Origin of the sequence: Luteibacter flocculans (assembly GCF_023612255.1) — a bacterium.
Lineage (GTDB): Bacteria > Pseudomonadota > Gammaproteobacteria > Xanthomonadales > Rhodanobacteraceae > Luteibacter > Luteibacter flocculans.
On record NZ_CP063231.1, the window covers coordinates 3,606,290 to 3,647,500 of the forward strand.

Consider the following 41,211-nt stretch of genomic DNA (forward strand, 5'->3'; position numbering starts at 1 on the left):
TTGCCGTCGAAGTCGGCAAGCACGCGCCCGCTGTCTGGCGTCAGCACGATATTCGGGCTCTTGCCAGGAGCCGATGGCACCGTCATCCGGAAGCGAAAGCGGTGCAACCGTCCCTTGTAGTCGAAGAAGACGCCATGCTCCGGATCGTTTCGACCGCGATCCGGCAAGGTCCAGAGCACGCCGGTATAGGTGTCTCCTTCGCGCTTCCACGTACCGGGCTCGATCATCAGCGACGAGAACGAGCCCAAGGTGTCGCCGAGAAAGTCGATCGTGCCCGCTGGCAGTGCACCCGTCGCGACGAGGCCCTTGTCCACGTACTCGGCGCCGCCGATCTCGACCTTCCGTGGCAACGGGGTCGTGACGATGTCAGGCGCAAGCACCGTGCCCTGCCCTGCGACGGCGCTGCCGATCAGGAGGGCAGCGGCGAGACCGCTAAGCCGACGCATGCTCAGAAGCGCACGTCGAGCGTGGCGAAGAACTGGCGCGGCGCCGATGCGTGGAACACATAAGCGGTGCCGGCCGGATCGCTTGGCACGAACGCGCTGGAATCCAGGTTGCTGGCGTAGCGCTTGTCGCCAAGGTTGGTCACGTTGAGCGAAAGCCGCACGTCCTTCGCTATCGACACGGGGCCGAAGTCGTAGCCGCCCGACAGATCCCATACGGTGAAACCACCAAAACCGCGATCGTTCGTATACGTGTAGTAACGCTTTCCCGTGTACTTGCCGCGGAGCGACGCGAACCACGGGCCTTGCGACCAGTCGATTTGCGAGGCGAAGAGCTTGGTCGGCGTGTCCGTCTGGATCTTGCCCTTCGTCGCCTGGATCACGCCCGCCTGCACGTAGTCGCTGGCATAGGTGGAGCGGTTGTACGACGCGGAGTTGTACCAGCGCAGATGGTCCGTCGGCGTCCAGACGAAGGTCAGTTCCACGCCGTGGCTATCGACGCCGCCCACGTTGTAGAAGCGGTTGCCGCACGTCGGGCCCACGGGCTGGCGCGAGTCGCACGGGTTGTACTGCAGCAGACGATTGTCGAAGCGCACCGAATACGCTGCGACCGAGGCGGCGATCGGGCCAGTCTCGATGCGGTAACCGGCTTCGAGGCTGCGCGACTTCTCGGGCTTCAGGTCGGCCTGCGTGTCCCAGATCGCCTGGCTGACGGCCTGCGGACCCAGCTTGAATCCGCCCTGGAACATGGCGATGTTCTTCGCGAAGCTGGCGAACGTTTCCTGTCCATCGGCGATGCGGTAGCGCACACCGAACTGCGGAAGAATGGCCTTGCTCGCGCTGAGCTTGCCGCTGGCGAACTGATTGTTCGAGGTCGGCTTGATCGGTTGCACGGCGTCACCCGGAAGCGCGGTGGCCTGCGACGTCACATGCGGGCTCTTCACACCCACGTCGACGGTCAGCGCGTCATCAAGGAAACGGATCGTGTCCTGCAGGAACGCCTGTCGCGTGTTCCACACGGTGCGCTGATCGAAGACTCCGAGGTCCGGCGTGGTATCGATCGGCCCACTGAGATCACGTGGACCGGTGACGTAGCTGCTGTAGCGGGCTGCACTGGATACGTTGTGCTCGTACCACACGCCGCCCTCGATGTGCTGATTGTCGACGTCCCACGACGCCGACAGGATCGCGCCAGAGCGATTGATCGTGTAGAGCGTGTTGCGGAAGATGATCGGCAACTGCTGCGGCGTACCCGGATAGGAATACGTACCGCTGTTCCAGTTATGGCCTTCGCCCGCGTCCTCGTGGTGATAGACCTGCGTGTGGATCGTTACCGTGTCACTGGGGAAGAAGTCGCCAGCGAGGTAATACAGGTCGTCGCTGCGGAGAATCTGCCCGGCAGTGAACGCACCATCCGCGTCCTTGTCGGGACCGCTCTTGTCGCACAGCTTCGCGTTGAGCGTGCCCGCGTTGCAGTAGGCCTTGCCGACTGCACGCTGCCAATCCGGCGCATAGCCGCCCCAATCCCAGCCGAGGCCACGCGCCATCTCGCTCTTCGAGAGATAGAAGTAGTCGGCCTGCGACGTGCGCGAGGTATCGGCGAAGCCGGTAATGCGGCCACCGTCGAAGTCCCATACGGCCTTGCCGTTGAACTGCTTCGTCGTGGAGCCGTTGTACGCGTCCTGGTTGTTGAACAGGTCGGACGTGGTACGCGCGCCGGACAGGTACATCGAGAAGCCGTGGTAGTCGCCGGTATCGAAGCGCGCAAATGTGCGGCGATTGTTGTCGCTACCGAAGCTCTGCACGACGCGGCCGCCCATGGTCTTGGCGGGATCGTTCGAGGTGTAGGCGATGGTGCCACCCAGGTTGCTGGTGGACGGCGTGCCAAGGTTGCCGATGCCTTCGGAAAGCTCGGCGCCTGCAAAGTTTTCCGAGATCAGCGCGCGATTGATCGAGAGACCGTTGTAGTTGTTGCAGGCGCTGTCGCCGAGCGGCATGCCGTCGAGCGTGTAACCCAGACGTGTGCCGCTGAAACCGCGCAGGCTCAACGTCATCGACTGCTCGTTCGTACCCAGCGCGTCCACCGATTGCGCGTTCACGCCCGGCAAGGTGTTCAGCGCCTTCTGCAGGCTGGTGCCCGGCGGCAACACCTTCTGATCGGCGGGACGCAGACGCTGCACCTGCCGCGTCTCGCCACTGCCGATGACCGATACGGCGTCGAGATCCTGCGCCTTGGCGCGGTTGGCAGCGGCGTTATCGCCCTCGGGAGTGGTCGCCGTGTCGTCGGTCGCCCATGCCACGGGCGCAAAGGCCATGCCGAGAGCGGCGGCCAGAAGAGTCTGCTTGAACAAGGGGCGGTCCTTCCCTGCATTGACACGCCGCAGCACTCCTCCCCTGAGGCAGCCCGGCACGCGTCGTGAAGCGATGCATGTTCGGACGTCTGAATGAAGATCTTATGACAGTGAAGATGACAGGGTGTGGGAGCCGCCATGGCGGCGAGAAGCCAACGAAGCGGTGTAGCAGCGAGGCAAATTGCCATCGCCAGCAGGCTGGCTCCCACCGGCAAGCTCATCACCACCAAGCTGGCTTCCACCGGCAAGCTTCCCTCGCCGCCATGGCGGCTCCCACACCACAGGGTGGCGCGGTCAGCGGAAGTCGATGGTGGAAATGGCGCCGGCCATTTCGGGGCGCGGACGCAGCGAGACGTCCCAGCCATACAGCTCGCACAGGCGGCGCACGATGGCGAGGCCGAGACCCGCACCACCGCCCGTGGCGCTTTCACCGCGAATGCCACGCTGGAAGAGTTTCTCCGCGTCTTCCGGTTTGATGCCGGGCCCCGTGTCGATCACGTCGATGCGACCCTCGAGCACGCGTACCGTCACCATGCCTTCCATCGTGTACTTGATCGCGTTGCCGATCAGGTTGGTGAGGGCGACCGACACGACCGAGGCCGGTGCGTTTACAGTGACCGAGCCGTCGGCGATCAATTCGATCTCGATCGGCTTGCCGCCCATCTGCGGACGCTGGCTCTCGATGACATCGGCAGCGACCTTCGCCACATCCGTGGTCTCGCCGCGCGTGGGTCCGCGGCGCTCAGCGCGGGACAGCAGCAGCAACGCTTCGATCAGTTCGGTGGCCTGACGCGATGCGCGCTCGATGCGCTTGAGGCGCTCGCGCAGCTTGTCGGTGAGATCCGGCGATCCCTGCAGTAGCTCGGTCGTACTGGCAATCACTGCGAGCGGCGTACGCAGCTCGTGGCTGACGTCGGAATTGAATTCGCGATCGCGCTCGACGACCGAGGTCAGACGCATCGCGTATTCGTCCAGCGCTACCGCCAGCTCGCCCACTTCGTCGTCCGCGAAATGCGGGGCCAACGCCTCGGCCTTGCCCACGCGGCGGAAGTCGCGCAGACGGCGCGCGAGGTCGGTCACCGGGCGCAACACGCGCGACGACAGCCACACACCGAGTACCAGCGACATCAACCCGAACAGGAACACCGCAGCGATCACGCTGGTCAGCAACTGGCGCTTGCCCAGTTCGTCGCGCGACACGTCGAACTGGAGGAAGTTGATGATGCCGCCCTTACGGCGAACGGCCACCTTGTAATGGTGGTTCTTGCCGTCCTTGCCGACCTCGTAGATGTCGTGCACGCCCGTGTCGAGCGACTGCCACGCGAGCGGCGCCTTGTAGATCGTGCGATCGCTGAAGGTGGCGCCCTTCACGATCTCGATCGGAGGCGCTTCATTCGGATTGGCGAGCACCTTCTCGTTGATCGAGTCGACCTCGTCCTGCATGGCCGAATTGATCAGCTGCTCTTCCACGCGCGCACGGATGTTCAGCGCCGCGAACGCGAACAGCGCGCTCAGGCCAAACCCGAACAGCGTGAACGTGACGATCAGTCGGAAACGGAGCTTACGTCTGGACCGCATCCGGATCGACCATGCGGTATCCAATACCGTGACGCGTGTGGATCAGCGGCTTCTCGAACGGCTTGTCGATGGCTGCGCGAAGACCGTGGATATGCACGCGCAACGAATCGGAGTCAGGCAGTTCCTCGCCCCACACGCGCTGCTCCAGGTCCTGGCGGGTGACCACCGAGGGGCTGGCTTCCATCAGCGCTTGCAGGAGCTTGAGGCCAATGGGGTTCAACTGGATCGACTTGCCTTCGCGAGTGACCGTGAGCGTGTCGAGGTTGTAGGTCAGGCCACCGACCTTCAACACACGGCTCTGCGGACCCTTGCCGCGGCGCGCCAGCACTTCCAGGCGCGCGGCCAGTTCCTGCAGCGCGAAGGGCTTGGTCATGTAGTCGTCCGCGCCGGACTCGAAGCCGGTGAGCTTGTGCTCCAGCGAGTCGCGGGCGGTGAGCATGAGCACGGGGGTCTGCTTGTGCGCCTCGTGACGGAGCTTTTTCGCCACGTCCAGCCCGTCCATACCCGGAAGGGTCAGGTCGAGCACGATGACGTCGAAATCGTGCACGACGGCCAGGTGCAGCCCGGTGACGCCGTCGCCGGCGAAATCCACCACGTGGCCCCGGTCTTCGAGGTAATCCCCGATGTTGGTCGCGATGTCTGTGTTGTCTTCGATGACCAGAACGCGCATGCGGCACTCCGTTGTGCGGTCGCTTTGAGTCTTACAAGTATTGCGACTGCAAGCTTAACGGGGAAATCGTGAAGCGGACAGCAGCAAAAGAGAGGCCCGGGCGGGAGAACCCGCCCGGGCCGAAAGAACTACTGCCCCGATACCGTTACCCCGCCTCGCGGAATCACAGTGGGACCTTTATAGGGGAGCACCCTTTAAATCGCTGTTAACCCCTTGCGGGCCCTGGCGCGGCGCACTTTCGGCACGACTGGGCGCTCGGCCAGCCTCGCCTCGCAGTGGGCAATGATGGCGTCCGCCACGTCCACGCCCGTGCTGCCCTCGATGCCTTCCAGCCCGGGGGACGCGTTGACCTCCAGCAGCAGCGGGCCGCGCGACGAGCGCAGCAGATCCACGCCCGCCACTTCCAGGCCCAGGGCGGAGGCGGCCTCGACGGCCACCCTGCGCTCGTCATCGGACAGGGCGACCGAGGCGGCACTGCCCCCGCGGTGCAGATTGGCGCGGAACTCGCCCGGTGCGGACGACCGCTGCATGGAGGCCACCACCTGGTTGCCCACCACGAAGCAGCGCAAATCCTGGCCGTTGGCCTCGCGGATGAATTCCTGAACGAGGAAGTTGGCGTAGAGACCACGGAAGGCCTCGATGACGCTCTGCGACGCCGAGCGCTTCTCGGCCAGCACCACGCCGGCACCCTGGGTACCTTCGTTCAGCTTGATGATGTGCGGCGGGTCGCCAAGCATGGCCATGAGGTCGGCGGTGTCATCGGGGTTGTCGCCGATGGCAGTCAACGGCATGTCCACGCCGCGCGCTGCCAGCAATTGCAGGCAGCGCAGCTTGTCGCGCGCGCGCAGCACCGCATCGGACGGGTTCGGCGTAAACACCCCCATCAGTTCGAGCTGGCGCAGCACCGCCGTGCCGTAGAACGTGCTGGACGCGCCGATGCGGGGGATCACGCAATCCATGGGCCCCAGTGGCTTGCCCTTGAAATGAATGGCGAAGGACTGCGGCGCGACGCTCATATAGCAGCGCAGGGGATCAATCACCCTCACGGTGTGCTTGCGCTTGCGCGCGGCCTCCACCAACCGCTGCGTGGAATAAAGTCGCGCATTGCGCGACAGGATGGCGATCTTCATGACGATTCCCGGACGGCGCGGCGCGGCGTCTGCGAGTAGGAGAGCGAAGGATCGACCGCAAAGCGCCCAAGGAGCGCGGTGCGGCCGAGCAGAAGGGGAAACAGCATGTGCCGCCGATCGGTGAGGTTCACCTCGGCCATGAAGCGATGGCCGGCCAGTTCGATCTCGGTAAGGATGAACCAGCGCGTGGTGGTATGCCCGCCCGAGTCGGTCACCGAACGCCGCCCCGTGGCGCGCGCCTCGCATGGCTCCGACAACGCCCCCTTGCGCGTGACGCGGACCTGGAAGCGCAGCCACGTGCCGTCCGCGCGCTCGTCCACCTCAAGCCACTCCACGTGCAGCGACGACGAACGCGCGCCCGTATCGAGCTTGGCTTTAAGAACAGGGACGCCGAGTGACGGCAGTGCGAGCCGTTCACGCCAGCCTAGGGTGATGACGTCAGTCATGGTCTGGAGCGACGGTTGGGGGGCGACGATGGCGCGCGGGGAACGCGCCGTGTTCGCGGCGGCTGCCACGATGGGAAAAGGATGCCGAAGCGGCGGGGCCGACGCAACAGGATCATGCAAACCCTTCAGCTTGCACTCGTCACGCGCATGAAAAACGCGTGAAACGTTTACCGTGGCCGACTTATGCGCCGAACCACCGGCGTGAGCGCAGCATGTAGATCGCGCTGGCCACGCCGACCAGGCTCACCAGAGCGACATAATGCGCCGGCCCTAGCCCACCGGCCGTCTTGGCGAGGTAGCCCACCACGACGGGCGTTGCCGCGCCGCAGATGGCATAGGCCACGTTATAGGACAGCGAGATACCGGAAAACCGGATCGCTGCCGGAAACGAGGCCACCAGCACCGAAGGCACGATGCCCGCCACGCCCGCAAAAAGACCTGCGAGCGGATACAGCGCGAACAGGAGTGCGCCGCCCGACTTCAAGTCCACGTACAGCGCATACGTGCTGACGCCAAGTCCGATGGACGCGACCAGCATCGCTCGCGCCTTGCCCTGCCAATCGACGAGCAGCCCACCGAGCAGGCAACCGACGCACAGCGCGAACGCCGCAAGGCTGCCGCTTGCGAAGGCGCGATCCGGTGCGACATGGAACGCCGTCTGCATGAGCGTAGGCGTCATCAAAATCACGACGACGATAGCAGCGGTGAGTACCCAGGTCACAATCATCGACAAGGCAACGCCCGGCAGGTGATCGCGCAACACGACCCACGCAGGCAGTTCGGTCGTCAACTGCTCGCGCTCGCGCAGGCGCGTGAACACCGGGGTTTCGCTCAACCAGCGGCGCAGGTAGACCGCGAAGAAACCAAAAACACCGCCGAGGACGAAGGCAATACGCCAGCCGTAGGCAAGCATGGCCGCTTCGGACAGGTACGCATTCATGGCGGCCGCCACCAGCGAGCCGATGAGGATACCGACGGTGAGCCCGCAACTCAGACTGGCGCAAGCCAGGCCGATGCGATGCCTCGGCACGTGCTCGGCGACGAATACCCAGGCGCCGGGCACTTCGCCACCAATCGCGATGCCTTGCACGATGCGCAGCAAGGTCAGCAGCACCGGAGCGAATACGCCGATCGTGCCGTAAGTGGGGAGCGCGCCGATGAGCAAGGTGGGCACCGCCATGAGGAACACGCTCAGCGTGAACATGCGCTTGCGACCGACGCGATCGCCGAAGTGCGCCATGACCAGACCGCCGATGGGGCGCGCGAGATAGCCCACCGCGAAGATGCCGAACGCTTGCAACTGCGCCAGCCAGTCCGACGTACCGGGCGGAAAGAACAGATGGCCGAGAGTCTTCGCAAAGTACGCGAAGATCACGAAGTCATAGAACTCCAGCGCACCGCCCAGTGCCGCCAGAAGCAACGTCTTGGCGTCGCCACGGGTCAGTGGCCGGCGTTCGGTGAGATCGGACTCGGGGATGACGCTCATAGGATGGGCTTAGCCGTAAGAGGACGGGCGATGTCGCCAAGACCGCTATTAATGAGCACCGGCACGACACGGTCAAGCGACATGGACGCGAGCCGACTGCCCCGGTGAACACACGCACGGAATGCGTATGCACGTGTCGAACGTGCAAGGCTGTGTGTTCGTCGATGCGCGAGACTGTGCGGTCGTTCTGCAATCACGCCGCCGCATCCGCACGATATTGTCTGCGCCACGCGCCGGGCGTCACACCGGCCCATTGGGCGAAGACGCGGCGGAATGCGGAAACGGACTGATAACCCACGGCTTCGGCCACCGCCTCGGTCGATTGCGCCGGGTTCTTCAACGCATTGGCCGCCATGCTCATGCGGATGTCCTGCAAGAAATCGCTGGCCGAACGCCCGAGACCGTCCTGAAAGTGACGCATGAAGGTCGCGCGCGACATGCTGCACAGAGCGGCGAGCTCCGGGATCGTCCATGCCCGCGCCGGATCGGCGAGCATCGCCGTGATGGCCGGCGCCAGACGCGAATGCGCCGCCAAAGCGAGCAGCCCGGGTGGCGGCGCCTCGGCATCGCTTGCCACGCGAAGCACCAGAGCGAACAGCGCGGCGGACAACGCGTTCAACATGGCATAACCACCGAGGCGTTCGTTCACCGACTCCGAACGCATCAACTCGATCAGGTTCGCCAGATGCAACGCGGCCGACCCAGATCCAGCATCGCGCCCGGCATGGACGACCAGCGTCGACGGGAGGTAGCTACGCAGCCAGCGATCATGCGGCGCGGCGATGGTGAAGCGACCGCAAAGCATGTCGACCCGTTCGCCCTGCCCTTCGTTTTCACTGAGCAGCACGTTGAGCGTCTCGCGCTCGCGCGTCGGCGCGGGAGGCATACCGCTGCCGTCCACGAAGACATGCTCCGAACCATGCGGGAAAAGCACGATGTCGCCTGCCTGCAGGGCGATCACGCTGCCATCCGGCGCATTCAGGCGGGCGGTACCCCGAGCGAGTACGTGATACGGCATCTCGCCCGGCAATGACGCCTCCTGGGCGATCCGCCACGGCGCGCCATACGCGCAGCGGATCTCCAGACGGCCAGCCACCGTCACGATCCCCAGAAAGCGGCTGAGCCAATCGATATCGGTAGGCATAAAGGGGCGTCCGTGAGCTTTTTGAGCACTTTATTGATTTCTTTCGACCTCGTCGAGATCAATCCGGGCGAGCAGACTAGTCCCATATTCAAACCCACCCGGAGACACCCCATGAGCCGCATCGCCACTCCCACCGTCGATACCGCCACCGGCGCCACTGCCGAGGTCTATGCCAAAGTCCGCAAGGGAACCGGCGGCAAGCTGCCCAACGTATACGCCACCCTCGGCCAGCTCGCGCCCGCCGTGCTCGACACCTACCTGAACGCCGACGCCGTGCTTGCCAGTGCCGGCCTGGCCCGGAAGGACCTGGAAACGATCAAGCTGGTGGCGAGCGCGCAGAGCGGCTGTGACTACTGTGTGGCCGCACACAACATGCTGGGCAAGCTGGCCGGGCTTACCGCGGAAGACGTCCGCGCCCTGCGCCATCTCGAGCCTACGGGCGACGCGAAGCGCGATGCGTTGACCCGCTTCGTGCTGACGCTGATGCAGACGCGCGGCACGCTCCCGGCGGAAGCGGTGACCGCCATCCGCGAGGCTGGCTATAGCGATGCGCAGCTTGTCGCGATTGCCTTCGCGATCTCGCAGATCACCTTCACCAACACGTTCAATCGCATCAACGATACGGACGTGGATTTCCCGGCGGCTGAGTGATCGTTGGGTGCGGTGCGCTCGGCGACGAGCGCACCGCACGGTCTGGAACGGTGCGACTACCGCTTGAAGGCGACGATCCACGCGGAGTACGGCGGCAGCATCGTGCCGTCGAGCGAGTGCGCCGCCTTCAGCGCGTCGTCGCTGGCAGCCAGCGTACGGACAGCGCTGGCCTTGATCCCAGAGGCCAGCGGACGCGGCTCGCCGCTGAAATTCATCGCGACAAGCACCGGCTCCGCGCCTTCACGGACGTAGGTCAACACGTTCGGGTTCTGGGTATCGACGAAGGTCATGGCGCCGTCGTGCAGTGACGGGTTACTGCGACGCAGATCGATCAAGGTGCGATACCACTGCAGTAGCGATCCGCTATCGGCCATCTCGCTCGCGACATTGACGGTGCGATAGTTCGACGCCACCGGCAACCACGTCGTTGGATTCGTCGAAAAACCGGCCTGAGGTCCAGCTGTCCATTGCATCGGCGTGCGCTCGCCGTCACGCCCCTTGTCCTTCGGCCACCCGGTGATGCCCACCGGGTCGCGCACGTCTTCCTTGCGCGTAGGCGTGCTGGTGGTCATGCCGATGGGGGCGCCGTAATAGGTAAGCGCCACGCCGCGGTTGGTCAGCAGCATGGCGGCGATCACCTTCGCGCGCGCCAGGTCATGCTTGCCGTCGCCAAAGCGATCGATCGAACGCGGGTTGTCGTGATTATCGAAAACCAGCAGCGGCGGCTCCCCAAGCAGATCCGTCTGCGCGTCGCGCAGGTGCTTCCGGAACCAGTTGTCGTCGAACGCGGCCTGCCAGCCAAAGCCAGGAATCAAATCCATCGGCAGGTGCAGCTCGTCTTTCTGCGCGCCACCGTACCAAGGCACGAGGTCGGCGGTCTTCGGTGTGTAGGTCTCGCCGATCAGCACGCGATCGCCTGGATAACCGTCTACCATCTTGCGCAGGCGACGCATCACGTCGTGCACCTCCGGCAGGTTGTCGCTGTATTGGGTGTGCAGGTTCGGATCGCCATAGGCATTGGTACCGCCGCGCTCGGGGTCGTTACGCAACTGCGGGTCCTCGAACAGCGTGGAGATCGCATCGAGCCGGAAGCCGGCCACACCGCGGTCGAGCCAGAAGCGCATGGCGTCGAACATGGCCTTTTCCACGGCCGGATTGCGCCAGTTGAGGTCGGGCTGCTGACGGTAGAAGCGGTGGTAATAGAACTGCTTGCGAGCCGGCACCCATTCCCACGCGGAACCACCGAACACCGATTCCCAATTGTTCGGCGGCACCTTGCCGTCATGCACGAAGCGCTTCTGGAACGGCGTGACGCTCGCCCCATTTGCATCGACGCCGTCGTTCCACACGTACCAATCAGCCTTCGGGTTGTCGCGCGACGACGCAGACTCTACGAACCATGCGTTTTTATCCGACGTGTGGTTGAGCACCATGTCGAGCAGGACACGAATGTGCTTCTGCTTCGCGTCGGCCATCAGCCGATCGAAGTCCGCCAGCGTGCCGTAGGTCGGATCGACGGCGCGATAATCCGCGACGTCATAGCCGAAGTCGACCTGCGGGGATGGGTACATCGGCGTGATCCAGATGGCATCGGCACCCAGTTTTTGCACGTCGTCGAGGTGCTGGCGGATGCCTTCAAGGTCGCCCACGCCATCGCCATTGCTATCGCCATAGCTGCGTGGATAAACCTCAAGAATGAGGGCGTGCTTCCACCAGGGGGCGGCGGGTTCAGGAGCGGCCAGGCTGCTGCCGGCGGCAAGGGACAAGGCCATGCCGGCCAGGAGACGACGCATGCGCAAGGACATCGGGCGGGGAATCCAACGGGGACGAATCCCGATGAAAGCGCGGCACGCGATCAACGTCAACCGAAACGATGCGTTTATGCGAACCCGATCGTCATAGGCATCCTCATTCCCGACGGAGCGCCGGAAGCAATGACTTGTCCAGTTTCGCCGCCACGCCGACACTTCGCCCGGCCAGGTTAGCCACCGTGAAATGGACGGCCGAACCCATCACCTGCGCAGCCTGCGAGAGGGTCATGCCGTAGTCCTGCTGCAGCCACTGGATCATTCCCGTGCTGGCAAACTTCAACGCCTCGTCGAGCGAACCCGCCTGCCCCAGCACCATGATCTGCGACGGCGATTCGACGCGAGGCATGGACACGCTGCGCCCGTGAATGACGTCGACGGTCACCGTTACGTCCATCGACGTTTCCAGTGCGTACTGCGATGTCTCCCCGTCGCCCTGTAACGCATGCGCGTCGCCCATGTAGAGCAGCGCGCCCGGCTGCTGCACGGGAAGATAGACGGTATTACCTTCGACCACCTCGTTGAAATCCATATTGCCGCCGAAGCGCGCCGTGTCGCCCGTGGATATCGGCGGCATGCCGAAGCCGGGCGCCACGGCGAGGCCACCGAGCATCGGTTTCACTGGGACGGCAAAGTCAGCGAGCGCGCCCGTGGCGCCTTGAGGACGGGCGAGGCCCTTCTCGCGATCGAGCGTCCAGCGCACCGGCTTGCCCAGCGCGGCGGCACCGCTGGCAAGCGACATACCGAGCGCTCGCCCCACCACCGTATCGAGGCTGTCCGCGTAATCACGGTTCAAATGCAATCGGCGGATATGCACGACCAACGTGTCACCCGGCTCTGCATCGGCAACGAAGAACGGGCCCGTCTGCGGGTTGCCGAACAGCGCTTGCGTCTTGCCGTTCTCGTCGACGCCGCCCGAGTCGATCGTCGTGGTGTGGATCGTGTCGCCAGGCCATACGACGAGCACGGGATGACGGTCGGCGTCCCAGGTATTGGAGTAATCGGTGGGATGGTAATCGATGGTCCGCGACGGCCCCTTCCGCTCGGGCAGTTGCCAGCCGGTGACCGCATGCGTCGCGCGCCGCGTGGCGTCGTTGGGGTCCGGCAGGTCCGCCGTGCCCGTGACGGACGCGCCCATCCGTTGAAGCCGATAGCGCGACACCTGGCCTTGCTTGTCCGTGCTGGCGATCGATAACCAGTCCTTCTCCACCTTACCCTTGATGGCATCCCCGTCCAGCGTGCCGCTCAATCGGCTCGCGTCCTCATGCACGCGCAGCGTCGAAAAGGCCGGCGAGCGCCACAGGTCGGTACGGAGAATCCAGACCTCATCGGCCTGCGATACGGCGGAAGCGAATACCGATAGCAAGACGAGCAAAGCTGTGATTACGCCGCGCATGGTCACGCCCTTCGATTGCCTACATGTGTAGTCAGGCTACAGGTGGCAGCGTGTCGTGCCAACGTGACCTATGGGCTACAACCCAATGTATTGGCGCACATGTGGGCGCCTAGCCGAAGTAGAGAAGAACGATGGCGAGAGTCGCAAGCTCTACCAAGAGGAACGTCACCAATCGCACCACCAGAATGTGGCCGTCCGTCTGGCAGAGCCTATAGGCGAGAGCGATGTTCGCGATCGGCCAGGCAATGAAAAATGCATAGCTGGCGAGCGTTCCCTCCTTGAACCACAGCGCGCCAAGCACGTGGCCGAGAACGATCATCGGTAGCCACATGGCAACTAGCAGAATCGTTTTCATTCGCGCCTACAAGCACGCGCGAACCGTCCCAACGTCTCGACCGAGTTACTCCCTTCGCTTCGGCTCCGCTCGTCGTAACGCGAGCCGGCTGCTAACGAGGCGTGCATTGATAACGCGCTACGCCTGATCGCATCGAACCCGCCACCGGAAATCCGGTCTTGGGGTCAGATTGAGGAGCCCCGAAGCTCGACTCCAGCAACAACGCCGGTCCATCGCATGCCTCCTGCGCCTTCTGGTCACAGAAAGCCATCTCGTCAGACCCTCCCCCACTCATCATGCTGCAACCGACGCGAACGGCGCCGGTCGCGTCAGGCTCGGCCGGTGTGACGTCGAAGAAGCTGCATGCAGAGATAGCGAAGACGATCGTCATGATCGAAACGACCTGTAGCGTGCCGCGACCGCTCATCCGCCCCCCAATCGTTCATTGACCCTCACGCGTGCGCCCACTGCCAGCCACTGATATCGAACGATTCACACATGCGGTCAGTGCGAGGAGCAGCAAACCCACCCGTCAGCGGTAACGAATCACCAAGCCACGTCCTGACGACCGATTTATCTCATAGTGATCAAGTTGTGGCCAGATCAGTGTTCCAAATTCACTTTCCCAAACGCACCGGCACGCGGCCGGGGATCGTGAAGTACATGCGGGAGTCCGTCTTGCATTGTGCCGCTCCCGTGCACCATTACCCGTTGCAGAGAATCAACGTTTGGCCGATAAAGACCAGGGAGGGAGCGCATGCATACACCGGTTGTTTATATCCATGGATTCATTGGACACCTGCGCTTTCCGGAGCTGTCGACGGGGTTGCCTCATGGGTACGTCCACGCCCCCGATCTTCTAGGCTATGGACCCTTCGCGGATGCTGCCCCGTCGCGGATGAGCATCGCTCACCAAGCTGATCACCTGGCTCAATGGATCGATCGAGAACTCGGTGGCAAGCCTCCGGTGCTGGTCGCTCATTCCGCCGGCGCCGCCGTTGCCATTACCTATGCGCGCAAGTATCCGCATCGCATCGCTGCGCTGGTCAGCGCCGAGGGCAATCTCGCGCCGAGCGATGCGTTTCTCTCCTCTCGCCTCGCGCCCATGACGGTGCAAGGTGTTTCGGAATGGCTCGAAGGCGCCAGACGCGATCCCGGCAGCCTGCTCACCTCAGACGGATACCGCTTGACGGGTAACGCCCTCGATCGCCTGAGCGAACTGCTCAATCATCAAAACGCCCAGACGATCCACGCCGCGGCACGCGCGGTATTGATGGAAACGTTACGCCCTGGATATTCGGCAGACGTCATGATGGTCATGGCCCACGTCCCCACCTTCCTCATCTACGGCGAGCGCACCCCTCAGGGGATGGGCGTACCGCCACGGCTACGCGACATGGCAGAGGGCGAATTCATCATCGAAGGCACCGGTCACGCGATGGTGATCGAACGGCCGGAAGCGGTGGCGGATGCTGTTGCAAAGGTGCTGGCGCGGGTTCAGTAACTTCACGTCCGACCGATGGTGCCGGAAGTCGCTTGTACTGCCGAAGCCATCTTGTCTTCGCGCCCTTATCTTCGCGCTAACCATGTGCAGGTCGGGCTTGCGTGGTTCCGGTCAAAGGCTTCCTCGATGACGCACCTTCCGGTCGATCCCGTTACACCGAGCAACGCGATCTTTTTCGACCGTGAGGTCACGCCGCCTTCGCTAACAGCGCCGAGATGGCTGCTTCGGCGTTGGCAACGGCAGCGTTTACCGCATCCGGGCCCAAAACCGTGCCTTCGACACGCACCACTTGCACGTCGGTCAGGCCGATGAAGCCGAGCAGGTGCAGTAGATAGTTGGTCTGAAAGTCGAACGGTGCCCAAGCACCTTCCGAGAACACGCCACCAGTAGCGGTGACGAGATAGACCTTCTTACCGGTGAGCAGTCCCTTCGGCCCGGTGTCGCCATAACCGAACGTGACGCGTGGCCAGGTGACATGATCGAACCACGCCTTGAGCGGTGAAGGCAGGCCGAAGTTGATCATGCCCGAACCGATCACGATCACATCCGCGGCCTTCAACTCATCGATGAACTGCTGGGCAATTTCCACCGCCTCCACCTGTTCCGGCGTGCGATCTTCGGGCGACGCGACCCGGCCCTGGATGTACGCCGACGTGATGTGCGGCGGCGGATTCGCGGCGAGGTCGCGCACGCTCAACGAACCGCCCGAGCGGGCTTGGATGCCTTCGGCGATGTCGGTGGCGAAACGAGTGGAAAGGCTGTCGGCTTCACGCGGACTGGACGTAACAAGCAAGATGTGGCTCATGAATGCTCCCAGGTATAACGTAAGAACCAAGTAGCTTTTTTATTTTTACTTACCAGCTCATACGAAGAATCGTAGGGTTCCTGCCCTTTCCTCACAAGAAGGCACACGCATGTCACCTGGTCACATTGAGCAGCCTACCGATATGCCTTCCCCAGACGATGGCGGCTGTCTGGCAACCCGTGAAATCCTGGATCGCATCGGCGATAAGTGGAGCCTCTACATCATCGCCACGCTGGCGAACGGCCCGAAGCGTTTCAATGAATTGAAGCGTGGCATCGACGGCATTTCACAACGCATGCTGACGCTGACCCTGCGAGGACTCGAACGCGATGGCCTTATCACGCGCACGATGTATCCGACGATTCCTCCCCGCGTCGATTACGAACTCACTGAATTGGGAAGAACGCTGCTGAAGCCGGTCATGGCGCTGGTCGACTGGGCGAACGAGAACCAAGCCGCTATTGCCCATGCACATAGACGTTTTGACGAGAAGCCGGATACCGAACAGGTCTTGGTTCAGGGCGTGGTCTACCAGCGTCGATAAAGCGATACGTCGATGGCGTGAGCCTTTGATGAGAGGTCAACCCGTGCGCCATGTCCTACAAAAGCGCGCGAGCTGTTCGTTAAGATGGACCGCCCGCCCGCAAGGCGGCCCACCCGATAGGAGCCACGGACGATGCTTCGATGACGCGCCCTGCCACGCTACTGGCTAGCCTTCTGGCCTCGATCTTGGTCGCTTGCGCCACACCGGCCCAGCAAGTCGCGCCACGCACTGCCAGCACCTCTGCTCCGCTCTCCACCCAGGACCATGCCATGTCGTCTTCCCTTGAAGCCCACGCGCTGCCCGGGGCGCGCGCGGCCGTTGACCATTTGCTTGCTTTCCTGACGACCTTGGACAGCACCGATAGACTCAAGCCTGCACCGCTGGGCCATGCCTTCGGTGTGACGCTCGGCCCCGACTCCGAAAACGGTGCGGGCTGGACGGTCTACCACAGCCCGGATATCGGCCGAGGCTGGACCTACTGGGTGCAGCAGTCCGATGCCCGACCGTCGATGAAGAACGGCTTCCGTTTCTGGTTCGACCATCCGGACCGGTCGGCTGATGCCACGCCGGTGTGTGCATTGCCCCTTGACCGGTTGCGCAGCACATTGACTGCCCACGGCTGGGTCGAGCGACCCGTGCCTTCCGAAATCGGAAGCATCCTGGCCATCGAGTTCAGCAAGAACGATGTGGTGTTGACCCTGACCCCGCGGGACGGCACGGACATCGACGGCACCGCCTGCGTGCTCGCCATCCAGACCAGCGACGGTCACTGACCGAAAAAGGATTGCCATGGCAGCACCCCATCCGGCTCTTGATGCGGCGGTCCAGCAGTTTGCTCAACAGCCCGGCGTCAGCCTCGCCGATGTATCGGCACTTCGCGCTGCGTTGTCCGCCGACCCCGACGTGAGCCAACGTCTGGATACGCAGGCGGCGCGCGGTGCGCTGAACGGGTTTGCACTCGCGGCCGCTGGCACGCCCGATCGCCCCGTGGGCGAATACGACCGCACGACTGGCACGATGACCTTACCCATATCCGCTTTCGCCGGCTCGCACCCTGACGTAGGTGCCGTGCTGCGCGTGCAAGCGATGGTCACGGAGTTTGGCGCAAAGAGTTACACCGACGCCGCGGGGGTGAGCCAAGCGGTCACCCCGGACATGCTAAATAACTTGCAAGGCACGCTCAACAATTCGCCAGCATTGGCTGAACAAATCAAGCGAGCCGCCACGACGACCGACCCACTTCAACCGTCGCACCGCATCCTCGAATCCTTTGCGTTCACCGCACCCGGTGCGGGCGTAGGAGGCAGCTTCAACGCCTCCGACCACGCCATGAACCTGGTCAGCGAATCGCTGATGACCCGAGGTGCGCACAGTTCGGGCACCTACAACCCGCATGATTTGACCTTCGTCATCGGGCATGAAGTCCAACACGGATTCAACGCACAAGCTGCCGCGCAAGCAAGGACCGTGTTTGTTCATGATGTGCGCACGATGGCTGCCTCGCCCGGTCCGGTGCATGACTACACCGCGTTGGTCGAGCGGCACATTCAGAGTGGGCGTGATGACGAAGCCGGCGCGCAAATTGCCGGATGGAATGCGCTGCGCAGCCGCGTGCAGCACGACCAAGGCCACGTCACGCTGACCGACATGGCCAATGCGTTGCCTGCGCGGACGGCTGACTTCATCGAGCCGCATGGGGCGGGGTTCGTCGCCCATGGCAATGTTCAGCTCAATCCTGACTTGAGCATGCCCTTCACGCCAGCGAACGTCGCCGCGATGGGCCACAACTATTTCGACCGACCCACGTCCGCACATCGACAGCCGGGTGACAACCGCAACCCGATGGCCTTGGCACACGGCGGGGTGGAAGACTACCCGAACTATTACGCCGGCTGGGCGGTGGCGACCATTGGCGCCGAAGAGCGAGCCGCCTCACACGGCAGAGGCCCCGCCCCGCAAATTCAGATCAACATGAAACACGCCGGGTTGTACGAGGACATGATGGAGAAGGCAGGGCTAAACCTGGCGCCTTCGAAGCAGTCCATCCCGTATCTGGATAGCAGCATCCAACCGGCCACCCCACACGCGTTCGACCACACGGCGGACGGTCCGCATCAATACCAGTATGTGCCCGTGGCGCCACAGCGCCTGGACGACCCGTCGCACCCGGACCATGCGCTTTACCAACAAGCTCGTGGGCATGTTGTCGAGCTAGACCAGAGCTTGGGCCGAACCCCGGACGTTCACAGTAACCAGCTGGCTTCGGCGGCCGCCGTGCAAGCCCGCGCGGATGGCTTGCAGCGCATCGACATGGTCGCGCTATCGACCGACGGCCAGCGGCTGTGGTCGGTGCAGACCCCGCCGGGGCGAACGGACCATTTGTTCGACTTGCGGACGAGCGTGCCCACGGCGGAAGCGATGACGCCGATGGAGCAGAGCGGCGCCAAATGGCCACAAGCCATGCAGCAGTTCGAACAAGCGCAACAGCAGGCGCAAGGCCAGCAGGTGACGCAGCAGCAGATGCAATCGCAAGGTCCGGTCATGTCTCACGGTGGGCATGGCATGTAGCCGTGTAGTGGCCGCGCCGCTCCATAGTCATTGAGCGGCCTGAAGCGATGGTCGATGCGGTCCGAAGGTGCAGACGTTCGATAACGTCACGTGCAATCGCCTTCGGCCGAGATCGGAATCGAACCCCAGCGCTACTGACGCGGGAGGCGTCGCAGCCATCCATCGACCGCAGACCATCCGGGCATACAACGCGATGAATTGCCTCATTCCCCAGTTGGATTCGCAGTAAGTGCGATTGTCCACCAGGCTCAAGAAGGTTGCTCTATCCGCTTTTCCCAAATGTCGTAAACCTCCCTAAGCCGGTCTCCCGTCTTAGTCTTACTAACTATGCCGTGCGCCTGGACCAATACGGTGCCCGCCGGATTGAACGGTACGGAACCGAAGCCAACAATCAACGGTTGGCCGTAAAAAGCGAATCTCTTATCGGAGATGTCTTGCGCCCACTTCAAAGAGGGGTGATTGGTCATAAACACTTGTCCCAGATACATGCCGATATCCACGGCTACAGAGAAAGTTTTGTGGGTCAGTTGCTCGTCCGGCACAGCATTCGGACCATTCTTCTCTCTTATTTTTTGCCTTTCTGTCTCACTAAGACTTCGGGTTTCTACCTGTGTCGCGAACCACTGACCGAGGGGGCCAAGCGATGACGGGGAGTAGTCTGCACGCCAGCTCTCAAATCCAGGAGTGGTATACACGGCTTCCTCAAGCACGCCGACACGCTTGGGGAGCACGTCTAGGAACCATTGAAAATACTGCTTGAGTTCGGCCTTCGCCATGTCCTCGAGATTTTTCTCGAAGGGGGGCTGAATGATTTCGTAGGTCATGGTCTATGTTCGGCAATGCTTATGCCGGTCTGATGCGGAGCACTCTCGCGAGCTAGGACTGGGAAGCGCCCCAATAGAGTGACAGAAGGCATATCCACAGGAGCCAGGCTCGCATGAACCCAGTGGCAAAACGCAGAATGGTTGGGACGTTGGCACGATGCCGATACCTTAGATGCTGCGCTCTTAAAGGCCCATGGACACCCCTATTTGCAATGTACACCCACCAAGCCGTCCATATCGGCGCGGCCATTAAGGCAGGGTTGGCACGGAAACAACACAGCGATTGACTGAACATAAAGGTCGAGAGCTAGAACTAAGGATAGGCCGGCCGAAGAATACGAGCTCGTGGAGGAGAGATCGCCCGCGCCACCTATTTCTTCTTCCCCTTCACTTTCCCCGGCGGAAGTTGCGTCTTCTGCTTGAAAATCGGATCGACGGATATCTTGGCGATGCAGATGTTCGTGTAGCCGATGGACTCCAGGCGTCGGTAGACGTTTTTCAGGGCGACTCTTGCAAAGAAGGGAATGCGCAGCTTGGGCTCATCGGATTGGCTGATGATGCCGAAGACAATGGTGTATGCACTGACATCCCTCGGCATCTCATCGGCATCGTTGAGCGCATAGGAAGGCGGCAGTTCCTTGTTGACGAGCTTGACGTACTTGGGATGGTCACGCAGCAGTTCACCGGAGACCAGCCCCTGGTTAAAGAGATGACCAAGGAGGTTCGAGCCGCCGTAGTGCTTGACGTGTAGAAGCTCCATCCCGGTGCTGTAGGCGTCACAGAACTCGACCTTGTCGTGGACGCCGCCGACCTTGATGTGCTTGAGGTCCATCAATGCCCAGTAATCCTGATGTGACCCACAAAGCTCCGCGTTGTACGCGCCTTCTTTGGCGTGCTGGTAGTCAGGCAGAGCATGTTCGAAGACCTTCATGCCGTCGAAAAACTCATTGACGGTGTCAACGAAGTCCTTCTTGATTTCGAACCATTGCCCGCCGGACAGAAGGTAGCTTTTCCCGTCATATTCCACCTCGCAGTGGATGCACTTGTAGACGGTCCAGTGCTTGACCTCCATGTGGTCCGCATTTACCGCATACACGTGTCGCATCTTCAGCAGCTCAACGGAGAGCTCGGTGTTCTTGACCGTGTCGAAGAACCCCGGCAGGTGCATGTCGGTGAGGTAACCATCACCTTTGGCTTGAGTGAACCGGAAGCCCTCGACCACATCCCAGTCGAGTACGTCTGGCGCTGCCAGCCAGCAATCGCCGCCCTGCCCACCCTGCGACTGGACCGCTTCGAGCTTTCCAATCAGGAGCCCATCGAGCTCAGTTGCCAGGTGCCCCTTCTTCCTGACCTGGTGAATTTGGTCAACCCAGGCGAAGTGTTCCCGGTAGTCCGTCGATTCGTAGGCCCTGAGGTAGGCTGCCAGTGCTTTGCGGATGGTCCTGAGGTTGATGTCCCTGCTGACCGTCAGCGCATCGGACCCCGACATCCGGCGTCCGAGCAGATCGGCCTTCTTCCCTTTCGGGTAACCCACGATGCCCTTGATGAGATCGCGCTCGATATCAATGCCGAAGTCGGCAGCGGCGCTGGTTAGGCCAACCTGGACCCTGCTGTTTTGGTCGACGGCGTCGAAGGTGCGTTTGTCGATGCTCCGTAGCGCGTCCGCCTCCAGCGAGTTGAGCGTCGCCAGCAGGCCAAACCGCTCCTCAATCTTGTCTTGGTCGAGGATGAAACGCCCCTGTCCAAACGTCAGCGCGAAGTGTCGCCCCTTGGCCTTGACGATGAGCACGCCACCGGTCGACTTGACCATGCCAAGCTCACTGAGGTCGGCAACATGGTCCTTGAAGATGCTCGCCCACGTCGGTGGCTTCTCCGGCTTGGGCGCCACATACAGGTCCCCGATGTGGCGGATGCCGTCATCGATAGAGATATGCTTTGCCGCCGTAAAACCGACAGCATCGGAATGATGCTGGATGCTTTCCCGAAGCAGATGAATGGTCAGGTTCGGCACGCTTTCTCCCCGAGAATCCCTGCGTCAATCTAGTTCTACGTCGGTCGATGATGTCCTAGCGGAAATTGAACCAAGCGACCAAGCCGCTGCGTTGCACGACCTGACCCATTAGCTACTGATCAGATAGCTGACGGGCCAGGATTTAAGCGCGGAGGAGTTCGTCATGCCGCTCGTCGCTCAGTTGTTCCCCACCCCGGCCCACTTGTCTCCGTTAATGGGCTCGATGAGATCGTAGGACTTCGCGCCGCCCACGGCGTCCATGAGCTCGTATAAGTGCCGCTGCTTCTGATCCGCCACCGGCGATCAATGGGGTGTCGACGAGGAACGGGACGGACTATAGAAAGCGAAAAAGGCGGAGAACACATGTGCGTCGGCGCTTACGGCAACTGACTTCCCGATGATTTTTCGGGCAAAGCAAGCAACGTCTGAGGAGCCGAAGTAACGAACCTGCTCATCTACAAACGTGACGAGTTCTTCTTTTTCGTGGAGTCGTTGTCCAACTCCAGGAGAAGCTTTTTCCTCCTGCTGTCGTCAGTAAAGGAAGCATAGTTTTCTACGAGCCCAGACAGATAATGAAAGTCTTGAGCCGTGCATTTTCAAAGAATGTCTTTCCTTTAATCGTCCCTTCAAATGAAATTTTCGGTGCATGACAAAGCCCCTCGGAGCGGCTCAGCGAAGCTCCGTTCTCTTGGACTGCCATTGATGGAGCCAGATCCCTCAGAGTGAAGGCTATAGTCCGTATTACGTCGAAGCATCCTTCGCTGCCTTAACGGCAGCCTTTACCGCCTCGGGAGAGCTGCAGATTGCAGCGATGTCTTCCCACTTGAGTTTCACGCCATGCTTCTTGGTGGTCCTTCCCTTGCACCACACCAGACCGGTCATCGTTGCGTAACAGTCGCCGAGTTGGGAAGACCCGTTTGGGTTTCTCACTTCGAGCTCAATACCGTTCTGTTTGACTTGCATCTCGACGTCAAAAGACTTGACCCATACTTCCATGCGACATCCCCTGATTTACAGAATTGGCTTTACCCACCCTTGCCGAACGGCAATAGAGCGAAGCGATCTCAGACTACCAGCGACGTTGCGTAATGCTCCCTTCTCGCCGAACTCAGCAATGCGAAAATTCGGCAAGAAGACGCGGCCACTCGGTGAGAGCCGCGGACAGCATCCAGGGCATTTTCAAGCCCCGCAACATCCCCTATCTGATGTCGCTCGAATGCCCAGGTGAATGACACAGGCATGCACTCGGTAACCAGAGGGCACGATCTCGCTTGGTCATATGCAGGGGACGGATGAGACGGCGCCGTCCACGAGTACGGTTTCGCAGGCACACGAAAACGGGCGTAGAGTCCGACAGGGCGATGCGGAAAGGGGCTTTGGCACGAAGGCCATACCCCAAACGATACCTTTTTGAAGGCCGTTTCCGGCTATCGCTGATTGCCTGCAACCGTTGTGCCGCAAGGCTGCAAAGGAAATGGAGCGGGTGAAGGGAATCGAACCCTCGTCAGTAGCTTGGGAAGCTACAGCTCTACCATTGAGCTACACCCGCGTCGGGCCTGGATGGTAATACGAGTGCGGCGATGGGGGGAAGGTGGCGGGCCGCTGAACGTATCCGGTGGCGGCTGCGCTACGTGTCGGCGGGGCGCGCATAATCTTGCCGGGAATCCCATGAGGGCCGGGGCATGCATCGGATACTTTCGCTTTCCATCGTCGCGGGCCTGGCGCTTGCCGCGGGTTCGGTCGCTGCGCAATCCCGCAGCGTGTCCACGGCGGACATGCCGAAGCCGGGGGTGAGCTATATCTCGGGGCCGTCGGCGCCCGTGCGTCGGGAGACGGTGAGCACCGGCACCCTGCCCCAGCCCGCCCGGCTCTATGTCGGCGGGCAAGTCTCCGCGGGTGGCGGTAGCTACCAGCAACAGGATGACTACGGCGACAGCGGCTACTACGGCGGCGGTTACCCGCCGGGTTACGGCTGGAACGATCGCGATGGGCGCGGCCACGGCCGGCCCGACCATGACCACGATCACGATGGCCCGCATGGTCACCATGGCGATAACGACCGCGATCAGGGGCGCCCCCTCAGCCTTGCCGCAGGCAGTGGTGGCGCACCGTCGGCCAGCGGCGCGGGGGTGAAGCTCGCACCACAGCGCCAGCCGGGACAGTCGGATCGCGACCGCTGGAATCACGGATGGAACCCCGGCTACGGCAACAACCTGCCCGTGCGGCCGGAGGACGCCGCGCGCGCCGCACAGCCCGGCACTGGCATGACCAACAGCCGCGCGCCGCAGCCGGGCACCGGCCGAACGAACAGCCGCGGCCCCCAGCCCGGTACAGGCATGGGCTCGGGCAACCAGCCGGGTACCGGCGTTCCTCTGCGTGGCGGCTGGCGCGGCGACGGCCGCTGATCTACGCCGCCACCGGCTGCGGCTAGGCGTACCGGCCGTTACAATGCCCCTCTGCTGACGACCCGACACCCAGGCGCGCATGCGCGCCGTTGCGATGTGCTTCCGCCAGGCCCAGTGCATTGGGGGTGGAAACCCATCGCAGGTCGAGTCTGTCACCGCATTCCGTGCCGATTCCCCCGGATTCGCCACCCAACGATTCACGCCATAGGCAGCGGCCATGCCGCGCCTTTCGACGGATAGCCCGCATGAACTCACTCTCCCTGCCCCGCATCGACATGCATCGCGTTGCGGAATGCTCATCCTCTTTCGGCGGAACGGCATGGTCATGACCCACGACGACGAGACCTCCGGCGACGCGCCGTTCCACCGCCGCATCCGCAGCTTCGTACTGCGCGAGGGACGCATGACGCCCGCACAGCAGCGCGCGTTCGACGATCACTGGGCGCGCTTCGGCCTCGACTACACCGGCACGGAACGCGACCTCGACGCGACCTTCGGTCGTCATGCACCGCGCGTGTTGGAGATCGGCTTCGGCAACGGTGAGGCGCTGGCGTGGGCCAGCGAGCACGATCTCGCTCGCGACTACGTCGGCGTGGAAGTCCACGGTCCGGGCGTCGGCCGGCTGATGAATGCGCTCGCGGCTCGCGATGCGAGCAACGTGCGTCTCTACAAGCACGACGCGGTAGAAGTGCTGGAGCACGAGATCCCTGCCGGCAGCCTGTCAGAGGTGCGCATCTGGTTCCCCGACCCTTGGCACAAGAAGCGTCACAACAAGCGTCGTCTCGTCCAGCCGGCGTTCGTGGCGCTGCTCGCGTCGCGCATGGCGCCGGGCGGCCTGCTTCATCTGGCGACGGATTGGGAAGCGTATGCCGAGCACATGCGGGAAACGATGGAAGCGGCGCCGGGCTGGCGTAACCGGCTTGGGCCGGGGCTGGCAGCGGAGCGTCCCGCATGGCGCGTGGAGACGCACTTCGAGCGTCGCGGCATGCGGCTCGGCCACGGCGTATGGGACTTCCTCTACGAATGGCATGGCACGACGACGGCACCTTGATCGCGACGGCCGCATAATGGCCGTTCGCGCCCAAGGAGCCTATCGATGTCCATTGCCAACGTCGCTGACCTGATCGCAGAAACTCTCGAAGAAGCCGGCGTCCGCCGCATTTACGGCGTCGTCGGCGACAGCCTCAACGCCATCACCGAGTCCCTGCGCCAGCGACAACGCATCGACTGGGTCCACGTGCGCCACGAGGAAGTCGCCGCCTTTGCCGCCGGTGGCGAATCGCAACTCACCGGTGAGCTTGCCGTGTGCGCCGGCAGCTGCGGTCCGGGCAACCTGCATCTCATCAACGGTCTCTTCGATTGCCATCGCTCGCGCACACCGGTGCTCGCGATCGCAGCGCACATCCCCAGCGCGGAAATCGGCAACGGCTACTTTCAGGAAACGCATCCGACCGAACTGTTTCGCGAATGCAGCGTGTACTGCGAGATGGTTTCCGACGCGGCGCAGATGCCGCGCGTGATCGACGCCGCGATTCGTGCCGCCGTCGGCCAACGCGGCGTGGCGGTGGTGGTGATTCCAGGCGACGTCGCGATGCGCAAGTCGCCGGTGAAAGCCGCAACGCCTGCCGCTAGCCTGTTGCCCGCAGCGCCGCGCGTCGTGCCGGCCGAGCGCCAGCTCGATGCGCTCGCGGCCCTGCTCAACGAAGGCAAGCGGGTCACACTGCTGTGCGGTCGTGGTACCGCGGGCGCGCATGACGAATTGATTGCCCTGGCCGATGCGCTGAAAGCACCGATCGTGCATGCGCTGGGCGGCAAGGAATTCGTGGAGTACGACAATCCGTTCGACGTGGGCATGACCGGCCTGATCGGTTTCAGCTCGGGCTACCACGCGATGGAAGACTGCGACACGCTGCTGATGCTCGGCACCGATTTCCCGTATCGGCAGTTCTATCCCGAAGATGCCAAGATCGCCCAAGTAGACATCCGTCCCGGCAATATCGGCCGACGCTGCCGCGTCGACCTCGGCATCGTGGGCGACGTTGGCGAAACCCTCCGCGCCCTGCTCCCGCGCATCGAACCCAAGCGCGTGCGTGGTCATCTGGATCGCTGCCTTGCGCATTACGAGCGCGCCCGTCACGACCTGGACGAACTGGCGCGGATCGAACCCGGCCACGATCTCATCCACCCGCAGCAGGTCACCCGACTGGTAAGCGAGCTGGCGGAAGAGGATGCCGTCTTCACCTGCGACGTCGGTACGCCCACCATCTGGGCCGCCCGCTATCTGCGCATGAATGGTAAACGCCGACTGTTGGGCTCCTGGGTCCATGGCTCGATGGCGTGCGCGATGCCGCAGGCGATCGGCGCACAAGCGGCCTATCCGGAGCGGCAGGTGATTTCGCTGTCGGGGGATGGCGGCTTCACGATGCTGATGGGCGACTTCATCACCCTGGCGCAGCAGAAGCTGCCCGTGAAAGTGATCGTGCTCAACAACGGCACGCTGGGTTTCGTCGAGCTGGAAATGAAGGCCGCCGGTCTCCTTGAAACCGGCGTCGAGCTGCGTAACCCCGACTTCGCCGCCATGGCGAATGCGATGGGCATCCACGGTCGCCGTGTTGCCCGCGCCAGCGATCTGCCATCGGCCATCGCCGAGGTCCTCGCCCATGAAGGCCCGGCGTTGCTGGATGTGGTGAGCAACCGCCTCGAGCTGTCGATCCCGCCGAAGATCAGCGGCGAGCAAGTGAAGGGCCTCAGCCTCTACGCACTGAAGGCCGTGATGAGCGGCCGCGGCGATTCCATCGTGGATCTGGCACTGAGCAACCTGAGTCGCTGACGAGCAGAGCGGCTTCGCGGTGCTACACGACGCTAGTCGTGCAGCTTCCGGTTCGCGTGTATCGACATCAGCACGCCGAAGCCGGTGAGCAACGATACGGCGGACGTACCGCCGTAGCTGATGAGCGGCATGGGTACGCCTACCACGGGCAGGATGCCAGCGACCATGCCGCCGTTGACCGCCACGTAGACGAAGAAGCTCATGCCGATGGCGCCGGCCAGCAGGCGCGAATAGGTGTCGCGCGCATTCATCGCGATCCACAGGCAGCGGCCGATGATGAATGCGTAAAGCAGCATGATGGCGATGACGCCGACCAAGCCGAACTCTTCGGAGAACACGGCGAAGATGAAGTCGGTCGTGTGCTCAGGCAGGAATTCCAGACGCGACTGCGTACCGTGCTGCCACCCTTTGCCGAACACGCCACCCGAGCCTACGGCGATCTTCGACTGGATGATGTGCCAGCCATTGCCGAGCGGGTCGGACTCTGGGTCCAGCAGCGTACGCACGCGGTTGCGCTGGTATTCGTGGAGGAATTGCCAGGCAACGGGAATGGCAGCACCCACGGCACCGACCAGCAGTCCGATGCGCCACCACGCCATGCCGGAAAGGAACAGCGCGAACGCGCCTGCGCCTGCTACCAACAGCGCGGTACCCAGATCGGGCTGCTCGGCGATGAGCCCGGCAGGCACGGCGATCAACAAACCGACAACGATGATGTCCTTCCAGCTTGGCGGCAATTGGCGCGGATGCAGATACCAGGCCACCATCATCGGCATGGTGAGCTTGAGCAGTTCGGACGGCTGAAAGCGCATCACACCGAGGTCCAGCCAACGGTACGCACCGCGACCTTCACCGAGCACCGCCACCACCACGAGCAACGCGGTGCTGCCGAGATAGAGCCACGGTGTCCACGAACGCAGTACCGGCGGCGGAATGCGCGAGATCACAACGAGCAGCAGACCGCCGAGCACGAAGCGCGCCGCCTGCCCCGTCACCAGCGATAGATTGCCGTTGCCTGCGCTGTACAAGGTCGCCAACCCGGCGCATCCGAGCACGAACAACGCCAGCAACAGGGGCAGGTCGAGCCGCGGCCGGGTGAGCAGGCGCAGGCCGAAGCGTTTGAGCCGGGCGGAGAGGTTCTGGATCATTGGCCCTGGTCCTCGACGTTGTCGTCGGGCGATGCCGGCGCACTCGCAGCCGAGGCGGGCGCCGTGCCCTCGCTGGCAGGTGCCGCTTCGGGCAGGGCGTCTGACGTGACGACGTCGGCAGGCGACAGATCGGTCGGTCGCTGGCCGCCCTCGTCCACGACCCACTGGTCGAGGATCTTGCGGGCGATGGGGCCGGAATCCTTCGCACCCCACGCACCGGCCTCGAGGACCACCGCCACCGCAATGCGCGGATCTTCCGCGGGCGTATAGGCAATGAACAGCGCACGATGGCGCGTGGCGAGATAGGCCGTGTTCTTGTTTTCGTTGTATGCGTTGGTGGTGCGCGAGAAGCGCTCCGCCGTACCGCTCTTGCCAGCGATCACGTACGGAAAGCCTTTGCCGAGGCCCTTGCCGGTGCCTTCGCCGTTGATCACCGCAATCATGCCCTGGTCCACCGCGTCCCAATCCGCCGGCTTCCGGATCAGCGAGGGACCGGTGGGTGGAAACGCCTGCGGCACGCGCGGGCTATCCACGCCATCCTGCGTGTCGAGCAGGAAGTGCGGCTTGTACGGCACGCCACGACCGGCGAAGGTTGCCGTCGCATGCGCGAGTTGCAGTGGTGTCACCGCCCAGTAGCCCTGTCCGATGCCGGCGATGATCGTCTCGCCTGGATACCAGCCGGCCTTGCTTCGGGTGGCCTTCCATTCGCGCGAAGGCAGAATGCCTTCGACTTCGCCGACGAGATCGATACCGGTCTTCTGGCCAAAACCGAAACGCCCCATCCAGTCGGCCAGTCGATCGATGCCCATGTCGAGTGCGAGGCGATAGAAATAGGTGTTGGTCGATTTCTCGATGGCGCGTTGCAGGTTGACCGTGCCGTCGCCCCCGCGCTTGTCGTCGCGATAGCAGCGCGATTGACCCGGAATGCAGAACTCTCCCGTGGACAGCACGGTATCGCTGGGCCGACGAATGCCCATCGCCAGGCCACCGAGCGCGAGGAATGGCTTCACCGTGGAGCCGGGCGGATACACGCCGCGGAGACCGCGGTTGTACAGCGGCTTGTCGGGTGCGGTGGTCAGCGCCTTGTAATCGGCGGAGCTGATGCCGTTGACGAAAAGGTTGGGATCGAAGCTCGGTTCGCTGGCAAACGCGAGCACCTGGCCGTTGCGCGGATCGATGGCGATGGCGGCACCGGCGCGACCGTTCATGGCTTCTTCCGCGGCCTTCTGCAGGCGCACGTCGATGCTCAGATAGATGTTCTTGCCGGGCGTGGGCGGCGTGGTGTCGAGCACGGCCTGGGTACGGCCGTCGGCATTGACCTCAACCAGTTCGTAACCCGGCTGGCCATGCAGCAGCTTCTCGTAGTAGCGCTCGATACCGATGCGGCCGATATGTGTGGTGCCCTTGTAGCTGGCCTCCTCGTCTTCATCCATGCGATCGAGGTCGTCCGCGTCGATGCGGCTTACATAGCCGATGACGTGCGCCATCTGCGCACCGAGCGGGTAGCGCCGGGTGAGATAGGGCACCACGTCCACGCCGGGGAATCGCCAGCGATTCACGGCGAATCGGCCGATTTCATCCTCGGTGAGCTTGAGCTTGAGCGGCACGCCTTCGAAGCGGCGACTCTGCTTCACCTGCTTCTTGAAAGCCGTGATGTCTTCATCGCTGATCGGTACGACGGCACCCAGCTCGTGCAGCATGGCGTCCATGTCGGGCACCTGCTCGGGCGTAACCTCGAGACGGAACGCCGGCACGTTGTCGGCCAGCAACACGCCGTTGCGATCGTAGATGAGGCCACGTGCCGGCGGGATCGCGCGCGGCTTCACGCGGTTCTGGTCCGAGCGTGCCACGAACTCGTCGTGGTGCAGCACCTGCAGATAGACATAGCGCACGCATACGGCGGCGAGGCCCAGCAGGATCAAGACGAAGCCCGCGAGCGCACGGCGACGGAACAGCGCCACCTCGCCGCGGACTTCCTTGATCGAGGCGCGCCGCCTGCTCATGCCTCGTGGATGCGCAGACGCGCGCGAAGGTCATCGAGGATGAGAAAGACGAACGGCCAGAGGGCTGCGCCAACGAACGGCGAGATCCAGTACTCCGGCGGCGGCAACGGATCGCCGCCGAAAACGCGTATCAGCAGCAACAGGATGCGATCGTTCAGCAGGAAACCCAGCACCGCGAGCGATTGCTGCCACATGGGAAAGAAGCGCAGGCGCGAGCGGAAGCGCAAGGCGATGAACACCATGGCCGTGAGCCGCAGCGCCTGTTCGCCGAGCAGTATGCCGTCGAAGAGGTCGGCCGCGACGCCGAGACAGAAGGCGAGGCCCAGCGTGACGCGATCCCCGGATTGCAGGCACCAGTAGAGCAACACCAGCGCAGGCCAGTACGGCTTGAACGGCGTCAACGGGCCCGGCAGCGGGATCAGCATCAGGAACAGGGAAATCAGCAGCGTGGCGGCGAACCACAACTGGCGAACGCGGACCTTGTTCATCGTGCGGTCCCCGTCGGGGTGGCGGCGGTCGCCGAGCGTGCCGGCACCGGCGTCGCCGTGGGCGACGTCACCGACGGCAGGGTCGGTTGGGGCGCGTTGGGATCGGGCGCCAGGGAAGCGGGCGGACCGACATTGGGCGCCGGCGCGGGCGGCCCATCGACTTCGGCGAGGTCGTGCAGAAGCAGCACGTCCTCGCTACGATCGAGGTCCGCCGCGGGCTTCGCCTGGGCCGACAGGAAGGTGCCGGATGGCGTCTGTGCGACGTCGCGAACCTCACCCACCGGGAAGCCGGGCGGGAAACGCCCACCCAAGCCGGAGGTGACCAGCTTGTCACCCACCTGCACGTCGGCCGAGACGGGGATGTTCGGCAACGTGAGCATGTCGCCCGCACGCGAGCCGTAGGCGATGGTGCGCAGGCCACTGCGCTCGACGGTCACGGGGATGGCGTGGTTGGGATCGGTGATGAGCATGGCGACCGAGGTGGTAGGCATGACCTCGACGATCTGCCCCATGACGCCCCGGGCGTCGATGACCACCTGTCCCGGCTTCACCTTGTCACGCGCGCCGACGTTCAGCACGATCCGGTGACGGAAGCTGCCGAGATCGACGCCGATGAGGCGCGCGAGCTGCACATTCAGCGAAAGGCTGTGCTGGGTGTCGAGCAGTTCCTTGAGGCGCTGGTTCTGCTCGGCTACCGACGCCATGCGATTGAGCTTGGCATTGGCCAGCAGCAGATCCTCGCGCAATCGCTGGTTCTGCTCGGTGAGGCGCTGCCGATCCGCGAAGGCGACGGTCGCCGCCTGGAACCCCTGCGATGGCAGGCCGGCAATGCGGTAGACCGGCTCCACGAGAATCGACAGGCCATAGCGCACGTTGGCGAGCCAGCCGCCCCGGTGATCGAGCACCATGAGCACGCAGGCGAGCGCCAGGTAGACGATGAGCCGCAACGTGCCGGCCACGCCGGGCGCAAAGAGGGGCGACTTGTCGTCGCGATTCAGGGCCATGACGGGATGCTCTGGGCCGCGCTGTCGGAAGCCGGCCGGCCCGCCAGGTCACAGGCCGCAGCGAGCGCTTCCTGTGCATCCTTTGCGCGCTCCGGCCTCCGCGCCGTGCGCGCCGCCATCATTCGAACGCGAAGAAGTCGCTGCCGTGCTGGTCGATCATCTCCAGGGCCTTGCCGCCGCCGCGCGCCACGCAGGTGAGCGGGTCGTCGGCCACCTGCACGTGCAGGCCGGTTTCCTCGGAGATCAGGCGATCCAGGTCGCGCAGCAGCGCGCCACCACCGGTGAGCACGATGCCGCGCTCGGCCACGTCGGAGCACAGCTCCGGCGGGGTCTGCTCCAGCGCCGCCTTGACCGCCGCCACGATGCCGGACAACGGCTCGTGCAGGGCTTCGAGCACTTCGTTGGAGTTGATCGTGAACATGCGCGGCACGCCCTCGGCGAGGTTGCGGCCGGAGATTTCGATCTCGCGCACTTCGCTCTGCGGGAAGGCGCAGCCGATTTCGAGCTTGATCCGCTCGGCGGTGGATTCGCCGATCAGGGTGCCGTGGTTGCGACGCACGTAGTTGATGATGGCCTCGTCGAAGCGATCGCCGCCCACGCGCACGGACTGCGAGTAGACGATACCGTTGAGCGAGATGACCGCCACTTCGGAGGTGCCGCCGCCGATGTCGAGGACCATGGAGCCACGGGCCTCGTGAACCGGGATGCCGGCGCCGATCGCGGCTGCCATCGGTTCTTCGATGAGGAAGACGTCACGCGCACCCGCGCCTTCGGCCGATTCCTTGATGGCGCGGCGCTCGACCTGGGTCGAGCCGCAGGGCACGCAGACCAGCACGCGCGGGCTGGGGCGCAGCATGCGCGAACGGTGAACCTGCTTGATGAAGTGCTGGAGCATCGCCTCGGTCATGGTGAAGTCGGCGATGACGCCGTCCTTCATCGGACGCACGGTGGCGATGTTGCCCGGGGTACGGCCGAGCATGCGCTTGGCGTCGCCACCGACCGCCGCGACGGCTCGCGGGCCACCCGGGCCGCGATCCTGGCGGATCGCCACCACCGACGGCTCGTTCAGGACGATGCCCTGCCCGCGCACATAGATGAGCGTGTTCGCCGTGCCGAGATCGATGGAAATGTCGTTCGAAAAGAGACCGCGGAACTTCTTAAACATGATGCGGCGGGCGCCCGTTGCGGCAAAAAGTAAGCGTGCGAGTCTAGATTGGCGCCCTCCCCCACGCAAGGGCAGATAAGTTAAGAAAGCCTTGTAAGTCCGAATGATGCATGCGGAAGCTACCCTCCCCGGATAGGTCCAGGGCGACTCCGGCGGTCGCCTCCGGACCCGTTTTTGGGTACGATTCGCCGGTTTGCCGTCACCCTCGTCGACGGCATTTTGCCGCGGCCGATCACGGCCCCATCACCTTCAGGGTTTCCCAACGCATGACTGCCGTTATCTGCGGATCGCTCGCCTACGACACCATCATGGTGTTCCAGGACCAGTTCAAGAACCACATCATTCCGGATCAGGTGCACATCCTGAACGTGTCGTTCCTGGTGCCGGCCATGCGCCGCGAGTTCGGCGGTTGTGCTGGCAATATTGCGTACAACCTCAAGCTGCTCGGCGGCGAACCAATGCCCGTCGCGACCGTGGGTCAGGACTTCGCGCCGTACCGCGCGCACATGGAGAAGTTCGGCATCCGGCTCGACGGCGTGCGCCAGTTCGACGACCAGTTCACGCCGCAGTGCTTCATCACCACCGATCTGGACAACAACCAGATCACGGCCTTCCATCCTGGCGCGATGTCGAGCGCGCAGGAGAATCACGTGCGCGACATCGCCGATTGCAGCTTCGGCATCGTGGCGCCGGATGGTCGCGAAGCCATGCTGCAGCACGTGGACGAGTTCGCCGCGCGTGGCGTGCCCTTCATCTTCGACCCGGGCCAGGCGATGCCGTTGTTCAACGGCGACGAATTCCGCGCGATGATCGAGAAGTCGACGTACGTGATCGTCAACGATTACGAGTCGCAGTTGCTGCAGCAGCGCACCGGCTGGAGCGCGTCCGACATCGCCTCCAAGATGAAGGCGTACATCGTGACGCTCGGACCGCGCGGCTCGCTGATCCACGCCGATGGCGCCACGATCGAGGTGCAGCCGGCACGCGAGCGTAAGGTCGTCGACCCGACGGGTTGCGGCGACGCTTATCGCGCAGGCCTCATCTTCGGCATCATGAAGGGCTACGACTGGCCGACCATCGGACGCATGGCGTCGCTGATGGGCGCGCTGAAGGTCGAGCATCCGGGCACGCAGAACCAGTTCTTCACCTACGAACAGTTCGCGGGCGAGTTCGAGGAACAGTTCGGTTACAAGCTGGCCTGAGCCTTCGACATCGCTTAAAAACAAGGGGCGGCGCATCACTGCGCCGCCCTTTGCGTTTCTGGCATGCGATACGTGCGCGTCAGTTGCGCGGCTTGAATCCCATCGTGGCGTTGACCGCCTGTTTCCAGCCTTCGTAGAGATCGTTGCGACGTTCTTCGGTCATCGACGGCTTGAACTCGCGATCGATCGCCCAACGGGTGGCGATGTCCTTCTTGTCCTTCCAGAAGCCCACGGCAAGACCGGCAAGATAAGCCGCGCCCTGCGCGGTCGTTTCCTGCACCTTCGGCCGCAGCAAGGTTACGTCGAGAATGTCCGCCTGGAACTGCGCCATGAAGTCGTTGGCGATGGCACCGCCATCGGCACGCAGCTCCTTCAATTGGATACCGGAATCGCTCTGCATCGCCTCGAGGACATCGCGCGTCTGGTAGGCCATCGACTCGATCGCAGCGCGAATGAACTGCTCCTTCGTGGTACCCCGCGACAGGCCGAACACGGCACCGCGTACGTCGCTTCGCCAGTACGGCGCACCGAGACCGACGAAGGCAGGCACGAAGTACACGCCGTCGTTGTCCTTGGCGCGCTCGGCGTACTCCTGGGAATCGGAGGCCTTGCCGAGCATGCGCAAGCCGTCACGCAACCATTGAATCACCGAACCCGCGACGAAGATGCTGCCTTCGAGCGCGTACTCCACCTTGCCGTCGACGCCCCAGGCAATGGTGGTGAGCAAGCCATTTTTCGAGCGGACGGCCTTCTCGCCGGTGTTCATGAGCATGAAGCAGCCAGTGCCGTAGGTGTTCTTCGCAAGACCTTCCTCGAAGCATGCCTGACCGAACAGCGCTGCCTGCTGATCGCCCGCGATACCTGCGATAGGTACCTCGCGACCGAAGAAGTGCTTCGACAACGTCTTGCCGTAGACCTCGCTGGAGGACTTCACCTCGGGCAACATGGCGCGCGGTACGCCGAGCATCTTCAACAGCTCGTCGTCCCATTCGCACTTGTGGATGTCGTACATCAAGGTGCGCGACGCATTGGTGTAATCGGTGACGTGCACCTTGCCGCCGGTAAGGTTCCAGATCACCCACGTATCGATGGTGCCGAACAGCAGGTCACCTGCCTCGGCGCGCGCCTGCGCACCGTCGACATGATCGAGTATCCAGCGCACCTTGGTGCCGGCGAAGTAGGCGTCGATGAGAAGACCCGTCTTCTCGCGGACCATCTCTTCGTGGCCTTCCTTCTTCAGCCGCTCGCAGATATCCGCGGTCTGGCGCGATTGCCACACGATGGCGTTGTAGATCGGTTGGCCGGTGTGCCTGTCCCAAACCACCGCGGTCTCGCGCTGGTTGGTGATGCCGATGCCTTCGATGCACGCGGGATCGATCTGCGAGCTGCTGATGACTTCCGTCATCGTCGAGAGCACGCTGGTCATGATCTCGCGCGGGTTGTGCTCCACCCAGCCGGGTTGCGGAAAGATCTGCGGAAACTCGCGCTGTGCGGTACCGGCGATGTTGCCGTCGTGATCGAACAGGATCGTGCGCGAGCTGGTGGTGCCCTGGTCGATGGCGAGAATGTAGGTCTTCTTGGTCACGGTAAGTCCTCTCGAATCATGCCGCGATAGCGGTATAGGCGAAGGCGGCGAGCAAGGCGCCGATGATCGAACCGATAATGGGAACCGGTGCATAGGCGAAATCCGAACCACCCTTGCCCGGGATCGGGAGCAGCGCGTGCGCCACGCGCGGGCCGAAATCACGCGCCGGGTTGATGGCGTAGCCGGTCGGACCACCCAGGCACATGCCGATCACGACCACGAGCAGGGCGACGGCGATGGGTGCAATGCCCTTGGACAGATCGTTGCTGCCGATGGCGAGCACGCAGTAGACCAGCACGAAGGTGCCGATGACCTCGGTCAGGATGTTGGCCGGCAGCGAGCGCACGGCAGGAATGGTGCAGAACACGCCCAGTTTCTTCGTGGGATCCGGCGTGCGGCCCCAGTGAGCGAGATAGGTGAGATAGACGAGCACCGCGCCCGTGAATGCGCCTGCCATCTGCGCTGCCACGTATCCCGGAACGAGCGACCACGAGAGCTTGCCGATCGCTGCGAGGGCCAGGGTAATCGCCGGATTCATGTGCGCGCCGCTCTTTGCGGCGACAAAGATGCCCATGAGCACGGCAAGCCCCCAGGCCCACGTGATCACCCCCCAGCCGGCATTCTCGGCCTTCGAATCCTTCAACAGCACGCCTGCGACGACACCGTCGCCGAGCAGAATCATCACCATCGTTCCGAGGAACTCACTCAGATACACCGACATGCTGAGTACTCCTTCATCGTGCGGGCCGGTCAGCAGTACGGCCCGTGCTGGGGGGATGGCGACTCGCGCGTCAGCGCTTCGTCGCCAGGTAAGCGGACAGGCGCTCCACGTCGGGCGGTGTAACCCGCAAGCCGACTTTGGTGCGACGCCAGAGAATGTCTTCGGCTTCGGTGGCCCACTCGTGCCGGACGAGATAGTCGACTTCCGCCTGGTAAAGATCGGAGCCGAAGTTCTCGCCGAGCGCATCGAGGCCCGAGGCTTCGCCGAGCAGATCGCGCGCGCGGGTTCCGTAGCTATGCACCAGGCGCCATGCGAGCTTTTCAGGCAGCCAGGGGCGGCTCGAGCGAATGTCGGCGAGCAACTCGTCGGTATCGCGCTCGCCACCGCCAGGTAGCGGAGGTGCATCGGCGGTCCACGCCGGGTTACGGTTGCCGAGCAACGGGGCCAGGCGATCGACGGCCTCTTCGGAGAGCTTGCGATAGGTCGTGAGCTTGCCGCCAAAGACATTGAGCAGCGGTGCGCCGTCCTGATTGACATCGAGCAGGTAGTCGCGCGTCACTTCGGATGCACTGCCTGCTTCGTCCTGCAGCAGCGGGCGTACCCCGCTGTAACTCCAGACGACGTCGGAAGGCGTGAGTTGCTTCTTGAAGTAACGGTTCGCGGCATCGCACAGGTAGCTGGTTTCGTCCGTACCGATGTGAGGATGCGAGGGGTCGTCGTGGTATTCGATGTCGGTCGTGCCGATCAGCGTGAAGTCGCGCTCATACGGGATGGCGAAGACGATGCGGCGATCGGGCTGCTGGAAGATGTACGCGTAGCGGTGCTCGAAGATCTTCGGCACCACGATGTGACTGCCCTTGATGAGGCGCAGCGTGTGCTGGTGCTTGAGACGCACCACGTCGTCGAGAAAGCTCGCGGCCCAGGGACCCGCTGCATTAACCAGCGCACGCGCCTTGACGAAGTGTCGCGACCCGTCGCGAGCTTCCAGCTCCGCCGTCCAGCCGTCGCCATCGCGGCGCGCGCTCACGCACTTCGTGTGGGTTTCGATACGTGCACCGCGCCGCGCCGCGTCCATCGCATTCAGCACAACGAGTCGTGCGTCCTGGACCCAGGCATCCGAGTACACGAAGCCCACGGAGAACTCGTCGCGCAGGGGCGCGCCGGTCACGTGCTTGCCGAAACGCACACGGCGGGAACCCGGCAGCGTGCGACGACCACGGCCCAGATGGTCGTACAGGAACAGGCCGATGCGAATCATCCAGGCAGGACGCAGATGCGGCTGATGCGGCAGCACGAAGCGCAGGGGCCAGATGATGTGCGGCGCGGCGCGGAGCAGTACCTCACGCTCGGCGAGCGCCTTGCCGACGAGGGCAAACTCGAACTGCTCCAGATAGCGCAGACCACCGTGGATCAGCTTCGTGGAAGCGCTGGACGTGTGGGATGCAAGGTCGTCGCGTTCACACAACCACACGCTCAGTCCGCGACCTACCGCATCACGAGCGATCCCGACGCCATTGACGCCGCCACCTACCACCAAGACATCGACCTGCTCGACCATCGACTACTCCGTTTGCGGGAGGCGAGGCGCGTCGCACGTACCCTACGCTCGGGTACGTTCGTTTTCGTCCGTTAAGACAGTGTTTTCCACGAAAACGAACATTCTTACGACATCGCCAGCTATCGCCTGCGTGCAAACGAGCATATGCGAACATAAACGAACATCGCACGCTGCACTGCAACGTAGGCGACGTCGGATACCCGCGCCCCCTTGGGCGATTCAGTCCTCGGCCACGTGCACCTGCGTGCCAGCTGCATCGAGGACGGGGATAAGCACGTCGGGCGGCGGACGATCGGTGAACCATGCATCGACATGCGAAAAGTCGCCGAGGCGAACCATCGCATTTCGACCGATCTTGCTGTGGTCGGCGCCGAGGAAGACCTGGCGCGAGTGCTCGATGATCGCCTGCGCGACGCGCACCTCGTGAAAATCGAAGTCGAGCAAGGTGCCGTCGAGTTCGATACCGGAGATACCGATGATGCCGAAGTCCACCTTGAACTGGCGGATGAGTTCGATCGTCGCCTCGCCCGTCACGCCGTGATCTCGGCCGCGCACCACACCACCGGCAACGATTACCTCGAAGGTGGGGTTGTCGCTCAACAAAATGGCGATGTTGAGGTTGTTCGTGATGACGCGCAGATCGCGATGCTCAAGCAGCGCGCGACCGACGCCTTCGTTTGTCGTGCCGAGATTGATGAAGAGCGACGATCCATCGGGAATTTCCCGCGCGATGGATGCAGCGATGCGGTTCTTCTCCGCGGCCTGCAGCGACTGCCGCGCGGCATACGCGACGTTCTCAACGCTCGAGGGAGCACTGACGCCCCCGTGATAGCGACGAATCAAGCCGGCGTCGGCGAGGAGATTCAGGTCGCGGCGAATCGTCTGTGGGGCCACGTCGAAATGACTGGCCAACTCGTCCACGCCAGCGAAGCCTTCGCGCTGGACGATAGCAATCAATTCTTCCTGCCGCCGATTGAGTCGTGGATCCATCGCCTTCCCGTTCTGTCGCACTGCGCAGACATGATGACGCTTTGTCGCGAGAGTGTCATGCCTGTGGGAGCCGCCATGGCGGCGAGAAGCCCACGAAGCGTTGTAGCGGCAAGGCTAGTTCCCATCGCCAGCAGGCTGGCTCCCACCAAACAAGCCTCCCTCGCCGCCATGGCGGCTCCCACAGGCCAAGCAAAAAACCCGGCCTCATTGAGGCCGGGTTTTTAGGATAAAGCCCCTGTCGGTGACCTGTTGCGGGTCGTGCCCTGCGGGCACGACGCCACGCCATTAGTTTGCGGCCAAGAAAAAAACCCGGCCTCTGACGAGACCGGGTTTTTAGGATAAAGCCCCTGGCGGTGACCTACTCTTGCATGGCTTGAGCCACACTACCATCGGCGCATGCGCGTTTCACTTCTGAGTTCGGGATGGGATCAGGTGGGACCACGCCGCTATAGCCGCCAGGGAAGGGGTGGGAGCAGCGCCTTAGCGCCGGCTCCACAAAGGGGGTAAACGAGTGACAAGCGTCCGGGAACGACCGGAGGATTGTATTAAGACGGTGAAGCGTCTTGGGGTTATATGGTCAAGCCTCACGGCTCATTAGTACGCGTAAGCTCAATGCATTGCTGCACTTCCACACCGCGCCTATCAACCACCTAGTCTTGATGGTGCCTTAAGGAGAGTCAAGCTCTCGGGAGATCTCATCTTGGGGCGTGCTTCCCGCTTAGATGCTTTCAGCGGTTATCACTTCCGTTCGTAGCTACCGGGCAATGCCATGGGCATGACAACCCGAACACCAGCGGAACGTCCACTCCGGTCCTCTCGTACTAGGAGCAGCCCCCCTCAAATCTCCAACGCCCACGACAGATAGGGACCGAACTGTCTCACGACGTTCTGAACCCAGCTCGCGTACCACTTTAAATGGCGAACAGCCATACCCTTGGGACCGGCTACAGCCCCAGGATGTGATGAGCCGACATCGAGGTGCCAAACACCGCCGTCGATATGAACTCTTGGGCGGTATCAGCCTGTTATCCCCGGAGTACCTTTTATCCGTTGAGCGATGGCCCTTCCATACAGAACCACCGGATCACTAAGACCTACTTTCGTACCTGCTTGATCCGTCGATCTCGCAGTCAAGCACGCTTATGCCTTTGCACACAGTGCGCGATGTCCGACCGCGCTGAGCGTACCTTCGTGCTCCTCCGTTACTCTTTGGGAGGAGACCGCCCCAGTCAAACTACCCACCATACACGGTCCCCGATCCGGATTACGGACCTAGGTTAGAACGTCAAGCACTTCAGGGTGGTATTTCAAGGATGGCTCCACCGAAACTAGCGTCTCGGTTTCATAGCCTCCCACCTATCCTACACAGAAGAACTCAACGTTCAGTGTAAAGCTATAGTAAAGGTTCACGGGGTCTTTCCGTCTTGCCGCGGGAACGCTGCATCTTCACAGCGATTTCAATTTCACTGAGTCTCGGGTGGAGACAGCGCCGCTGTCGTTACGCCATTCGTGCAGGTCGGAACTTACCCGACAAGGAATTTCGCTACCTTAGGACCGTTATAGTTACGGCCGCCGTTTACTGGGGCTTCGATCAAGAGCTTCGCCTTGCGGCTGACCCCATCAATTAACCTTCCAGCACCGGGCAGGCGTCACACCCTATACGTCCACTTTCGTGTTTGCAGAGTGCTGTGTTTTTGATAAACAGTCGCAGCGGCCAGGTTACTGCGACCCCTCGATGCTCAGTCACGCACGTGACCACACCAAGGGGCGCACCTTCTCCCGAAGTTACGGTGCCATTTTGCCTAGTTCCTTCACCCGAGTTCTCTCAAGCGCCTTGGGATTCTCACCCTGCCTACCAGTGTCGGTTTACGGTACGGTTTTTCTACAGCTGAAGCTTAGTGGCTTTTCCTGGAAGCGTGGTGTCAGTCACTTCGTCCTCATAGGACTAGTCTCGGTGCTCGGCGTAAGTGATCCCGGATTTGCCTAAGATCACCGCCTACCGCCTTTCCCCAGGACAACCAACGCCTGGTAGACCTAACCTTCTCCGTCCCCACATCGCACTGTAGAAAAGTGCAGGAATATTAACCTGCTTCCCATCGACTACGCATTTCTGCCTCGCCTTAGGGGCCGACTCACCCTGCGCCGATGAACGTTGCGCGAGGAAACCTTGGGCTTTCGGCGGGGGGGCTTTTCACCCCCCTTATCGTTACTCATGTCAGCATTCGCACTTCCGATACCTCCAGCAAGCCTTACGACTCACCTTCACAGGCCTACGGAACGCTCCTCTACCGCGTACAGATCAAAATCTGTACACCCCGAGCTTCGGTGCATAGCTTAGCCCCGTTAAATCTTCCGCGCAGACCGACTCGACCAGTGAGCTATTACGCTTTCTTTAAAGGGTGGCTGCTTCTAAGCCAAC

At 62.8% G+C, this 41,211-nt stretch carries 34 protein-coding genes, 1 tRNA gene and 2 rRNA genes (2 of these 37 only partly in view); 9 read left to right on the top strand and 28 right to left on the bottom strand.

The genetic code is table 11. The features are described 5' to 3' along the window. From IM816_RS15685 to IM816_RS15720, 8 genes are all read right to left on the bottom strand, one after another. A protein-coding gene (locus tag IM816_RS15685) for an esterase-like activity of phytase family protein (protein ID WP_250338801.1) crosses the window boundary here: on the bottom strand, nucleotides 1-446 show its 5' portion. 1,063 nt of this gene lie to the left of the window's left edge; 446 of the gene's 1,509 nt are visible here — the first part of the coding sequence; the start codon lies at nucleotides 444-446; its stop codon lies beyond the left edge, outside the window. Between the two features lie 2 nt (nucleotides 447-448). Beyond that, a complete protein-coding gene (locus IM816_RS15690) occupies nucleotides 449-2,758 on the bottom strand; it encodes a TonB-dependent receptor (protein ID WP_425602649.1) in 2,310 nt (769 codons plus the stop codon). A 330-nt stretch (nucleotides 2,759-3,088) separates the two neighbouring features. Then, the gene (locus IM816_RS15695; protein WP_250338803.1) at nucleotides 3,089-4,372 is read right to left on the bottom strand and encodes a sensor histidine kinase; all 1,284 of its coding nucleotides are present in this window, start codon (nucleotides 4,370-4,372) and stop codon (nucleotides 3,089-3,091) included. Further along, on the bottom strand, nucleotides 4,356-5,042 hold the full coding sequence (locus IM816_RS15700) for a response regulator transcription factor (RefSeq protein ID WP_072322110.1): 687 nt from the start codon (nucleotides 5,040-5,042) through the stop codon (nucleotides 4,356-4,358). The genes IM816_RS15695 and IM816_RS15700 overlap by 17 nt, the downstream gene beginning before the upstream one ends. Before the next feature lie 194 nt (nucleotides 5,043-5,236). After that, the gene (rimK, locus tag IM816_RS15705) at nucleotides 5,237-6,172 is read right to left on the bottom strand and encodes a 30S ribosomal protein S6--L-glutamate ligase (RefSeq protein ID WP_250338804.1); all 936 of its coding nucleotides are present in this window, start codon (nucleotides 6,170-6,172) and stop codon (nucleotides 5,237-5,239) included. Then, nucleotides 6,169-6,618: an ATP-dependent zinc protease family protein gene (locus IM816_RS15710; protein WP_250338805.1), complete on the bottom strand. Its 450-nt coding sequence runs from the start codon at nucleotides 6,616-6,618 to the stop codon at nucleotides 6,169-6,171. The genes rimK and IM816_RS15710 overlap by 4 nt, the downstream gene beginning before the upstream one ends. Nucleotides 6,619-6,799: 181 nt before the next feature. Then, a complete protein-coding gene (locus IM816_RS15715; RefSeq protein WP_250338806.1) occupies nucleotides 6,800-8,104 on the bottom strand; it encodes an MFS transporter in 1,305 nt (434 codons plus the stop codon). Between the two features lie 193 nt (nucleotides 8,105-8,297). Further along, the gene (locus IM816_RS15720) at nucleotides 8,298-9,248 is read right to left on the bottom strand and encodes a cupin domain-containing protein (protein ID WP_250338807.1); all 951 of its coding nucleotides are present in this window, start codon (nucleotides 9,246-9,248) and stop codon (nucleotides 8,298-8,300) included. A gap of 111 nt (nucleotides 9,249-9,359) precedes the next feature. Here IM816_RS15720 and IM816_RS15725 point away from each other — a divergent pair, with 111 nt between their 5' ends. Further along, the gene (locus IM816_RS15725) at nucleotides 9,360-9,899 is read left to right on the top strand and encodes a carboxymuconolactone decarboxylase family protein (RefSeq protein ID WP_250338808.1); all 540 of its coding nucleotides are present in this window, start codon (nucleotides 9,360-9,362) and stop codon (nucleotides 9,897-9,899) included. 56 nt (nucleotides 9,900-9,955) lie between these two features. On the opposite strand, the gene IM816_RS15730 is transcribed toward IM816_RS15725, so the two are convergent. The 4 genes from IM816_RS15730 to IM816_RS15745 form a co-directional block, all read right to left on the bottom strand. Further along, on the bottom strand, nucleotides 9,956-11,692 hold the full coding sequence (locus IM816_RS15730; protein WP_250338809.1) for a glycoside hydrolase family 13 protein: 1,737 nt from the start codon (nucleotides 11,690-11,692) through the stop codon (nucleotides 9,956-9,958). 115 nt (nucleotides 11,693-11,807) lie between these two features. After that, nucleotides 11,808-13,103: an acetamidase/formamidase family protein gene (locus tag IM816_RS15735; protein ID WP_250338810.1), complete on the bottom strand. Its 1,296-nt coding sequence runs from the start codon at nucleotides 13,101-13,103 to the stop codon at nucleotides 11,808-11,810. A gap of 109 nt (nucleotides 13,104-13,212) precedes the next feature. Further along, on the bottom strand, nucleotides 13,213-13,458 hold the full coding sequence (locus IM816_RS15740; RefSeq protein ID WP_250338811.1) for a hypothetical protein: 246 nt from the start codon (nucleotides 13,456-13,458) through the stop codon (nucleotides 13,213-13,215). 91 nt (nucleotides 13,459-13,549) lie between these two features. Beyond that, on the bottom strand, nucleotides 13,550-13,828 hold the full coding sequence (locus IM816_RS15745; protein WP_250338812.1) for a hypothetical protein: 279 nt from the start codon (nucleotides 13,826-13,828) through the stop codon (nucleotides 13,550-13,552). A gap of 366 nt (nucleotides 13,829-14,194) precedes the next feature. On the opposite strand from IM816_RS15745, the gene IM816_RS15750 reads away from it, so the two are divergent. Beyond that, a complete protein-coding gene (locus IM816_RS15750; protein WP_250338813.1) occupies nucleotides 14,195-14,941 on the top strand; it encodes an alpha/beta fold hydrolase in 747 nt (248 codons plus the stop codon). Between the two features lie 187 nt (nucleotides 14,942-15,128). On the opposite strand, the gene IM816_RS15755 is transcribed toward IM816_RS15750, so the two are convergent. Further along, entirely contained in the window at nucleotides 15,129-15,746 is a 618-nt protein-coding gene (locus IM816_RS15755) for an FMN-dependent NADH-azoreductase (RefSeq protein WP_250338814.1), read from the bottom strand. A gap of 109 nt (nucleotides 15,747-15,855) precedes the next feature. Between IM816_RS15755 and IM816_RS15760 the strand changes: the two genes are divergently transcribed. From IM816_RS15760 to IM816_RS15770, 3 genes are all read left to right on the top strand, one after another. Continuing rightward, the gene (locus tag IM816_RS15760) at nucleotides 15,856-16,290 is read left to right on the top strand and encodes a winged helix-turn-helix transcriptional regulator (protein WP_250338815.1); all 435 of its coding nucleotides are present in this window, start codon (nucleotides 15,856-15,858) and stop codon (nucleotides 16,288-16,290) included. Between the two features lie 140 nt (nucleotides 16,291-16,430). Further along, the gene (locus tag IM816_RS15765; protein ID WP_250338816.1) at nucleotides 16,431-17,063 is read left to right on the top strand and encodes a hypothetical protein; all 633 of its coding nucleotides are present in this window, start codon (nucleotides 16,431-16,433) and stop codon (nucleotides 17,061-17,063) included. Nucleotides 17,064-17,079: 16 nt separating this feature from the next. Continuing rightward, nucleotides 17,080-18,858: an XVIPCD domain-containing protein gene (locus IM816_RS15770; protein ID WP_250338817.1), complete on the top strand. Its 1,779-nt coding sequence runs from the start codon at nucleotides 17,080-17,082 to the stop codon at nucleotides 18,856-18,858. Nucleotides 18,859-19,106: 248 nt separating this feature from the next. Here IM816_RS15770 and IM816_RS15775 read toward each other — a convergent pair whose 3' ends face one another. From IM816_RS15775 to IM816_RS15790, 4 genes are all read right to left on the bottom strand, one after another. Then, nucleotides 19,107-19,682 carry a hypothetical protein gene (locus IM816_RS15775; protein ID WP_250338818.1) on the bottom strand — a complete coding sequence of 192 codons (576 nt, stop codon included), beginning with the start codon at nucleotides 19,680-19,682 and terminating at the stop codon, nucleotides 19,107-19,109. A 370-nt stretch (nucleotides 19,683-20,052) separates the two neighbouring features. Beyond that, nucleotides 20,053-21,693: a DUF6119 family protein gene (locus IM816_RS15780; RefSeq protein WP_250338819.1), complete on the bottom strand. Its 1,641-nt coding sequence runs from the start codon at nucleotides 21,691-21,693 to the stop codon at nucleotides 20,053-20,055. A 741-nt stretch (nucleotides 21,694-22,434) separates the two neighbouring features. Next, nucleotides 22,435-22,689 carry a hypothetical protein gene (locus IM816_RS15785; protein ID WP_250338820.1) on the bottom strand — a complete coding sequence of 85 codons (255 nt, stop codon included), beginning with the start codon at nucleotides 22,687-22,689 and terminating at the stop codon, nucleotides 22,435-22,437. Between the two features lie 479 nt (nucleotides 22,690-23,168). Continuing rightward, nucleotides 23,169-23,242: transfer RNA gene (locus IM816_RS15790), tRNA-Gly, on the bottom strand. A gap of 133 nt (nucleotides 23,243-23,375) precedes the next feature. On the opposite strand from IM816_RS15790, the gene IM816_RS15795 reads away from it, so the two are divergent. The 3 genes from IM816_RS15795 (at nucleotide 23,376) to poxB (ending at nucleotide 26,928) form a co-directional block, all read left to right on the top strand. Beyond that, the gene (locus IM816_RS15795; protein WP_250338821.1) at nucleotides 23,376-24,098 is read left to right on the top strand and encodes a hypothetical protein; all 723 of its coding nucleotides are present in this window, start codon (nucleotides 23,376-23,378) and stop codon (nucleotides 24,096-24,098) included. Between the two features lie 325 nt (nucleotides 24,099-24,423). Then, nucleotides 24,424-25,149 (top strand): tRNA (guanosine(46)-N7)-methyltransferase TrmB, encoded by a 726-nt coding sequence (gene trmB, locus IM816_RS15800; protein WP_250338822.1) that lies wholly within the window; start codon nucleotides 24,424-24,426, stop codon nucleotides 25,147-25,149. Nucleotides 25,150-25,194: 45 nt separating this feature from the next. Further along, a complete protein-coding gene (gene poxB / locus IM816_RS15805) occupies nucleotides 25,195-26,928 on the top strand; it encodes a ubiquinone-dependent pyruvate dehydrogenase (RefSeq protein WP_250338823.1) in 1,734 nt (577 codons plus the stop codon). Between the two features lie 32 nt (nucleotides 26,929-26,960). On the opposite strand, the gene rodA is transcribed toward poxB, so the two are convergent. The 5 genes from rodA to IM816_RS15830 all read right to left on the bottom strand — a co-directional run bounded on the left by rodA (nucleotide 26,961) and on the right by IM816_RS15830 (nucleotide 32,736). Beyond that, entirely contained in the window at nucleotides 26,961-28,076 is a 1,116-nt protein-coding gene (rodA, locus tag IM816_RS15810) for a rod shape-determining protein RodA (RefSeq protein ID WP_250338824.1), read from the bottom strand. Beyond that, nucleotides 28,073-30,079: a penicillin-binding protein 2 gene (gene mrdA, locus IM816_RS15815; protein WP_250338825.1), complete on the bottom strand. Its 2,007-nt coding sequence runs from the start codon at nucleotides 30,077-30,079 to the stop codon at nucleotides 28,073-28,075. The genes rodA and mrdA overlap by 4 nt, the downstream gene beginning before the upstream one ends. Next, complete coding sequence (mreD, locus tag IM816_RS15820; RefSeq protein WP_072322138.1) at nucleotides 30,076-30,567, bottom strand: rod shape-determining protein MreD; 492 nt, start codon at nucleotides 30,565-30,567, stop codon at nucleotides 30,076-30,078. Before mreD ends, mrdA begins: the two co-directional genes overlap by 4 nt. After that, nucleotides 30,564-31,571 (bottom strand): rod shape-determining protein MreC, encoded by a 1,008-nt coding sequence (gene mreC, locus IM816_RS15825; RefSeq protein WP_250338826.1) that lies wholly within the window; start codon nucleotides 31,569-31,571, stop codon nucleotides 30,564-30,566. The genes mreD and mreC overlap by 4 nt, the downstream gene beginning before the upstream one ends. 118 nt (nucleotides 31,572-31,689) lie before the next feature. After that, a complete protein-coding gene (locus IM816_RS15830) occupies nucleotides 31,690-32,736 on the bottom strand; it encodes a rod shape-determining protein (protein ID WP_072322142.1) in 1,047 nt (348 codons plus the stop codon). 266 nt (nucleotides 32,737-33,002) lie between these two features. Between IM816_RS15830 and IM816_RS15835 the strand changes: the two genes are divergently transcribed. Next, a complete protein-coding gene (locus IM816_RS15835; RefSeq protein ID WP_250338827.1) occupies nucleotides 33,003-33,938 on the top strand; it encodes a carbohydrate kinase family protein in 936 nt (311 codons plus the stop codon). Nucleotides 33,939-34,017: 79 nt separating this feature from the next. Here IM816_RS15835 and glpK read toward each other — a convergent pair whose 3' ends face one another. The 6 genes from glpK to IM816_RS15865 form a co-directional block, all read right to left on the bottom strand. Then, a complete protein-coding gene (glpK, locus tag IM816_RS15840) occupies nucleotides 34,018-35,523 on the bottom strand; it encodes a glycerol kinase GlpK (protein ID WP_250338828.1) in 1,506 nt (501 codons plus the stop codon). A 16-nt stretch (nucleotides 35,524-35,539) separates the two neighbouring features. Further along, the gene (locus IM816_RS15845) at nucleotides 35,540-36,244 is read right to left on the bottom strand and encodes an MIP/aquaporin family protein (RefSeq protein ID WP_250338829.1); all 705 of its coding nucleotides are present in this window, start codon (nucleotides 36,242-36,244) and stop codon (nucleotides 35,540-35,542) included. Between the two features lie 70 nt (nucleotides 36,245-36,314). Continuing rightward, on the bottom strand, nucleotides 36,315-37,802 hold the full coding sequence (glpD, locus tag IM816_RS15850) for a glycerol-3-phosphate dehydrogenase (protein WP_256470188.1): 1,488 nt from the start codon (nucleotides 37,800-37,802) through the stop codon (nucleotides 36,315-36,317). 219 nt (nucleotides 37,803-38,021) lie between these two features. Then, nucleotides 38,022-38,792, bottom strand: coding sequence for a DeoR family transcriptional regulator (locus IM816_RS15855; protein WP_250338830.1), 771 nt, complete (start codon nucleotides 38,790-38,792; stop codon nucleotides 38,022-38,024). A gap of 345 nt (nucleotides 38,793-39,137) precedes the next feature. Continuing rightward, a 5S ribosomal RNA gene (gene rrf / locus IM816_RS15860) occupies nucleotides 39,138-39,252 on the bottom strand. Between the two features lie 113 nt (nucleotides 39,253-39,365). Beyond that, a 23S ribosomal RNA gene (locus IM816_RS15865) occupies nucleotides 39,366-41,211 on the bottom strand; it runs 1,039 nt beyond the window's last position.

Excerpts from the sequence above, each read along its gene's own strand:
- IM816_RS15690 (WP_425602649.1), bottom strand. The coding sequence starts at position 2,758 with ATGGCCTTTGCGCCCGTGGCATGGGCGACCGACGACACGGCGACCACT.
- IM816_RS15695 (WP_250338803.1), bottom strand. The coding sequence starts at position 4,372 with ATGCGGTCCAGACGTAAGCTCCGTTTCCGACTGATCGTCACGTTCACG.
- IM816_RS15700 (WP_072322110.1), bottom strand. The coding sequence starts at position 5,042 with ATGCGCGTTCTGGTCATCGAAGACAACACAGACATCGCGACCAACATC.
- rimK (WP_250338804.1), bottom strand. The coding sequence starts at position 6,172 with ATGAAGATCGCCATCCTGTCGCGCAATGCGCGACTTTATTCCACGCAG.
- IM816_RS15710 (WP_250338805.1), bottom strand. The coding sequence starts at position 6,618 with ATGACTGACGTCATCACCCTAGGCTGGCGTGAACGGCTCGCACTGCCG.
- IM816_RS15715 (WP_250338806.1), bottom strand. The coding sequence starts at position 8,104 with ATGAGCGTCATCCCCGAGTCCGATCTCACCGAACGCCGGCCACTGACC.
- IM816_RS15720 (WP_250338807.1), bottom strand. The coding sequence starts at position 9,248 with ATGCCTACCGATATCGATTGGCTCAGCCGCTTTCTGGGGATCGTGACG.
- IM816_RS15725 (WP_250338808.1), top strand. The coding sequence starts at position 9,360 with ATGAGCCGCATCGCCACTCCCACCGTCGATACCGCCACCGGCGCCACT.
- IM816_RS15730 (WP_250338809.1), bottom strand. The coding sequence starts at position 11,692 with ATGCGTCGTCTCCTGGCCGGCATGGCCTTGTCCCTTGCCGCCGGCAGC.
- IM816_RS15735 (WP_250338810.1), bottom strand. The coding sequence starts at position 13,103 with ATGCGCGGCGTAATCACAGCTTTGCTCGTCTTGCTATCGGTATTCGCT.
- IM816_RS15740 (WP_250338811.1), bottom strand. The coding sequence starts at position 13,458 with ATGAAAACGATTCTGCTAGTTGCCATGTGGCTACCGATGATCGTTCTC.
- IM816_RS15745 (WP_250338812.1), bottom strand. The coding sequence starts at position 13,828 with ATGACGATCGTCTTCGCTATCTCTGCATGCAGCTTCTTCGACGTCACA.
- IM816_RS15750 (WP_250338813.1), top strand. The coding sequence starts at position 14,195 with ATGCATACACCGGTTGTTTATATCCATGGATTCATTGGACACCTGCGC.
- IM816_RS15755 (WP_250338814.1), bottom strand. The coding sequence starts at position 15,746 with ATGAGCCACATCTTGCTTGTTACGTCCAGTCCGCGTGAAGCCGACAGC.
- IM816_RS15760 (WP_250338815.1), top strand. The coding sequence starts at position 15,856 with ATGTCACCTGGTCACATTGAGCAGCCTACCGATATGCCTTCCCCAGAC.
- IM816_RS15765 (WP_250338816.1), top strand. The coding sequence starts at position 16,431 with ATGACGCGCCCTGCCACGCTACTGGCTAGCCTTCTGGCCTCGATCTTG.
- IM816_RS15770 (WP_250338817.1), top strand. The coding sequence starts at position 17,080 with ATGGCAGCACCCCATCCGGCTCTTGATGCGGCGGTCCAGCAGTTTGCT.
- IM816_RS15775 (WP_250338818.1), bottom strand. The coding sequence starts at position 19,682 with ATGACCTACGAAATCATTCAGCCCCCCTTCGAGAAAAATCTCGAGGAC.
- IM816_RS15785 (WP_250338820.1), bottom strand. The coding sequence starts at position 22,689 with ATGGAAGTATGGGTCAAGTCTTTTGACGTCGAGATGCAAGTCAAACAG.
- IM816_RS15795 (WP_250338821.1), top strand. The coding sequence starts at position 23,376 with ATGCATCGGATACTTTCGCTTTCCATCGTCGCGGGCCTGGCGCTTGCC.
- trmB (WP_250338822.1), top strand. The coding sequence starts at position 24,424 with ATGACCCACGACGACGAGACCTCCGGCGACGCGCCGTTCCACCGCCGC.
- poxB (WP_250338823.1), top strand. The coding sequence starts at position 25,195 with ATGTCCATTGCCAACGTCGCTGACCTGATCGCAGAAACTCTCGAAGAA.
- rodA (WP_250338824.1), bottom strand. The coding sequence starts at position 28,076 with ATGATCCAGAACCTCTCCGCCCGGCTCAAACGCTTCGGCCTGCGCCTG.
- mrdA (WP_250338825.1), bottom strand. The coding sequence starts at position 30,079 with ATGAGCAGGCGGCGCGCCTCGATCAAGGAAGTCCGCGGCGAGGTGGCG.
- mreD (WP_072322138.1), bottom strand. The coding sequence starts at position 30,567 with ATGAACAAGGTCCGCGTTCGCCAGTTGTGGTTCGCCGCCACGCTGCTG.
- mreC (WP_250338826.1), bottom strand. The coding sequence starts at position 31,571 with ATGGCCCTGAATCGCGACGACAAGTCGCCCCTCTTTGCGCCCGGCGTG.
- IM816_RS15830 (WP_072322142.1), bottom strand. The coding sequence starts at position 32,736 with ATGTTTAAGAAGTTCCGCGGTCTCTTTTCGAACGACATTTCCATCGAT.
- IM816_RS15835 (WP_250338827.1), top strand. The coding sequence starts at position 33,003 with ATGACTGCCGTTATCTGCGGATCGCTCGCCTACGACACCATCATGGTG.
- IM816_RS15845 (WP_250338829.1), bottom strand. The coding sequence starts at position 36,244 with ATGTCGGTGTATCTGAGTGAGTTCCTCGGAACGATGGTGATGATTCTG.
- glpD (WP_256470188.1), bottom strand. The coding sequence starts at position 37,802 with ATGGTCGAGCAGGTCGATGTCTTGGTGGTAGGTGGCGGCGTCAATGGC.
- IM816_RS15855 (WP_250338830.1), bottom strand. The coding sequence starts at position 38,792 with ATGGATCCACGACTCAATCGGCGGCAGGAAGAATTGATTGCTATCGTC.